Origin of the sequence: Rhodanobacter sp. MP1X3 (assembly GCF_014207165.1) — a bacterium.
In the GTDB taxonomy this organism is placed as follows: domain Bacteria; phylum Pseudomonadota; class Gammaproteobacteria; order Xanthomonadales; family Rhodanobacteraceae; genus Rhodanobacter.
On record NZ_JACHCO010000001.1, the window covers coordinates 1,015,770 to 1,073,042 of the forward strand.

52 protein-coding genes (1 of these 52 cut by a window edge) are annotated in these 57,273 nt (G+C 60.1%); 31 read left to right on the forward strand and 21 right to left on the reverse strand.

Annotated elements, in window-relative coordinates:
• Together ftsZ and lpxC are read left to right on the forward strand one after the other, a co-directional pair.
• Positions 1 to 89: the 3' portion of a cell division protein FtsZ gene (gene ftsZ / locus HDE79_RS04200; protein WP_184600637.1), read on the forward strand. 1,102 nt of this gene lie to the left of the window's left edge; the window shows 89 of its 1,191 coding nt (coding positions 1,103-1,191); the start codon falls outside the window, past its left edge; its stop codon occupies positions 87 to 89.
• Between the two features lie 453 nt (positions 90 to 542).
• Positions 543 to 1,457 (forward strand): UDP-3-O-acyl-N-acetylglucosamine deacetylase, encoded by a 915-nt coding sequence (lpxC, locus tag HDE79_RS04205; RefSeq protein WP_184600638.1) that lies wholly within the window; start codon positions 543 to 545, stop codon positions 1,455 to 1,457.
• Positions 1,458 to 1,694: 237 nt separating this feature from the next.
• On the opposite strand, the gene HDE79_RS04210 is transcribed toward lpxC, so the two are convergent.
• Positions 1,695 to 2,144, reverse strand: coding sequence for a DUF721 domain-containing protein (locus tag HDE79_RS04210; protein WP_255488234.1), 450 nt, complete (start codon positions 2,142 to 2,144; stop codon positions 1,695 to 1,697).
• 75 nt (positions 2,145 to 2,219) lie between these two features.
• Between HDE79_RS04210 and HDE79_RS04215 the strand changes: the two genes are divergently transcribed.
• Both HDE79_RS04215 and secA read left to right on the forward strand, forming a co-directional pair.
• Positions 2,220 to 3,149, forward strand: coding sequence for a M23 family metallopeptidase (locus tag HDE79_RS04215; protein ID WP_184600640.1), 930 nt, complete (start codon positions 2,220 to 2,222; stop codon positions 3,147 to 3,149).
• Between the two features lie 235 nt (positions 3,150 to 3,384).
• Entirely contained in the window at positions 3,385 to 6,120 is a 2,736-nt protein-coding gene (gene secA, locus HDE79_RS04220; protein WP_184600641.1) for a preprotein translocase subunit SecA, read from the forward strand.
• Positions 6,121 to 6,193: 73 nt separating this feature from the next.
• On the opposite strand, the gene HDE79_RS04225 is transcribed toward secA, so the two are convergent.
• The 9 genes from HDE79_RS04225 to HDE79_RS04265 form a co-directional block, all read right to left on the reverse strand.
• A complete protein-coding gene (locus HDE79_RS04225; RefSeq protein WP_184600642.1) occupies positions 6,194 to 7,045 on the reverse strand; it encodes a symmetrical bis(5'-nucleosyl)-tetraphosphatase in 852 nt (283 codons plus the stop codon).
• Positions 7,046 to 7,061: 16 nt separating this feature from the next.
• Entirely contained in the window at positions 7,062 to 7,445 is a 384-nt protein-coding gene (gene apaG / locus HDE79_RS04230; protein WP_184600643.1) for a Co2+/Mg2+ efflux protein ApaG, read from the reverse strand.
• A gap of 73 nt (positions 7,446 to 7,518) precedes the next feature.
• The gene (gene rsmA, locus HDE79_RS04235) at positions 7,519 to 8,316 is read right to left on the reverse strand and encodes a 16S rRNA (adenine(1518)-N(6)/adenine(1519)-N(6))-dimethyltransferase RsmA (protein WP_184600644.1); all 798 of its coding nucleotides are present in this window, start codon (positions 8,314 to 8,316) and stop codon (positions 7,519 to 7,521) included.
• Positions 8,313 to 9,371, reverse strand: coding sequence for a 4-hydroxythreonine-4-phosphate dehydrogenase PdxA (gene pdxA, locus HDE79_RS04240; protein WP_184600645.1), 1,059 nt, complete (start codon positions 9,369 to 9,371; stop codon positions 8,313 to 8,315). Before pdxA ends, rsmA begins: the two co-directional genes overlap by 4 nt.
• A gap of 6 nt (positions 9,372 to 9,377) precedes the next feature.
• Positions 9,378 to 10,730, reverse strand: a complete 1,353-nt coding sequence (locus HDE79_RS04245) for a peptidylprolyl isomerase (protein WP_184600646.1) — start codon at positions 10,728 to 10,730, stop codon at positions 9,378 to 9,380.
• A 51-nt stretch (positions 10,731 to 10,781) separates the two neighbouring features.
• Complete coding sequence (gene lptD / locus HDE79_RS04250) at positions 10,782 to 13,211, reverse strand: LPS assembly protein LptD (RefSeq protein WP_184600647.1); 2,430 nt, start codon at positions 13,209 to 13,211, stop codon at positions 10,782 to 10,784.
• 194 nt (positions 13,212 to 13,405) lie between these two features.
• A complete protein-coding gene (locus HDE79_RS04255; protein WP_184600648.1) occupies positions 13,406 to 14,329 on the reverse strand; it encodes a histone deacetylase family protein in 924 nt (307 codons plus the stop codon).
• 21 nt (positions 14,330 to 14,350) lie between these two features.
• Positions 14,351 to 14,923, reverse strand: a complete 573-nt coding sequence (locus HDE79_RS04260; protein ID WP_184601105.1) for a cob(I)yrinic acid a,c-diamide adenosyltransferase — start codon at positions 14,921 to 14,923, stop codon at positions 14,351 to 14,353.
• Between the two features lies 1 nt (position 14,924).
• Complete coding sequence (locus HDE79_RS04265; RefSeq protein ID WP_184600649.1) at positions 14,925 to 15,530, reverse strand: hypothetical protein; 606 nt, start codon at positions 15,528 to 15,530, stop codon at positions 14,925 to 14,927.
• Positions 15,531 to 15,666: 136 nt separating this feature from the next.
• Between HDE79_RS04265 and ubiH the strand changes: the two genes are divergently transcribed.
• The 4 genes from ubiH (at position 15,667) to HDE79_RS04285 (ending at position 20,345) form a co-directional block, all read left to right on the forward strand.
• Positions 15,667 to 16,914: a 2-octaprenyl-6-methoxyphenyl hydroxylase gene (ubiH, locus tag HDE79_RS04270; RefSeq protein WP_184600650.1), complete on the forward strand. Its 1,248-nt coding sequence runs from the start codon at positions 15,667 to 15,669 to the stop codon at positions 16,912 to 16,914.
• On the forward strand, positions 16,911 to 18,173 hold the full coding sequence (locus HDE79_RS04275) for a UbiH/UbiF/VisC/COQ6 family ubiquinone biosynthesis hydroxylase (RefSeq protein WP_184600651.1): 1,263 nt from the start codon (positions 16,911 to 16,913) through the stop codon (positions 18,171 to 18,173). Before ubiH ends, HDE79_RS04275 begins: the two co-directional genes overlap by 4 nt.
• A 61-nt stretch (positions 18,174 to 18,234) precedes the next feature.
• Positions 18,235 to 19,029: a dienelactone hydrolase family protein gene (locus tag HDE79_RS04280; protein ID WP_184600652.1), complete on the forward strand. Its 795-nt coding sequence runs from the start codon at positions 18,235 to 18,237 to the stop codon at positions 19,027 to 19,029.
• Between the two features lie 107 nt (positions 19,030 to 19,136).
• On the forward strand, positions 19,137 to 20,345 hold the full coding sequence (locus HDE79_RS04285; RefSeq protein WP_184600653.1) for a DUF2252 family protein: 1,209 nt from the start codon (positions 19,137 to 19,139) through the stop codon (positions 20,343 to 20,345).
• 82 nt (positions 20,346 to 20,427) lie between these two features.
• On the opposite strand, the gene HDE79_RS04290 is transcribed toward HDE79_RS04285, so the two are convergent.
• Complete coding sequence (locus tag HDE79_RS04290) at positions 20,428 to 21,429, reverse strand: polyprenyl synthetase family protein (RefSeq protein ID WP_184600654.1); 1,002 nt, start codon at positions 21,427 to 21,429, stop codon at positions 20,428 to 20,430.
• Positions 21,430 to 21,815: 386 nt separating this feature from the next.
• On the opposite strand from HDE79_RS04290, the gene kdpF reads away from it, so the two are divergent.
• From kdpF to HDE79_RS04330, 8 genes are all read left to right on the forward strand, one after another.
• Entirely contained in the window at positions 21,816 to 21,908 is a 93-nt protein-coding gene (gene kdpF, locus HDE79_RS04295) for a K(+)-transporting ATPase subunit F (protein WP_179477788.1), read from the forward strand.
• On the forward strand, positions 21,905 to 23,707 hold the full coding sequence (gene kdpA, locus HDE79_RS04300; RefSeq protein ID WP_184600655.1) for a potassium-transporting ATPase subunit KdpA: 1,803 nt from the start codon (positions 21,905 to 21,907) through the stop codon (positions 23,705 to 23,707). Before kdpF ends, kdpA begins: the two co-directional genes overlap by 4 nt.
• A gap of 47 nt (positions 23,708 to 23,754) precedes the next feature.
• On the forward strand, positions 23,755 to 25,842 hold the full coding sequence (kdpB, locus tag HDE79_RS04305; protein ID WP_184600656.1) for a potassium-transporting ATPase subunit KdpB: 2,088 nt from the start codon (positions 23,755 to 23,757) through the stop codon (positions 25,840 to 25,842).
• 79 nt (positions 25,843 to 25,921) lie between these two features.
• Positions 25,922 to 26,131 (forward strand): hypothetical protein, encoded by a 210-nt coding sequence (locus tag HDE79_RS04310; RefSeq protein WP_184600657.1) that lies wholly within the window; start codon positions 25,922 to 25,924, stop codon positions 26,129 to 26,131.
• Between the two features lie 83 nt (positions 26,132 to 26,214).
• Positions 26,215 to 27,711 carry an outer membrane beta-barrel protein gene (locus HDE79_RS04315; protein WP_184600658.1) on the forward strand — a complete coding sequence of 499 codons (1,497 nt, stop codon included), beginning with the start codon at positions 26,215 to 26,217 and terminating at the stop codon, positions 27,709 to 27,711.
• An 8-nt stretch (positions 27,712 to 27,719) separates the two neighbouring features.
• Positions 27,720 to 28,301 (forward strand): potassium-transporting ATPase subunit KdpC, encoded by a 582-nt coding sequence (kdpC, locus tag HDE79_RS04320; protein ID WP_221440000.1) that lies wholly within the window; start codon positions 27,720 to 27,722, stop codon positions 28,299 to 28,301.
• Between the two features lie 219 nt (positions 28,302 to 28,520).
• The gene (locus HDE79_RS04325) at positions 28,521 to 31,202 is read left to right on the forward strand and encodes a sensor histidine kinase KdpD (RefSeq protein WP_184600659.1); all 2,682 of its coding nucleotides are present in this window, start codon (positions 28,521 to 28,523) and stop codon (positions 31,200 to 31,202) included.
• A 77-nt stretch (positions 31,203 to 31,279) separates the two neighbouring features.
• Complete coding sequence (locus tag HDE79_RS04330; RefSeq protein ID WP_184600660.1) at positions 31,280 to 31,975, forward strand: response regulator; 696 nt, start codon at positions 31,280 to 31,282, stop codon at positions 31,973 to 31,975.
• 51 nt (positions 31,976 to 32,026) lie between these two features.
• Here HDE79_RS04330 and HDE79_RS04335 read toward each other — a convergent pair whose 3' ends face one another.
• The gene (locus HDE79_RS04335) at positions 32,027 to 32,629 is read right to left on the reverse strand and encodes a short chain dehydrogenase (RefSeq protein ID WP_184600661.1); all 603 of its coding nucleotides are present in this window, start codon (positions 32,627 to 32,629) and stop codon (positions 32,027 to 32,029) included.
• A gap of 96 nt (positions 32,630 to 32,725) precedes the next feature.
• Between HDE79_RS04335 and HDE79_RS04340 the strand changes: the two genes are divergently transcribed.
• A complete protein-coding gene (locus HDE79_RS04340) occupies positions 32,726 to 33,616 on the forward strand; it encodes a LysR family transcriptional regulator (RefSeq protein WP_184600662.1) in 891 nt (296 codons plus the stop codon).
• A gap of 184 nt (positions 33,617 to 33,800) precedes the next feature.
• Here the strand turns inward: HDE79_RS04340 and HDE79_RS04345 are convergent, their stop codons facing one another.
• Positions 33,801 to 34,721 (reverse strand): alpha/beta fold hydrolase, encoded by a 921-nt coding sequence (locus tag HDE79_RS04345; RefSeq protein ID WP_184600663.1) that lies wholly within the window; start codon positions 34,719 to 34,721, stop codon positions 33,801 to 33,803.
• 206 nt (positions 34,722 to 34,927) lie between these two features.
• On the opposite strand from HDE79_RS04345, the gene HDE79_RS04350 reads away from it, so the two are divergent.
• Together HDE79_RS04350 and HDE79_RS04355 are read left to right on the forward strand one after the other, a co-directional pair.
• Positions 34,928 to 35,377, forward strand: coding sequence for a helix-turn-helix domain-containing protein (locus HDE79_RS04350; protein ID WP_184600664.1), 450 nt, complete (start codon positions 34,928 to 34,930; stop codon positions 35,375 to 35,377).
• 609 nt (positions 35,378 to 35,986) lie between these two features.
• Complete coding sequence (locus HDE79_RS04355) at positions 35,987 to 37,180, forward strand: hypothetical protein (RefSeq protein WP_184600665.1); 1,194 nt, start codon at positions 35,987 to 35,989, stop codon at positions 37,178 to 37,180.
• Between the two features lie 58 nt (positions 37,181 to 37,238).
• Here the strand turns inward: HDE79_RS04355 and HDE79_RS04360 are convergent, their stop codons facing one another.
• Both HDE79_RS04360 and HDE79_RS04365 read right to left on the reverse strand, forming a co-directional pair.
• Positions 37,239 to 38,690 (reverse strand): glycosyltransferase, encoded by a 1,452-nt coding sequence (locus tag HDE79_RS04360; protein ID WP_184600666.1) that lies wholly within the window; start codon positions 38,688 to 38,690, stop codon positions 37,239 to 37,241.
• A gap of 104 nt (positions 38,691 to 38,794) precedes the next feature.
• Positions 38,795 to 39,442 (reverse strand): cytochrome b, encoded by a 648-nt coding sequence (locus HDE79_RS04365; protein ID WP_221440001.1) that lies wholly within the window; start codon positions 39,440 to 39,442, stop codon positions 38,795 to 38,797.
• Between the two features lie 375 nt (positions 39,443 to 39,817).
• On the opposite strand from HDE79_RS04365, the gene HDE79_RS04370 reads away from it, so the two are divergent.
• Positions 39,818 to 40,318: a GNAT family N-acetyltransferase gene (locus HDE79_RS04370; RefSeq protein ID WP_184600667.1), complete on the forward strand. Its 501-nt coding sequence runs from the start codon at positions 39,818 to 39,820 to the stop codon at positions 40,316 to 40,318.
• A gap of 114 nt (positions 40,319 to 40,432) precedes the next feature.
• Here the strand turns inward: HDE79_RS04370 and HDE79_RS04375 are convergent, their stop codons facing one another.
• From HDE79_RS04375 to HDE79_RS04390, 4 genes are all read right to left on the reverse strand, one after another.
• A complete protein-coding gene (locus HDE79_RS04375; protein WP_184600668.1) occupies positions 40,433 to 41,710 on the reverse strand; it encodes an MFS transporter in 1,278 nt (425 codons plus the stop codon).
• Positions 41,707 to 42,042 (reverse strand): hypothetical protein, encoded by a 336-nt coding sequence (locus HDE79_RS04380; RefSeq protein ID WP_184600669.1) that lies wholly within the window; start codon positions 42,040 to 42,042, stop codon positions 41,707 to 41,709. The genes HDE79_RS04375 and HDE79_RS04380 overlap by 4 nt, the downstream gene beginning before the upstream one ends.
• A gap of 2 nt (positions 42,043 to 42,044) precedes the next feature.
• Entirely contained in the window at positions 42,045 to 42,605 is a 561-nt protein-coding gene (locus HDE79_RS04385) for a cysteine hydrolase (protein ID WP_184600670.1), read from the reverse strand.
• Positions 42,606 to 42,739: 134 nt separating this feature from the next.
• Positions 42,740 to 43,192: a MarR family transcriptional regulator gene (locus HDE79_RS04390; protein ID WP_184600671.1), complete on the reverse strand. Its 453-nt coding sequence runs from the start codon at positions 43,190 to 43,192 to the stop codon at positions 42,740 to 42,742.
• A 376-nt stretch (positions 43,193 to 43,568) separates the two neighbouring features.
• On the opposite strand from HDE79_RS04390, the gene HDE79_RS04395 reads away from it, so the two are divergent.
• The 7 genes from HDE79_RS04395 (at position 43,569) to HDE79_RS04425 (ending at position 50,156) form a co-directional block, all read left to right on the forward strand.
• The gene (locus tag HDE79_RS04395) at positions 43,569 to 44,279 is read left to right on the forward strand and encodes a FadR/GntR family transcriptional regulator (protein ID WP_184600672.1); all 711 of its coding nucleotides are present in this window, start codon (positions 43,569 to 43,571) and stop codon (positions 44,277 to 44,279) included.
• Positions 44,276 to 45,205 (forward strand): 2-dehydro-3-deoxygalactonokinase, encoded by a 930-nt coding sequence (locus HDE79_RS04400; RefSeq protein WP_184600673.1) that lies wholly within the window; start codon positions 44,276 to 44,278, stop codon positions 45,203 to 45,205. Before HDE79_RS04395 ends, HDE79_RS04400 begins: the two co-directional genes overlap by 4 nt.
• On the forward strand, positions 45,202 to 45,834 hold the full coding sequence (locus HDE79_RS04405) for a 2-dehydro-3-deoxy-6-phosphogalactonate aldolase (protein WP_184600674.1): 633 nt from the start codon (positions 45,202 to 45,204) through the stop codon (positions 45,832 to 45,834). The genes HDE79_RS04400 and HDE79_RS04405 overlap by 4 nt, the downstream gene beginning before the upstream one ends.
• Entirely contained in the window at positions 45,831 to 46,979 is a 1,149-nt protein-coding gene (gene dgoD / locus HDE79_RS04410) for a galactonate dehydratase (protein ID WP_184600675.1), read from the forward strand. The genes HDE79_RS04405 and dgoD overlap by 4 nt, the downstream gene beginning before the upstream one ends.
• Before the next feature lie 36 nt (positions 46,980 to 47,015).
• Positions 47,016 to 47,807: an SDR family oxidoreductase gene (locus tag HDE79_RS04415; protein ID WP_255488236.1), complete on the forward strand. Its 792-nt coding sequence runs from the start codon at positions 47,016 to 47,018 to the stop codon at positions 47,805 to 47,807.
• A complete protein-coding gene (locus HDE79_RS04420; RefSeq protein WP_184600676.1) occupies positions 47,804 to 48,700 on the forward strand; it encodes an SMP-30/gluconolactonase/LRE family protein in 897 nt (298 codons plus the stop codon). The genes HDE79_RS04415 and HDE79_RS04420 overlap by 4 nt, the downstream gene beginning before the upstream one ends.
• 70 nt (positions 48,701 to 48,770) lie before the next feature.
• Positions 48,771 to 50,156: a sugar porter family MFS transporter gene (locus HDE79_RS04425; protein ID WP_184600677.1), complete on the forward strand. Its 1,386-nt coding sequence runs from the start codon at positions 48,771 to 48,773 to the stop codon at positions 50,154 to 50,156.
• Positions 50,157 to 50,247: 91 nt separating this feature from the next.
• Here the strand turns inward: HDE79_RS04425 and HDE79_RS04430 are convergent, their stop codons facing one another.
• Together HDE79_RS04430 and HDE79_RS04435 are read right to left on the reverse strand one after the other, a co-directional pair.
• Positions 50,248 to 50,721, reverse strand: a complete 474-nt coding sequence (locus tag HDE79_RS04430) for a hypothetical protein (RefSeq protein ID WP_184600678.1) — start codon at positions 50,719 to 50,721, stop codon at positions 50,248 to 50,250.
• Between the two features lies 1 nt (position 50,722).
• Positions 50,723 to 51,406 carry a pyridoxamine 5'-phosphate oxidase family protein gene (locus HDE79_RS04435; protein ID WP_184600679.1) on the reverse strand — a complete coding sequence of 228 codons (684 nt, stop codon included), beginning with the start codon at positions 51,404 to 51,406 and terminating at the stop codon, positions 50,723 to 50,725.
• 610 nt (positions 51,407 to 52,016) lie between these two features.
• Between HDE79_RS04435 and HDE79_RS04440 the strand changes: the two genes are divergently transcribed.
• The 4 genes from HDE79_RS04440 to HDE79_RS04455 all read left to right on the forward strand — a co-directional run bounded on the left by HDE79_RS04440 (position 52,017) and on the right by HDE79_RS04455 (position 57,169).
• The gene (locus HDE79_RS04440; RefSeq protein WP_184600680.1) at positions 52,017 to 53,021 is read left to right on the forward strand and encodes a DUF535 family protein; all 1,005 of its coding nucleotides are present in this window, start codon (positions 52,017 to 52,019) and stop codon (positions 53,019 to 53,021) included.
• A 14-nt stretch (positions 53,022 to 53,035) separates the two neighbouring features.
• The gene (locus tag HDE79_RS04445; RefSeq protein WP_221440002.1) at positions 53,036 to 53,554 is read left to right on the forward strand and encodes a sigma-70 family RNA polymerase sigma factor; all 519 of its coding nucleotides are present in this window, start codon (positions 53,036 to 53,038) and stop codon (positions 53,552 to 53,554) included.
• Positions 53,554 to 54,558 (forward strand): FecR domain-containing protein, encoded by a 1,005-nt coding sequence (locus tag HDE79_RS04450; protein WP_184600682.1) that lies wholly within the window; start codon positions 53,554 to 53,556, stop codon positions 54,556 to 54,558. Before HDE79_RS04445 ends, HDE79_RS04450 begins: the two co-directional genes overlap by 1 nt.
• A gap of 214 nt (positions 54,559 to 54,772) precedes the next feature.
• Complete coding sequence (locus tag HDE79_RS04455) at positions 54,773 to 57,169, forward strand: TonB-dependent receptor (RefSeq protein WP_184600683.1); 2,397 nt, start codon at positions 54,773 to 54,775, stop codon at positions 57,167 to 57,169.
• Positions 57,170 to 57,273: the final 104 nt, after the last annotated feature.

A 57,273-nucleotide genomic window follows, 5' to 3' on the forward strand; every position in this document is an offset into this window, starting at 1 on the left:
CCGATGCGAATGGCGTGCCGGCCAAGAGTGCCGAACCGGGCTTCGATTACCTGGATATTCCGGCGTTTCTGCGCCGTCAGGCGGACTGAGTTTGAAAAGAATCGCTAAGGAGGCGTGAAATTATTGAACAAATGCCCGTTTAGCCGGTCCATTTGAAATCGCATCTATTGCGCGTGCTTTACGCGAGGCAGATGACGACTCGGCATGATTTTTGCGCCGAGGTGTGCTGGCTAAGCGTTCGGACTGTTGGTTCGTTCGTGTGCGAGCAATGACTATGCGTCCGGAGTGGCGCATGGCTGGCAAGTCAGGTTCTGCCTGAGTTGCTGGTTCGACACCCGTGCCGGATTCCCGTCCCAGGCACGGGCGTTGTGTCGAGATGCTCGATGGTATCGGGAGCAGGGTTCTGTCTGCTTATTGCCTTCAGATATGAAGGAAGCATGAAGGTTTAATCAGACTGTACGGTATGGTTTGCTATTGCCGCAGGTTAAAACTGTGTTAGCATCCGCTCCTAATTGGCTGTGCCTACACGGGTACCAACAAAAATGATCAAGCAGCGTACGCTCAAAAATATTATCCGGGCTACCGGCGTTGGCCTGCACACAGGCGACAAGGTCTACATGACCCTGCGGCCTGCAGCGCCAAATACCGGCATTGTGTTTCGCCGCACGGATCTTGAACCGCCGGTCGATATTCGCGCCCGTCAGGACAACGTTGGCGACACCAGCTGGTCGACCACGCTGGTCAACGGCGAAGCCAAAGTTTCAACCGTCGAGCATCTTCTTTCTGCCATGGCAGGATTAGGCATCGACAATGCTTACGTGGACCTTTCAGCGCCGGAAGTTCCGATCATGGACGGCAGTGCCGGCCCCTTCGTGTTCCTGCTGCAGTCCGCCGGTATCGAAGAACAGAACGTGGCGAAGCGCTTCATCCGCATCAAGAAGCCGGTGAAAGTGCAGGAAGGCGACAAGTGGGCCAGCATCTCGCCCTTCGAAGGTTTCAAGGTCGGCTTTTCGATCGACTTCAATCATCCGATCATCAGCAAGCGCACTTCGCGTGCCGAAATTGATTTTTCGACGACCTCTTTCGTCAAGGAAGTCAGTCGTGCACGTACGTTCGGTTTCATGCGCGACATCGAGATGATGCGCGAAAAGAATCTCGCGCTCGGCGGCTCGATGGACAATGCGGTGGTACTCGATGATTACCGCGTGCTCAACGAAGACGGCCTCCGCTACGAGGACGAGTTCGTCAAGCACAAGATTCTCGACGCAATCGGCGATCTGTACTTGTTGGGTCACAGCCTGATCGGTGCCTACAGCGCGCACAAGTCCGGTCATGAGCTCAACAATAAGCTTTTACGCACGCTGATGGCTGACGTCACAGCATGGGAAGAAGTGAGCTACCAGGATGACCCAGCGACTTCGCCGATCTCCTACGCGCACCCCGCACAGGCGGTTTGATTCATCTAACGCCTGGAAAACAAGCAAGTTAACCAAAAAGCCACGTCTTCAGACGTGGCTTTTTGGTTTTGCGACATGCCGCTCAATCGACCTGATTTCGTTCACATGTTCTCGACATTTGTTGCAATGGGGTCGGGAAGTCGTGCTATAAATCTCCGCTTGGTACAAATGCTGAAACGGCTTTTTGAGTGTCAGCGAATAACGTTCAAAATGGTTGAAGCCGAACACATTGGCAGTTTAGCGTCCGGTTTTGGCTTGGGAATCAGTGGTTTCGGCGAGGGACGCCAATCCAAGGAACAGTGCCCGCAATTCGGGGTCTGAGAGCGAAGCTGCCGTTGCCTGAAGATGGGCAGCCGCGGCGGGAGAAAGCGGTTTTGACCTGTCCGGCTCGATCACGACCGGCGGTTGGGGGGCCACTTTCACGGTGACTGAACTGGCGCTTGTGCCGATGGCGTGGGCGGTGGCAAGGATCTGCGTCTGCATGAGACGCAGGCGCGTTGCCCAGGCCGGTGATGACGCCAGAAAGACGAGGCGATCGTTGCGCAGGTTGGCGAATCTCACCTGCTCGCGCAATGGCGATGGCAACGTCTGGCGCAAGGCGCGATCCAGCGCTTCGAGCTCGCTGGCCTTTTTGGCCAGCGTAGCGAAGGAGCCGCAGTCGACAAGGGACTTCGGTCCGTTGCCCATGCGGCGGGAAGTGGCCTGATTGGGGCCGGCTGGAGTGGTGCGTTGCACGGTGCCCGCATTCGATTTTGGAAACATATGCAAATCATACTCGTCTCACGTTCGCGCAAATTGCCCAAAACACTTGATCTGGCCGACCGGCGCGTACGCTGGAAGCTGCTTTCGACACTGGCGCTGGCAATTGTGGGATGTGTGGGGGCAGGCGTTGGTCTGGCTTTGACCGTGGCCAGTCCACGTGATCGGGCGCTGTCGCAAATTCACGAACTGCAGCAGCAGATACGACAACAAAACACCCAGCTCGGCGGCGTACGCGAAGATTCCCAGCGCGGGCTTGATGCACTGGCGGTCAAGCTGGGCCAGCTGCAGGCACAGTCGACACGACTGAACGCGTTGGGCGAGCGTCTTACCGAAGTCGGCAAGCTTGACGCCAGTGAATTCAATTTCGATCAGCAGCCGGCGGTCGGTGGTGTCGAGGACGTCAGCGGTAGCGCCTATGCCTTGCCGCAGACACTCGATAGCAGTATCAGCCAGTTGGCGACTCAGTTTGATAGCCAGCAGGCGCAGTTGTCTGCGTTGCAGAGCCTGTTGCTGGATGCCAAGATCGAATCGAATCTGAAACCTACCGGTATGCCGGTGGAGGGCTATATATCATCGTATTTCGGTGCGCGCCCGGATCCGTTCGATGGTCGCTCCGCTCGCCACACCGGCATCGACATTGCCACCCCTTACGGCACGCCTGTGCATGCTGTGGCCGAGGGCATGGTCACCTACGCCGGCGTGCGTAATGGCTACGGCAATGTGATCGAGATCGATCATGGCAATGGCTACATGACTCGCTATGCACACAACAGCGCGCTGGAAGTGCATGCGGGCGAACACGTTCAGGTCGGTACCGTCGTTGCGCAGGCCGGCTCCACGGGGCGTTCGACCGGCTCGCACGTGCATTTTGAAGTCTGGTACGACGGTCGCGTGGTCAATCCGCTGGCTTTCGCACGCAATCATCGGTAGCTGAAGGCTTCCAAAGACTGGCGGTACCCTTGAATCTGGATGCGACAGCCGCCATCCGGGTCTCTGGGTCGAAACTCTGCTCGTGTGAACCACGCACATAGGCTTCAGGTGCAGACGCTCGCTCTTCAAGGCTGCCAAATAAGGGGCCGTAAAACTGGTTCGCATAGGCATGTAGTAATATGCCTGACTGGCTTGCGCGTGTTGCAGGCAACTTGTTTCCCAATCCGGAAGATCGATGTTCAACCGTGCCCTGACGAGTCTTTTCGGTAGCCGCAACGATCGCGTGCTGCGCCAGCTTTCCCGAAGTGTTTCCCGCATCAATGCGCTGGAGTCCGAGTTCGAAAAGCTGAGCGACGACGCCCTGCGTGGCAAGACCGAAGAGTTCAAGCAGCGCGTTGCCGGCGGCGAGTCATTGGACAAGCTGTTGCCGGAAGCCTTTGCGGTGGTGCGTGAGGCGGCCAAACGCACGCTGGGCATGCGCCATTACGACGTGCAGATGATCGGTGGCATGGTGCTGCATTCGGGCAAGATCGCCGAAATGCGCACCGGTGAAGGCAAGACCCTGGTTGGCACGTTACCGGTATATCTCAATGCGCTGGCCGGCAATGGTGTGCATGTGGTTACGGTCAACGATTACCTGGCGCGCCGCGACTCCGCGCAGATGGGCAAGCTGTACAACTTTCTTGGTCTCAACGTGGGTGTGGTGTATCCGGGGATGGATCACGCCGACAAGCACGAGGCTTACGCTGCCGATATCACCTACGGCACCAACAACGAATTCGGCTTCGACTACCTGCGCGACAACATGGCGCTCAGCAAGGAGCAGCGCTACCAGCGCGGCCTGCATTACGCCATCGTCGATGAGGTCGATTCGATCCTGATCGACGAAGCGCGCACGCCGCTGATCATCTCCGGTCCGGCGGAGGATTCGCCGCAGCTGTATCTGGCGGTGAACAAGATCGTGCCGCGGATGATCCGCCAGCCCGACGAAACCAGTCCTGGCGACTACTGGGTCGATGAAAAGCAGAAGCAGGTGCACCTGTCCGAAGAGGGCATGCAGCACGCCGACGAATTGCTGCGCGAAGCCGGCGTCATTGAGCAGGACAGTGGCCTGTACGACTCGAAGAATCTGGCAGTAGTGCATCACCTCAACGCGGCTCTGCGTGCGAACGGTATTTACCAGCGCGATGTCGATTACATCGTGCGCGACGGTGAGGTCATCATCGTCGACGAGTTCACGGGACGTACCCTGGCCGGGCGCCGTTGGTCCGATGGCCTGCATCAGGCCGTCGAGGCGAAGGAAGGCGTACCGATCCAGCGCGAAAACCAGACGCTGGCCACGGTGACGTTCCAGAATCTGTTCCGCATGTACAAGAAGCTGGCCGGCATGACCGGCACGGCCGATACCGAGGCGTTCGAGTTCCAAAGCATCTACGGCCTGGAAGTGGTGGTCATTCCGACTCACATGCCGATGATCCGCAAAGACAACTCGGACATGATTTTCCTCGCGCAGGATCCGAAATACCGAGCGGTGATCGAGGACATCAAGGCCTGCCACGAGCGCGGCCAGCCGGTGCTGGTCGGTACTACTTCGATCGAGGTGTCCGAGCTGTTGTCTGGTCTGCTTACACAGGCGAAGGTGACTCACGAGGTCCTCAATGCCAAGCAGCACGAGCGCGAAGCGCACATCGTGGCGCAGGCTGGCGCACCAGGGCAGGTGACCATCGCCACCAATATGGCTGGTCGCGGTACCGATATCGTGCTCGGTGGCAGCCTCGAAGCGGCAATGTCCAAGCTGCCCGAGGGCGCCAGCGAGATCGAGCGCCAGCGTGTCAAGACCGAATGGAAAAAGCTGCACGAGCAGGTGCTCGCCGCCGGCGGCCTGCACATCATCGGCACCGAGCGACACGAGTCGCGCCGTATCGATAACCAGCTGCGCGGCCGTTCGGGTCGGCAGGGCGATCCGGGTTCCTCGCGCTTTTATCTGTCGCTGGAAGACAATCTGCTGCGCATCTTCGGCGGCGAAGGCCTTATCCGCTGGATGAAGCGCTTCGGCATGAAGGACGACGACGCGCTGGAAGATCGCATGATCAGCCGGCAGATCGAAAAGGCCCAGCGCAAGGTCGAGCAGCACAACTTCGATATCCGCAAACACCTGCTTGAATTCGATGACGTTGCCAACGATCAGCGAAAAGTGATCTATCGCCAGCGCGACGAATTGCTCGAGGGTGAAGAGGTTTCCGCCACGGTCACTGACATCCGCGAGGATGTCGTGCAGTCGTTGGTGCGCGCGCACGTGCCAGCTGAAAGCATCGACGAGCAGTGGGATATCCCCGCGCTGAATCGTGAGCTCGAAAGCGAATTTGGTCTTTCGCTCGATTTGCCGAATTGGATCGAACAGCAGCACGAGATCGACGCCGAGATGATTCTTGGCCACGTGCGCGAATCCGTGGACGGGTTTTTCCAGGCCAAGGAAGCGCAGGTCGGCGCAGACACCATGCGTCAGCTGGAAAAGCACATCATGCTCACCGTGGTAGACAACGCCTGGAAAGATCATCTGGCCAACATGGACTACCTGCGCCAGGGCATCTATCTGGTCGGTTACGCTCAGCAGGATCCGAAGCAGGCGTTCAAGCGCGAGTCGTTCAAGCTGTTTTCTGAAATGCTCAACCGGATCAAGGCCGAAGTGGTGCAGATGCTGGCACGTATCCGCATCCGCAGCGAGGAAGAGGTCGCGGCGATGGAAGCCGAGCAACAGCGTTTGGCCGAGCGCCTGCAGACGCAGATGCTGGCTACCGGCGGTGGCGCTCCGGCGAATGCGTTTGCGGCACCGTCGGTCGAAGCCTCAGGCAATACCGGCAACTATCAGCGCTTGCCGGAACCGGATAATGGCCCGAAGGTCGGTCGCAACGATCCGTGCCCGTGTGGCTCAGGCAAAAAGTACAAACATTGCCACGGGCAACTGGCCTGATCCATTTAGGTTGAAAGGCTTCTGCTCAATCAAGAAAAACCCCGCTGAGGCGGGGTATTTCATTGGCTGAAACTCAATCCTCGCCACCTGGCGGTCGTTTTCGGTGTGGCTCCGCGTTGACGGTGATGTACTGCGGCTCTTCGCCATCAATCCGCAGTGCCGTCAGTTTGCCGCCCCAGACACAACCGGTGTCGATGGCATGCACGCCGAGTCCGGCAAAGCGTCCCAGCGCCGACCAGTGGCCGCAGACGATCTGCGTTTCGCGACGGCGCATGCCGGGAACCTCGAACCATGGATACAGACCGGGTTTCTGCGTGCCAGGAATATCCTTGGCGTCAAAATCGATCCGGCCATTGACGTCGCAGTAGCGCATCCGGGTCATGGTGTTGATCGTCGCACGCTGGCGATCCAGCCCCTGCAGACGGCTCGACCATACGGCCGGGCGATTGCCGAACAGATTGCGCAGCAGTCGCGGATGCCGTGGGCTGGACAGCTCGCGCTCGACATCCTGTGCCGCGCGCTGCGCCTGCTTCAGGGTCCACATTGGCGCGAGACCCGCATGCACCATCGTCCAGTTGAGTTGTTCGTCGTGATGCAGGAGTTTTTGCGAACGCAGCCATTCGAACAGCACGGGAGCGTCATCGGCGAAGAGCACTTCGCGCAACTCCGGATTTACCCGTGCCTGTGCATCCGGCCTACGCTGCGCGATCGCCAGCAGGCTGAGGTCGTGATTGCCAAGCGTCACCACACTGGACTCGCGCAGCTCGTGGATCAGCCGCAGCGTATCCAGCGATTGTCCGCCACGGTTGACCAGGTCGCCACAAAACCACAGCTGATCCTGCGACGGATCAAAGCGCAGTTTCTCCAGCAGACGCTGCAGTTCGGGATAACAACCCTGCACGTCGCCAATGGCGTACGTGGCCATGGTCAGATCGCGTCCATCAGTGCAGCGTGCGCGGGATGGACAGGGTGAAGGTCGGGATCGGCGCCTCGAAATGCGTGCCGTCATCGGCCAGCATTTGATAACTGCCGCCCATGGTGCCGACCGGCGTCTCCAGCACGGCACCGGAGGTGTATTCGAAGTCATCGCCCGGGCGCATCCATGGCTGCTCGCCGACCACGCCGTCGCCACGCACTTCCTCCACCTTGCCGTTGGCGTCGGTGATCATCCAGTGGCGGGTCAGCAGGCGCGCAGGCATGTCGCCTTCGTTGCGCAGGGTAATTGTGTAGGCGAAAACGTAGCGATTGTCACCGGGCTTCGATTGATCGGGGACGAAGCGCGTTTCGACCTGCACACCGATCGTGTAGGAAGCTTTTTCATTCATGGCCCGATTGTAAGGCTTGCCACCGTGAATGGGGTGCAGCCTTCACGTCTGTGGTGAAACCCGGGCGATAAATCTATTCGCGTGACTGCGCGCTGTAGACCTTGGCCAGTCGCACAAAGTCTTCTGGTGCCAGCGTTTCAGCGCGCGCCTTGGGGTCGACATCGGCGCTGCGGATGGCGTCACTGTCGAGTAACTGCTTGAGTGCGTTGCTGAGCGTCTTGCGCCGCTGTGCGAAGGCGGCCTTCACCACGGCATAAACATGCGTGGGATCGGCGTCGTGCTGCTGTTCAGGCAACAGCGGCAGCAGGCGCACGACAGATGATTCCACTTTCGGCGGTGGACGAAATGCCTCGGGCGGCACGTCGAACAGCGGCTCGACCCGGCACGCCAGCTGCAACATCACCGAGAGCCGCCCGTAGACTTTACTGCCGGGTTCGGCGGCCATGCGATCGACCACTTCCTTCTGCAGCATGAAATGCAGATCCTGGATCGCACCAAAGTGATCGACGCAGTGAAACAGGATCGGGCTGGAAATGTAATACGGCAGATTGCCGGCAATACGCAGCCGCGGTACGCCGAGGCTTTGCGCCAGCGCGGTGAAGTCCACCTTCAATACGTCGGCGTGGATGATCTGCAGCTCGCCTACGCTGGCCGCACGCGTCTGCAGACCGGGGATGAGATCAGTATCGAGTTCGATCGCGGTGAGCTTGCCGGCGGCCTTCAGCAGTGGCAGCGTCAGCGCACCTTCGCCGGGGCCGATCTCGACCACGACGTCCTCGACGCGGGGTGCAATCATGCTGACGATCTGCCCGATGTACCGCTGGTCGTGCAGAAAGTGCTGGCCAAAACTTTTCTTGGGGCGAGCGCTCATGAGGTGGTTCCTGGTGAGGTTGGCTCCTCGCCTCGTTCCTCTCCCCGCCGGGGAGAGGATGGATGAGTGGCATGGCGCGCCACGAGCTCCAATGCCATCTGCGCTGCTGCAATCAAGCTCGCGGGGTCGGCCTTGCCGGTTCCCGCAAGATCCAGCGCGGTGCCGTGATCGACCGATGTGCGGATAAATGGCAGGCCGAGCGTGAGGTTCACCGTCCGATCGAACGCCTCGCTCTTCAGCACCGGCAACGCCTGATCGTGGTACATCGCTAGCACCGCGTCGTAGTGCTGACGCTGCGCCGGTACAAAGGCGGTGTCAGCCGGCAGCGGTCCAAGCAGGTGCATGCCTTCTGCGCGCAGTGCTTGCATGGTCGGGATGATGGTGTCGATTTCCTCATGGCCCATATGGCCGGCTTCACCGGCATGCGGGTTGAGACCTAGCACCGCGATGCGCGGCGCGGCCAGGCCAAACTTTTCGTGCAGCTCCGCATGCACGATACGCAGCGTGCGCGCCAGCCATGGGCCTGTAATAGCTGCCGATACCGCAGCCAGCGGCAGATGCGTGGTGACCAGGGCAACCCGAAGCTCGGGGCTCGCCAGCATCATCACCACATCGGTGCGCGTGCGTTCGGCGAAAAATTCGGTGTGACCACTGAAGCGGATGCCAGCGTCGTTGATGGATGACTTCTGCAGCGGCGCAGTGACTACAGCGTCATAGCGGCCGGCCATGCAGCCGTCGCTGGCTTCGGCCAGCGTGGCAAGCACGTGGCTTGCGTTGATTGGATCGGGATGGCCGGGAATTTCCCGTGCAGCCAGCGGCACGTGTCTGACGCGCAGCGTTCCGGGCACTCGTTGGAATTCCGGGCTGCTGTCGTCGTCAACCAGTTCAATGGTCGTGCCGCAGCTTGCAGCGGCACGTTCGAGCAGGCTGCGGTCGGTAATCGCGATAAGGCTGGCGGGCAATGGGCTGGCGGCTAGCCTTATCAGCAGTTCCGGACCGATGCCGGCCGGCTCACCGGCCGTGATGGCGAGCCGCGGGAGTGGCGCCCCGTTCAACGTGGCTTACGGGCTAGTGCTGGTCGCGGATGCCTGATCGTCCGCTGAGCGCAGTTCGGGCACCAGGATGTTGATATAGGCACCGGCGCGCATCTGACGCAGATAGTCGTCATACGCCTGATCGGACTTGCGGTTGCCGATGGCTTGGCGCGCGTTGTTGCGGGCGATTTCATCGGTGAGATCGCTCTGGCGTGTGCCGAGTCGCTGCAAGATGTCCCAACCGGCTTCGGTCTGGAACGGCTGCGATACCTGGTTGTCCTTCAGCGCGTCGACCTGCTGGGCGATGCTCGAACCCCAATCCTGTTGCTTGAACCAACCCATGTCGCCGCCGGCATTCGCCGTGGTGGGGTCCGCCGAGTCCTTCTTCGCTGCGGCGGCGAAGTCCTCGTGTTTGTTGACGATGCGGTTATAGATGTCCTGCGCCTTCTGCTGCGCTTGTTCCGGGGTGATCAGTTCGCTCGGTTTGATCAGGATCTGTCGCGCATGATATTCGGTTACGACCTGACGGCTGGGTTCGCGCTGGCCGATCAGCTTGATGATGTTGAAGCCGGTCGGGCCGCGCAGTGCCGGACTCACGTCGCCAGGTTTCATCGCCGTAACGGTGTCGGTAAACGCCGGTGGAATAGCGTCCATGCGGCGCCAGCCCAGATCACCGCCTTCCAGCGCATCGGAGGCGTCGGAAAAGCGGATCGCCGCCGCGTTGAAATCCATGCCACCCTTGAGTGCGGCAACGGCCTGCTCGGCTTTCGCCTGGGTTGCCTGGATGGCGGCAGCGTCGGCACCGCTCGGCGTGCTGATCTGGATATGCGCCAGATGCACTTCGCCAGCCTTGTAGGTCGGGCTGCTGAGCAGGTTGGTGACCTCACTGTCGGTGACCGAGACGGAATCCTGGATCACGCTCTGGTGCAGACGCTGAACGGTGATCTGGTCGGCCAATTGCTGGCGAAACGCCGCAAAGCTGCCGCCGTCGTGTTCCACCGCTGCGCGTAGCTGATCGGCGGTCATCTTGTTCTGCTGCGCTACGCCGTTGACAGCCTGATCGACGTCGGCATCGGACACGTGAATGCCTTGATCATCCGCCTTCTGAATCTGCAGCCGATTCAGGATCAGGCGATCGAGTACCTGCTGCTGCAGCACGTTTGCCGGTGGCAGCTGGCCAGGCTGGCTGGCGTACTGCTGCTGCACTGAACGTGTGGCTTCGTTCAGTTCGCTCTGCAGGATAACGTCGTCGTTGACGACGGCAACAATACGGTCGATCGCTTGATTGGCCGGCGCGGCAGCCGCACCAGGCAGTAGCTGGGCGTGCACGGGAAGCGCGATCGCGAGCGCCAGCAGGAGAAATGCAGTGGGTTGCTTCATTATTGAAAAGCCTAGGTCGCCAAAAGTGAATGCAGAAGGGGCGAATGCAAATTATTGATAGCCGAGAATATCACGGCGCAAGGTGGGATCGATTTGGCCACCGGTTGAACCCAGTCCCTTGAAGACCACTTCAAACATGATGGCGTTGTCGCGAAGGTTGCTAGTGCTGGTCGTGGGCACGGCAACGGTGCCGTAATAGGTCTGGTTTACGTAGTTGCGATCGACGATTCTCAGTGTGACGCAGCAGCTGTCGTATTCGACGCCAGCCAGAGCTTCCACCGTTCCGGTCGCGGTATTTTCGAGGCCCTTGATTGGTTCCTCATAACTCCATGAGCCGATCAGGCGCCAATACGCGGATATCGGGTAGACCGCCGATACGCTGTATTGATCCAGCAGGCCGCGGCGATAGTGATACGAGAAATTCAGCACGCCATCGTTGCCCAGGCGGTGCTGCAATTCAAAGGCAGCCATGTCGGTTTGATGCGTATTCGGGCTCCACTGATAGGCTGTGTTGACGCGCCAGCGGTCGTTGAGCTGCATGTCGAACTGCGCGACGTAATCGGAGCCGTTGTAGTTTGTGGCGTCCGGGACTGTGTTGGCTCCGGTCGGTATCTGCACGCGCTGCGGGGTGAAATACCGGATCTGGCCGAAACTGGCGGAAATCCTCTCCACACCGTTCTCATCGAGTAGGCGGGTGGTCAGTGCGCCGGTGAGGTTGTTCGCGTTCATCTGGCGGTCGCCGCCGGCAAACTGGTTCGGGGAGAAAAGCTGATAGTAGTCGAACGACGTTGCTGAAGTGTCGAACAGTGGCAGGTCATTCTGGTTTCGGTACGGCACATACAGGTAATACGCGCGGGGCTCCAGCGTCTGTGTATAGCTGGTGCCGAACAGCGAGACACTGCGGTCGAACACCAGGCCGCTGTCCAGACTGACGATCGGCATCGAGCGGGTAGGCGTTTTGTCGGTAAAAGGCGTAGATGTACCGCTACTCAGCAGACCGTAGTAGCCGTAATTCTGGTAATCACCGCTGAGATCGTAGGCCGTGTAGCGATACGCCAGCTTCGGCCGAACGAACCAGGCTGAGTTACCCAAATCCGCCTGAATGTACGGGTAGAGATCGATGCGCTCGCCTTCCACATAGTTGGCTTTGTGGAAATCGTCGAACTCGTTGTTCGCGCCGAATTCCAGCCAGCGGGAGATCGGTATGTTCAAGTTGAGCGTCAGGTACGGCAACTTGTCGTATGGATTGACCGCATCGGTCGCGAACGGATTGGTATTTTGATAGATGAGTCCGCCGAAGGACGCGTTCCACCAGGTACCACCGCCGACAATGGCTGCGCTGGAAGCTAGGGTATAGATCACCGTACTCGACAAGGCGTTGCCGAAGTCGTAAAGATAGGCGTTATCGGACGCGTGGTTGTAGGAACCCACGAAGCTCCAACTGTCCCACAAATGCGTCGTGTCGGTGTAGTCGATCAGGTAGCGCGACTGCCCGGTGGTATTGGTGGTGCCGTCGCTCTCGCCGGTGTCGTTGGGCACGTATCCGAAGTTGAGCTGACCGTGGCTGCCGGGCGTGAGATAGCGAAATTCACCGGCCAGCATCTCTCCGCGCGAGGCGTAGTAGCGTGGATCCAGCGTGGCGTCGTAATTCGGTGCCAGATTGAAGTAGTACGGCGTGCTGATTTCGAAGCCGGAGCGACTGGTATTTCCCAGCTTCGGGTTGAGGAAGCCGCTCTTGCGCCGGTGGTCGAGTGGAAAGGTGAAATACGGCAGGTAGATAAACGGCATCTTGCCGACCCGCATGGTCGCGTTGCGCGCGGTGCCGACGCCGGTGTCCTTGTCCATCGTGATCGACTTGCCGCGGAACTCCCAGATGTGGTGGCCGACGTCGCAGGTCGAATAGGTCGCCATCGAATAGCGCGTGTGCAGGTCGTCGAACATCTGGCCCTGCTTGGCCACGCCATTGCCGCGCTCATCGAGCATCTGGTAGTGCACGTTATCGGCGATCCCGCGGCTGTCGTTGTTATTGCCGCGGATGTGGGTGCCGGCAATCAGCTGGCTCGACTCCTGATAGCGGACGTTGCCGCGGGCATCGTAGTCGGTGGTGTCGTTGTTATAGTCGACCGTGTCGGCCTGCAGCTTCTGGTCGGCGCGCTGCAGTATTACGTTGCCGGACAGGTGGAAGATCGTCTGGTTGGAGCTGTCGACGTGGTCGGATTTGACGTAGGCCGGGCTGGTGCTGCGCAGCGACGGATCCTTGCTCAGCGTTGGGTCATAGAAATCCAGCAGCGCATTGGGCCGGCATATCGCATAGTTGTAAGGACGTGGCGCGCAGTGAAAGGTGCCCAACGGACACACTTGTTCCGATCCGTCCAGGGACGACTTTGGGCGGACCTGGCCGGTGGCTTCGGCCTGGTTGCCGATCAGGGCGAGCGCAGCGGCGACGGCCAGAAGGCGGCGCGGTGGGAGCTTATGCGTCACAGTCAAAATCTGTCGGCTATGAGAGTTCGTTAAGCTAACAGAAAGACCGAGTGTAAGGCAGGCATACGTTTACCCTGCGGTCGTGCAATTCAGCTGGCATACCCCCAGTTCCGCAAAGAATTGGGGTGGAAGTGGGTTTCTGCGCTGCGTAAGCCGGGGCAGCGGGTCAGGTCGCTGATCGTCAGAGTCGGCGGCTAGTCCATCAATGCCGCGACATGCGCCGAAGCACTGGCCGCCAGCGCCGCCAGGTCGTAGCCGCCTTCGAGTGTTGAGACCAGCTTGCCGGCGGCATGCTTGTGGGCCAGCGCCACCAGGCGCTCGGTGACCCACGCATAGTCATCCTGGCCGAGCCGGATATCGGCCAGCGGGTCGCTGCTGTGAGCATCGAAGCCGGCCGAAACCAGCACCAGCTGAGGCTTGAACGCATTCAGCCGTGGCAACAGCATGCCGTCCCACAGTTCGCGGAATTCGTGCGAGCCATCGCCAGGTGATAGCGTGCCGTTGACGATATTGCCCACGCCGTGCTCGCTTTCGAAGCCGGTGCCCGGATATAGCGGCGACTGGTGGCTGGAAACAAACAGCACGCGCTTGTCCTGCTCGAAGATCGCCTGCGTACCGTTGCCGTGATGCACGTCGAAATCCGCGATCGCCACGCGCTTGAGACCGTAGGTCGACATGGCATGCGCGGCGGCGACCGCGATGCTATTGAACAGGCAGAAGCCCATCGCCTGATCGCGTGTCGCGTGATGGCCCGGAGGCCGCACGGCGCAGAATGCGCGCTGTCCGTCAGCCCCGTTCATTACAGCATCCACCGCGGCGACCACTGCGCCGGCAGCGCGCAATGCCGCATCAAGCGAGCCGGGCGACATCACGGTGTCCTCGTCAAGCCGCTGCGTGCCTTCCTGTGGTGCGCTGGCAAAAATGCGATCGACGTACTCGGCGCTGTGCGCCCGCAGCAACTGCTCGCGTGTGGCCAGCGGTGCCTCGATCCGGTCCAATGCCGCGTAACGATCGAGGTCCAGCGCATGCAGCACCGCCGACAGGCGCGCGGGGCGTTCGGCGTGGCCGACGCCGGGATCGTGTTGCAGACAGGCGGAATGGGTATAGAGCTGAAGCATAGTCAGGTTGTCGGGCAGCGGTTAATTCGTGGCGTTGGGTTTGCGGCGGCGCTCGTGCTGCCACAGCACTTCGCCGTGACCGCTGGCGCGGGCCAGCACGCGGCAAAGCACGAATAGCAGATCGGACAGCCGGTTGAGATAACGCGAAGCCTGCGGGCGAACGTCTTCGACGTGCGACAGCGCCACCACGTCACGTTCGGCACGCCGGCAGACCGTGCGGGCCAGATGGCAGGTTGCCGCCGCGATGCCGCCACCGGGCAGGATGAAATCTTTCAGCGGCGGCAGCGGCTCGTTGTAGCCGTCGAGCACGGTTTCCAGCCGATCGATATCGGCGTCGTCGATCATCGCCATGCCGGGAATGCACAGCTCGCCGCCCAGATCGAACAGCTCGTGCTGCACCTGGGTCAGCGTTTCGCGTACGGCGTCGTTGACGCCTTCGCTGGCCAGCACCATGCCGATCGTGCTGTTGAGTTCGTCCACGGTGCCATACGCGGTTACGCGCAGGGAGTCTTTCTGTACCCGCGAGCCATCGCCCAGGCCAGTGCTGCCGTCATCACCGGTGCGGGTGTAGATCTTCGAAAGGCGGTTGCCCACGTCAGTGAGGCTGGCCGCTGTGATGACGCGCACGAGACAGCTGCACCGCCAGTACATGCATGACCGCGCCCAACCCAACCCACAGGGCCGTGGTTTCCAGGAACGGCAGATACCAGTCGCCGAGATTCTCGGCCCATTCGCTGAAGTTGCGCGTTGCCGTCGGCACGCTGGCGCTGAGCCAGAAGAAGCTGCCGTTCGAAATGAGGTAGCACACGGTCACGCTGACCAGCAGGGCCAGCACGGCCATGCCCAGCGTGGACAGGCTCAGGCCACGCTGATACTTGGCCAGCAAGCTGCCGCCCAGCCACAGGCTGAAATATGAGGGAATCAGGAACCAGTACGCCACCGACACGCAGTAATGGCTCCAGAAATCCAGCCCCTGGTTGGTGATCACCACATAGTCGACCAGCACCGCCTCGACCATCAGCAGCGGGAATGCCCAGCGCGCCGAACCACGCAGCCAGAAGCCGGCCAGGAAGAACACGCCCCACGAGGCGTCAGGCAGTGCATCAAAATGATGCAGGAACGAATGGTGGATGCGGGTGGCCGCCATCACCAGGGCAAGTACGAGCAAAATGCCCAGGCGTTGGGTGAGCGTCTTGGCCATGCGGAACTCCGTGGGATCGCCAGATAGAGGCAGGTTTATACAGGCCGCTAGTCTAGCCCACCGGCTGCCCTATGGCCGCAGTCATACGGCCGGTATCAAATACGGCGTGTTTCATTTCAGCGGGTATCATCGCAGCATGAATCTACCTGCGCCTTCCTCTTATTCAGGCCGAAACAGTGTGCTGATCGTCGGCGGTGGCCTGGTTGGCGCCAGCCTGGCGATTGCACTGGACGCGGCGGGCATTGCCGCCACCCTGGTTGAGGCCACTGCACCTCGCGCCGACGCGCAGCCCAGCTATGACGAACGCAACCTCGCCCTGGCGCGGGCCACGGTCAATGGCCTCGATGCGATCGGCGTGTGGAAGCATGCTTCGATCCACGCCACTCCGATCAAACATATCCACGTCAGCCGAACCGGCGAATTCGGCAGCGCGCGCATCGACGCGGACCGCCACGGTGTTGATGCACTGGGCTGGACTCTGCCGGCCCGTGAGCTCGGCAGCGCGCTGCTGCGTCGGCTGGACGAATGTACCCGATTGACCCGGCTCGCACCGGCCAGCCTGGTGGCGCTTGAGCCGCAGGCCGATGGCTGGCTTGCCGAAATCAAGACGCCCGAAGGCACGCGAAGCGTCGGTACGTCACTGCTCGTCGGCGCCGACGGCACGGATTCCTTCGTGCGTACCCAGCTTGGCATCGAGGCCGAGCAGCACGATTACGAGCAGACGCTATTTGTCTGCACCATTACGCCGGAGCGTGAGCATCGTAACCGCGCCTACGAGCGATTTGCCGACGATGGCCCGGTGGCGCTACTGCCGCTAAACGAGCGCCGCTGCGGGCTGGTTCTTACAGTACCCGCCGAGGAGGCCGATGCCATCGCCGCGCTCGACGATGCCGGCTTTGTCGAATTCGCCCAGCGACGCTTTGGCTGGCGACTGGGTCGATTCAGCCGGCCTGGCAAACGCCATCCGTATGCGATTCGCGCCGTTACCGCGAAATCTTTGACCGCGCCACGTGCTGTGCTGGTGGGCAATGCGGCGCAGACGGTGCATCCGATCGGTGCGCAGGGATTCAATCTTGGGTTGCGCGATGCACTGACGCTGGCCGAGCTGGTGGCGGCGTCTTCCCATTCGGGCATGGCCGATCCGGGCGCGCCCGATGTGCTGGCCAATTACGCGTCGCGTCGCGCGCCAGATCGCGAGGGCACCATCGCCATGAGTCACGGCCTGGTGCGTCTGGCCTGCCTGCCGCAGCCGCTGCTGGCGCCATTGCGTTCGCTGGCCCTGCTGGTTTTTGACCGTGTGCCGCCGCTGTGCAATGCGATGGCCAGACGCGGCATGGGCTTTCGCGGCGAACCGCCGCTCGCCGTGCTGGAGCCACTGCCATGAATTCATCCGCACAGGATATTCCGTCGCGCCGTCGTCCGCCGGCACTCGACGTGGCGGTGGTTGGCGGCGGCATGGTCGGCGCAGCCGCTGCGCTGGCGCTGGCCCGTGCTGGTTTTGCTACAGCCTTGGTGGAGGCCCGTGTTCCGCAGCCGTGGCAAGTGCAGGACGAAGTTGATCTGCGAGTTGTCGGTCTCGCGCCGTCCTCAATAAAGTTGTTGGATGATCTGGACGTCTGGACGTCCATCCGCGAAGCACGCTCCAGCCCCTATGCGCGCATGCACGTATGGGATGCCGAAAGCGGTGCGTCGATCTCCTTCGATTCGGCCAGCGAAGGTCGCCAGCAACTGGGCTATATCGTCGAAAACAATCTGGTGCAATGGACGTTGTGGCAGGCGCTTGAGGCTGCTGGCGGCCGCTCCAGCGCATCCTACGCTCGCGGCACTGGCACATCCATGTGCGGCGTACAACGCTTGTGTCCCGCGCAGGTGCAGGCGTTCGAAGCGCGCGAAGATCGCATCCAGCTTGAACTCGGCGACGGCCAATCGCTGATCGCGAGTCTGCTGGTGGCGGCCGATGGCGCGGCCTCACCACTGCGAACGTTGGCCGGTATTGTCACGCGCGGTCACGACTATGCTCAGAGCGCCGTCGTCGCGCATCTGCAGACCGAGCGGCTGCATCAAGGCACGGCATGGCAGCGTTTTCTCACTACCGGCCCGTTGGCTTTGCTGCCGCTGGCCGATGGCCGCAGCTCGCTGGTCTGGTCATTGCCCGAAAACGAAGCACAACGTGTGCTGGCGCTGGACGATCATGCCTTCATGGACGAACTGGGCGTGGCCAGCGACTTCCGCCTGGGACGGATCGCCGCAACCACGCCGCGGGCGGCGTTTCCGCTGAAGCTGCAACTGGCCGACCGTTATCAAGCCGACCGTTTTGTGCTGTTGGGTGACGCTGCGCACGCCGTGCATCCGCTGGCAGGACAGGGCGTCAACCTCGGTCTACGCGATGTCGCCGAGCTGTGCGATACGCTGGTCGCCGCGCGCACGGCTGGCCGTGATATTGGTGCCGAACATGTGCTGCGTCGTTACGCACGTCGTCGGCGCAGCGCCGATACGCTGGATGCACTCGGCTTTGACGCGTTGGCGCGTATCTACGCTTGGGAGTCTTCGCCACTGGTGGTTGCACGCGCTATAGGCGTACGACTGCTGGATCGTCTGTATCCGCTCAAGCGGCGTATTGCTGATCACGCGGCAGGTATTTGATCGGCGCGGCTCACCCGTTCGCTTTTTTCAGTTTCTTCAACCAACGTACGAGGATTCTGCCATGCGATTCGTCCGATTTTGCTGTGCGCTTGTTCTTTGTACCGTCGCCATGGCGACGCAGGCCAGGATGGTCAACAAACCGGTGGAGTGGACGCAGGATGGCACCCGCTTCCACAGCGTGCTGGTGTATGACGATGCGGTCAAAACCAAGCGTCCCGGACTGGTGATGGTGCCGAACTGGTACGGCATAAACGATATGGCCGTGCAGAAGGCTGAGATGATTGCCGGCAAGGATTACGTGATTCTGCTGACCGACATGTACGGCGCCAATGTTCGCCCGACGCAGGGTAATGCCGATCAGGCCATGGCCGCCGTGAAACCTCTCTATGGAGACCGTACGTTGATGCGCAAGCGCATCAACGAAGCCCTGTCGCAGCTGAAGGCGCAGGCGAGCAGTGCGCCGATTGATCTGGACAACCTGGCTGCTATTGGTTTCTGTTTCGGTGGCTCGGCGGTGCTCGATCTGGCGCGCAGCGGTGCTGATGTCAAAGCGGTTGTGTCATTCCATGGTGGTCTTGCGACCGACAACCCTGCGCTGGGCAAAAACATCAAGGCACGCGTGCTGGCGATGAACGGCGCAGACGACAAAAGCACGATGCCGGATGCCGACAAGTTCATGGATGAGATGCGCGGCAGCCCGGCGGACTGGCAGTTCGTGGTGATCGGTCACGCCGTGCATTGCTTCACTGAAAAAGGCGAGAACTCACCCGGCTGTCGCTACGACGAAAAAGTGGCCCAACGCAGCTATCGCCTGATGCACGATTGGCTGCACGAGTCTTTTGCGAACAAGCCCTGATCGCAGCGCTCTGATCGGGTCATGTCCTGTTCGGATTACGCTTTTCTCGGCGTGTGAACGCGTCCCGCTCATCCCATCGGCCAATGCGTCGATTTTCGGAATCATTGATGAAAGCCAGCAAAGGCGTGGTACGGGTGCAAGATCGCGCAGCGGTGCTACGCGCGCTACAGAACGCCAAGATGGCAGCGTCTGCCCACGCGTATGTGCGCGGTGCCACCGTGCGATTCTACGAATGGCTGGAAGCGAACCATAGCTGGTCGATTCCGAAGGGTCCGGCCATCTGGATCTGCGGCGACTGCCATCTTGGCAATCTCGGCCCTATCGCTGATACGGAAGGCCACGTGCAGGTGCAGATCCGCGATCTGGATCAGACCGTGATCGGCAATCCTGCGCATGATCTGATCCGCCTCGGCCTGTCGCTGGCCACCGCCGCCCGTGGCTCGGATCTGCCGGGCATCACCACGGTGCGGATGATCGAGACGCTGATGGAAGGTTACGAATCCGCCTTCCCCGAGAACGACGAGCCGCATCCGGAAAAACCGAAGGCGGTAAAGCTGGTGATGAAGAAGGCGATGAAGCGCACCTGGAAACAGCTGGCGCGGGAGCGCATCGTCGATACCGATCCGGTCATTCCGCTGGGCAAGCGCTTCTGGCCGCTGGCGCGAGAAGAGCGCAAGGCGATCGAATCGCTGTTCAGCGCGCCTGCGCTGGCCGAGCTGGTCACGCAGATCAACAGTCGCGCCGATACGCAGCGTATCAAGGTCGTCGACGCGGCTTACTGGCGTAAGGGTTGCAGTTCGCTGGGCCGGCTGCGCTATGCCGTGCTGCTGGATGTCGATGGCGGCAACGTCAATGGCGAGGATCTTTGCCTGATCGACATCAAGGAAGCGAGCAAGGCTGCCGCACCGCATGCGACCGGCGCAATGATGCCGCGCGATCAGGCGCGACGGGTGGTGGAAGGTGCACGGCATCTTTCGCCGGCCCTGGGCGACCGCATGCGCAGCGCCACGCTGCTCGACAAGCCGGTGATCATTCGCGAACTGCTGCCGCAGGATCTGAAGTTGGAGATCGAGCAGTTGGATCGAGAGGAGGCGATCAAGGTCGCGCGATTCCTGGCCAGCGTCGTCGGCCACGCGCACTGTCGGCAGATGGATGCAAAGACACGAGGCGCGTGGCGCAAGGAGCTGCAGCGCAACCGCTCGAAGACGCTCGATGCGCCGTCGTGGCTATGGTCGAGCGTGGTAGACCTGGTCGCCGAGCACGAGCGCGGTTACCTGGAGCATTGCCGGAAGTACGTGCTGCTGGATCAGGGGTGACCGAAAGAGAAAAGAGCAGGGCGCGCGGACAAAGACAGCGGCAAAGAGCAGCGGCTAAGCTGGATGCGCCCAGTTCCCCGCTTTAGTGTGTCCGTTCGACCGCATACGCAGCCAGCGTCAGCAATGCGTCGCGATGGATTGAATCCGGCAGCGCGTCCAGCGCGGCGCAGGCGGCATCCGAATGAAACACCGCTCGCTGATGCGTGCGCTCAAGCGCGCCAGAGTCGCGTATGGCCGCAATGATGCGATCCAGTGAATCCAGGCCGCCGTGTTCGATGGCGTGACGCAGTGATTGCGCCTGTTCCGGACTCGATTTTTCGAGCGCGTAGATCACCGGTAGTGTCGGCTTGCCTTCGGCCAGATCATCGCCGATGTTCTTGCCCAGTGTGTCGGCGTCTGACACGTAGTCCAGCAGGTCATCGGCAATCTGAAACGCATAGCCCAGCTGCATACCGTACTCACGCAAGGCCGCGATCTGGCTTTCCGGCAGGCCGCCGAGAATGCCGCCCAATTCCGTAGCGGCGGCAAACAGTACGGCGGTCTTGCGCTCGATCACAGCCAGGTAAGACGCCTCGCTGACATCTGCATTACCGATGTTCAGCAGCTGCAACACTTCACCCTCGGCGATGGTGTTGGTGGTGTCGGCTAGGATGCGCATGATGCGCATGTCGTCCAGTTCCACCATCAACTGGAACGAGCGCGAATAGAGAAAGTCGCCGACCAGCACGCTGGCCGCATTGCCCCACAGCGCGTTGGCCGTCTTGCGACCGCGGCGAAGGTCGGATTCGTCGACCACGTCGTCGTGCAGCAGGGTCGAGGTGTGGATGAACTCGATGATGGCCGCCAGCTTGGCATGTTGGTCGCCGCGGTAGCCGGCTGCGCCGGCGGCCAGCACATGTAGCATCGGGCGCAGCCGTTTGCCGCCACTGGCGATGATGTGATCGGCGATCTGGTTGATCAGCACCACATCGGACGATAGCCGCTGGCGGATCAACGCGTCGACGCGCTGCATATCTGAGGCTGCCAGATCGCGCACCTGGGTGAAATCGGCGGGGCGGCTGGCGTCGGCTGGCATCGAGTTCATGAAGGCTTCAAATCGGCGTGATCGGCGATTATAGGGGCGAGAGCTCATTTACGCCGTGACATGAGGTCGCGAGCATATGTCGTGCCCCGCGCCGCAGGGTTTTGCGAAGAAATTTACGCGTTGTTTACGCGTGGGAGCCGAATCGCTACCCCTTTGTTATGCGGCAATTCCTACAGTGCGCACCTTACTTTACCGAGTCTGCGCCGATGGATTTCGTCTATCTCCTGCTTTTGATTGTGCTTTGCGCGGCCACGCTGGGTCTCCTGCTGATCTGCGATCGCCTCAGCCCGCGCAAATAGCTTGATCGCCGGTCAACTCCGGACTGAATCCGCCGTTTCGCCGCATCCGAGGCGGCTTTCTCCAGCAACGTTATTGAGTCTTATCTCATGAATGTCCTTTATGTCCTCGCCGGGCTGATCGCTGTGGCGCTGACCGGCTACCTCTGCGTGGCACTTCTCAAGCCGGAGTGGTTCGAATGACCACGAATGACTTTGTCCAGATCGGATTTTTCCTGGTCATCCTGTTGCTGCTGGTCAAGCCGCTCGGCGGATACATGGCCAACGTGTTCTCCGATATGCCCAATCGCGTCACGCGCTTTGGTGGCGGTGTTGAGCGCTTGATCTATCGACTGTGCGGCATCCGCCAGGACGAGGACATGGGCTGGAAGCGCTATGCGCTGGCGCTGCTGATCTTCAACATCCTCGGCCTGCTGGTGGTTTACGCGCTGCAGCGTCTGCAGCAGTGGCTGCCGCTCAACCCGCAGCACTTTTCGGCGGTGACGCCAGATTCCGCGCTCAACACCGCGATCAGTTTTGCCAGCAATACCAACTGGCAGGGCTACGGCGGCGAGTCGACGATGAGCTACCTCACCCAGATGCTGGGTCTGGCGGTGCAGAACTTCCTGTCGGCCGCGACCGGTATCGCGGTGCTCATTGCGATCATTCGTGGCTTCAGTCGTCGCAGTGCGCAGGGCCTGGGCAACTTCTGGGTCGACATGACGCGCAGCACGCTGTACGTGCTGATGCCGCTGTCGCTGCTGCTGACCATGCTGCTGGTATCGCAGGGCGTGGTGCAGAACTTCAAGTCGTATGTGGACGTGCCGGTCGTGCAAACCACGACGGTAAGCGAGCCGGTACTGGACGCCTCGGGCGCCGCGGTCAAGGACAAGGCCGGCAATCCGGTGATGAAGCCGACCGACGTTTCCACGCAGACCCTGCCGATGGGGCCGGCGGCTTCGCAGATTGCGATCAAGCAGCTGGGTACCAACGGCGGCGGCTTTTTCAACGTCAACTCGGCGCACCCCTACGAGAACCCCACTCCGTTCAGCAATTTCCTGGAGCTGCTGTCGATTTTGCTGATTCCCGCGGCGCTCTGCTACACGTTTGGTGAGCTGGTGAAAGACAAGCGGCAGGGCTGGGCGCTGCTGGCGGTGATGCTGGTGATCTTCGTACCGCTATTGATCGCCTGTACCTCGGCCGAGCAAGCGGGTAACCCCGCGTTCAACGCGTTGCATGTCGACCAGACCGCGTCCGCGCTGCAGGCCGGCGGCAATATGGAAGGCAAGGAGACGCGTTTCGGCATCGTCAACTCCACGCTATGGGCGACGGCAACCACGGCAGCGTCGAACGGCTCGGTCAATGCAATGCATGACTCGTTCACTCCGCTCGGTGGCCTGATCCCGATGTGGCTGATGCAACTGGGCGAAGTGATCTTCGGCGGCGTCGGTTGTGGTCTCTACGGCATGCTGGCTTTCGCGGTGGTGGCGGTATTTATTGCCGGACTGATGGTGGGTCGTACGCCGGAGTATCTCGGCAAGAAGATCGAAGCCTATGAAATGAAGATGGCCAGCCTCGCGGTGCTGCTGCCGTGTGCCTTGGTGGTAATCGGTACGGCGATTGCGGTGACGGTGCCGGCCGGGTTTGCTGGTGTGGCCAATCCGGGCGCGCACGGCTTCAGCGAAATACTCTACGCGCTGAGTTCGGCGTCCAACAACAACGGCAGCGCTTTCGGTGGCCTCACCGTCAACACGCCGTTCTGGAATGTGCTGCTGGGTATCTGCATGTTCCTCGCCCGCTTCCCTCTAATCATCGCGATGCTGGCGATGGGCGGTGCGCTGGCAGCCAAGCGTCACGTACCGAACTCGGCCGGCACACTGCCGACGCATACGCCGCTGTTCGTCACGCTGCTGGCCTGCGTGGTGATCGTGATCGGCGCACTGACCTTTCTGCCGGCGCTGGCCCTGGGGCCGATCGCCGAATACCTGATGTCTGTCCACTGACGCATGCGTCATTAAATCCTGACATTGATTCATTCTGGACACTGAATATGACTTCGCACACTGAAACGATGGGTAACCCACCTGTCGGCAATTTCAACCGCACGCTGGTCGTTGCCGCGCTCGGCGATTCCTTCCGCAAGCTGTCGCCGCGGCTGCAGTTCCGCAATCCGGTGATGTTCGTGGTGTTCGTCTGCAGCGTGCTGACCACGTTGCTCTGGGTGCAGGCGCTGGCCGGCCACGGTGAAGCGCCGACGGCCTTCATCTTCTGGGTCAGCCTGTGGCTGTGGTTCACCCTGCTGTTCGCCAACTTTGCCGAAGCGCTGGCCGAAGGTCGCGGCAAGGCCCAGGCCGATGCCTTGCGCAGCTCGCGCAAGGATGTGATCGCCAAGAAGCTTGCCAGCGCCGATCGCAACGCGGAGATCGTCTTCACACCGTCGAACGAGCTGCGTACCGGCCATCACGTATTGGTCGAAGCGGGTGAGGCGATTCCCGGCGACGGTGAAGTGGTCATTGGCGCAGCCAGCGTCGACGAGAGCGCGATCACTGGCGAGTCCGCGCCGGTGATCCGCGAATCCGGCGGTGATCGCAGCGCGGTCACCGGCGGCACCAAGGTGCTGTCCGACTGGGTGGTGGTGCGCATCACCAGCAACCCGGGCGAAAGCTTTCTCGATCGCATGATCGCGATGGTGGAGGGCTCCAAGCGCCGCAAGACGCCGAACGAAATCGCGCTGACGATTTTGCTGGCCAAGTTCACGCTGATCTTTTTACTGGCCTGCGCCACGCTGCTACCGTATTCGCTCTACAGCGTCAAAGCAGCCGGGCTCGGCCATCCGATCACGCTGACTGTGCTGATTGCACTGCTGGTCTGCCTGATTCCCACCACGATCGGCGCGTTGCTGTCGGCGATCGGCATCGCCGGCATGGATCGGATGATCCGTGCCAACGTGATCGCCACCTCAGGCCGTGCGGTGGAAGCTGCCGGCGACGTCGATGTGTTGTTGCTGGACAAGACCGGCACCATCACGCTGGGCAACCGCCAGGCCGTGCAGTTCCATCCGGCGCCGGGCATTGCCGACCACATCGTTGCCGAGGCGGCGCAGCTGGCTTCGCTGGCCGACGAAACGCCGGAAGGCCGCAGTGTGATCGTGCTGGCCAGAGAGAAGCATGGCCTGAGCGAGCCCGATCTGGCCGAAGGCGAAGCGCAGTTTGTGCCGTTCACTGCGCAAACCCGCATGAGCGGTGTCGACATCGGTTCGCGGCAGATCCGCAAGGGTGCACTCGATGCCGTGGAAAAGCATCTGGAAGCACAGAGCAGCCACCTGCCGCCCTTGGTCAAGCGCATGGCCGAGGACATCGCCCGTCGCGGTGCCACGCCGCTGATCGTCACTGAAGGCGCACGTGCGCTCGGCGTGATCGAGCTGAAGGACATCGTCAAGATCGGTATCAAGGAGCGTTTCGCCGAGATGCGCAAGATGGGCATCAAGACCATCATGATCACCGGCGACAACCCGCTCACTGCGGCGGCCATTGCGGCCGAGGCTGGCGTCGATGATTTTCTCGCCGAAGCCACGCCGGAAGCGAAGCTGAAACTGATTCGCGACATGCAGGCGGAGAACCGTCTGGTCGCGATGTGCGGCGATGGCACTAACGATGCTCCCGCGCTGGCCCAGGCTGACGTGGCGGTGGCGATGAATACCGGTACGCAAGCGGCCAAGGAAGCCGGCAACATGGTCGACCTGGATTCCAACCCGACCAAGTTGATCGAGGTGGTCGCCATCGGCAAGCAGATGCTGATCACCCGCGGCGCGCTGACCACGTTCTCGATCTCCAACGATATCGCCAAGTACTTCGCGATCATTCCAGCCGCGTTTGCCACCACCTATCCAGCGCTGAATGCGCTCAACGTGATGCACCTGGCCACGCCGCAGAGCGCCATTCTGTCGGCGGTGATCTTCAACGCGCTGATCATCATCTTCTTGATTCCGCTGGCGCTGAAGGGTGTGAAGTACCGCGCGCTGGGCGCCGGTGCGCTGCTGCGTCGCAATCTGCTGGTGTACGGCCTGGGTGGCATCGTAGTGCCTTTCATCGGCATCAAGATCATCGACATGTTGCTCGTTGTGTTCGGGATGGCCTGATTGAAACCGGCCTGATTACGTCTCTGCCTTCGTGCCGATGTTGACCGGCATGCAGGCCTACTTCTCTGGAGTCTGTGATATGCAAACCCTGAAGCTTTCCGTCTCGCTGCCCGATGCCACTCATCCCGATATGGAGCTGCGCCTGTCGGCCAATGATTCGGACTGCGAAGTCGTCATCGCGCTGCCCACGGGTACACGCGTCGATCTGGTCAAACCCACGGTCGTCAGCGTCAACCCGCTCAGCGCGGTCAACGACGAATACGAGCTTGGCGGTTACGCCGGTATCTGACATCACAAAAACATTTCTTCCGCTACTTCTTTCACCACCAGTCTGGTCCGGCACGGGCCACAGTTGCAGGGGCTTTTACTTTTATGCAGTACAAAAAATTACTTTCCAGCGCGATTCTCGTTGCGATGATGCCAGTTGGTCAGGCGATGGCTACGGTCGACGCCTCGTCAGGCGCAGCGCTCACTCCGGATTCGCAGTCGGCTATGTCCGCTCCGGCGACGGCCAAGGTATCCAGCAGCGATTGCTCGGTCGGCTTTTTGAGCCGTTTTGCGGCCGCCTATCGCGAGGACGCGGAGCCGGCCGATCCGAATGCGCCCGCCACGCCGCGTCGCGCCATGCCGGCACCGCTCGACTCACCGCCTTTCCCCAACTCCGAATGGCAGCTGGGTGGGGTCGACGCGCCGATCGGTGTGCCGGATACGAACTCGCAGTACCCGCTGGAAAAAGCGCTGTCCTGCACCGCCGTCGGCCAGTGGATGAAAAACAACCGCATCGAGGTATTTGGCTGGATCAACCCGTCGGCCAACGCCAGTACCTCCAACACGAGCAATTATCCGCTGTCGTACGCCACGCGGCCGAACCGCCTGGAATTCAATCAGTGGGTGCTGAATATCGAGCGTGTGCCCGACACGGTACAGACCGATCATGTCGACTGGGGCTTCGACATCTCCAACCTGTACGGCTACGACTACCACTTCACCACGATGAAGGGCGTTTTCAGCAATCAGCTGTTGAACAATCCGGCCGGCGCCAACGAGCCGCTGTCCGGCAAGATCTACGGCGACGATCCGATGCTCTTCTACTACGACCTGTATATCCCTTCGGTCGCACAGGGCATGGAGATACGTTTCGGTCGCTGGCTGTCGCTGCCGGACATCGAGGCGCAGTTTTCGCCGCAGAACTATCTCGTCACGCACTCGATTCTCTACACCGTCGATCCGTACACCCAGATGGGTGTGATGACGACGACCAAGCTCAACAACCAGTGGACGGTGCAGCTTGGCATCAACGGCAGCAACGACACGGCGATCTGGAATTCCGCCGCGCGGCCGTCGCTTCAGGCCTGTGTGCGCTGGGTTTCCAAAAGCAACGACGACATGCTTTATCCATGCGTCAACAACTTCAACGAGTCCGACTACAACTATAACAACGTGCAGATGTACGTGATGACCTGGGGTCATCGCTTCAGCCAAAGCTTCCACATGCTCACGGAGTCGTACTACATGTACGGGCGCAACGTGCCCGGCTTTGGTCCGGGCGAGACGCCGGGAATCACAGGATCGTCGCCGCTGCCGGGCAAGGCCGCCGAATACGGCATCGTCAATTATCTGAACTTCGAACTGAGCCCCAGCAACATGCTGTCGTTCCGCAACGAGTTCTACAACGACCAGAAGGGTCAGCGCACCGGTTTCGCCACCCGCTATACCAGCCACACGGTGGGCATTACCCATTGGGTGTCACAGGACCTGGAGATCCGTCCGGAGCTTCGCTACGAGCACTCCTACGATCTTCCGGCCTATGACGAAGGCAAAAAGAGCAGCCAGACCGTGGCGTTGCTCGACGCCATCCTCCACTACTGAGAAACATCATGGGCAAATTACTGCGTCAATCCATCATGATGCTGCTGTTGATGACGGTCATCACCGGTGTCGCGTATCCACTGCTCGCTACCGGGCTGGCTCAGGTGATTTTTCCTGGGCAGGCCAACGGCAGTCTGATCGTCAAGGACGGCAAGCCGATCGGTTCCACGCTGATCGGTCAGTCGTTCACCGACGCTAGGTACTTCTGGGGTCGTCCGTCGGCCACGACGCCGAATCCGAACAATGCGGCGTCGTCATCCGGTTCCAATACAGGTCCGACCAATCCGGCGCTGGTCGATGCGGTCAAGCAGCGTATCGATGCGCTGCATGTGGTCGATCCTACGAACAATGCGCCGGTGCCGGTCGATCTGGTTACGGCTTCGGCCAGTGGCCTGGATCCGGAAATCTCGCCTGCGGCGGCGCAATATCAGGTGGAGCGCGTGGCGCAGGCACGCAAGCTGAGTGCGTCGCAGGTGCAGGCTCTGGTCAGTGAATACACCAGTGGCCGCACGCTGGGCATCCTCGGCGAACCTCGCGTCAACGTGCTCAAGCTCAACTTGGCACTGGATGCGCCGCAACACGGAAGCTGATGCTATTGGGCGATGGGATTAGTGTGACAAGCACTTGGGGAGGTTGCAGAGCGGAAGCCTGATTCTCGGCTTCCGCTCTGCCGTTTTGTGTTGTGGTCACGAGTTCTATAGCCTTCGTTTTATGACGCACGCACTGGCATGCTTGATAGCGCAGACCACCGCCTGGCTGTGCGGACACCTCGATGTTTTACGGGACGCCCTTGACCGGAGTTGCGCCGCATGACCGAATCTTCCCGTGAAGCCCGTGCCGATGCGCTGCTCAACACCGCGCATGAAGAGCACAACCGCCGGCTGAAGATTTTTCTCGGTGCCGCACCGGGCGTGGGTAAAACTTACGCGATGCTTTCCGCCGCGCGCGAGTTGAAGCGGCAAGGTGTTGACGTCGTGGTCGGCCTGGTTGAAACGCACGGCCGCGCTGAAACCGCTGCGCTGTTGGAAGGCATGGAAGTGCTGCCGCGTCGGCCGGTACGCTACGAGTCGTTCAACGGCGGCGATCGCGAATTCAACGAATTCGATCTCGATGCTGCGCTCGCGCGCAAGCCAACCGTGCTCTTGGTCGATGAGTTGGCCCATCGCAATCTGCCGGGCGGCCGCCATGAGCGGCGCTGGCAGGATATCGCCGAATTGCTCGATGCCGGCATCGAGGTCTACACCGCGCTCAACGTGCAGCATCTGGAAAGCCTCAATGACCAGGTGCAACGCATCACCGGCATCACCGTGCGCGAGACCGTGCCTGATGCGTTTCTCGATCACGCGCGCGACATCGTGCTGATCGATCTGCCGCCGCGCGAGCTGATCGCACGGTTGAAGCAGGGCAAGGTCTACGTGCCGGAAACCGCGGCCGCGGCGCTCAATGCGTTCTTTTCGCCGACCAATCTGGCCGCGTTGCGCGAGCTGGCGGTAGGCACCATCGCCGATCACGTCGACAGCGATCTGCGCGAACATATGTTGGCGCGCGGCAGCGCCATGACGGTACGCCGGCGCGTGCTGGCCGCGATCGATGGTCACGCGCAAAGCGATTACCTGGTGCGCGTGGCACGGCGCATTGCCGAGCGTCGCGGTGCGCCGTGGAGCGTTGCGTACGTCGATACTGGCGCTCGGCTCGATCCCGTGCGTCGTGAGCAGCGCGATGCGGCCATGCGGCTGGCACGCCGGCTCGGCGGCGAAACCATCATTCTGCGCGGCCACTCGATTGCCGACGAATTGCTGGCGCACGCCGATCGCGAAGGCGTTGGCCAGATCATCCTGGGACGCACGCGCGAGCGGTTGATCGCGCGCATGCTGGGTCGCTCGCTGACACAGATGCTGCTGCGTCGTGGCGCCCACATGGAGTTGACCATCATCGCCACGCCGGCCGAGCGGGCCAAGGCGCGCCGACGGCTGCGGTTGCCACGTGATCGCGGCAGCCGCAGCGAATACGTCTACGCCACGCTGGCCACGTTGGTGGCTTTCGGGCTGGCCTTCATTGCCGACCGTTATCTTTCCGTCGCCAATCTGTCGTTGATCTTCCTCACTGCCGTGCTGGTAGTGGCCGTTCGAACGCGCATGACCGTAGCCGTCTATACGGCCATTTTATGTTTTATCGGCTACAACTTTTTCTTTGCACCGCCGCGTTACACGCTGGAAATTGCCAATTTCGACGACGTGCTAGCAGTTACGCTGTTCCTGGTCGCGGCCCTTGTCTGTAGCCGACTGGCCACGCGGCTCGCTAGTCAGGTGGAATCGCTACGGGCATCACACGCGCAGACCCGTGCGCTGCTGACGCTGGGTCAGCAGCTGAGTACCAGCACCGACGCTGACGGCATTCGTACTGCCGGCAGCAGGGCGCTAGCGCGCGCGTTGCACTGCGACGCGTCGATGTTGGCACGTGACGCCGATCAGGTGCTTCAGGTGGTCGCCAGTGAGCCGACTGATCGCGTATTTACTGCGCAGGACTTGGCCGCCGCCGACTGGAGCGATCGCCACGGAGAGCAGGCAGGCCGCTTCACTGACACCTTGAACGCTGCGCCGTGCTGGATCCTGCCGCTGGGCAGCGATACCCGTCCGCTGGGCGCCATTGGATTGCGTTTTGATCCGGCAGAGGGCGAGCCCGATGCCGACCGGCGCAGCTTGGCGCTGGCGATGGCGCAGGATATCGGTCAGGCGCTGGAGCGCGCGCGTTTGTCCGACGAACTGGAGGGCGCGCGTGTGCAGGGCGAAACCGAGCGCCTGCGCAACGCGTTGCTGTCTTCCGTTTCGCACGATCTGCGTTCGCCGCTTGCTTCGATGATTGGCGCCGCAGGCACGCTGATCAGCTATGAGGCCAAGCTGCCGCCGGAGGAGCGCCGCGAGCTGCTCGAGTCGATTCTAGGCGAAGGCCAGCGGCTGGATCGCTATATCCAGAACCTGCTCGACATGACCCGGCTCGGCCACGGTACGCTCAAGCTCAGCCGCGACTGGACCGATAGCAGCGAGATCATCGCGGCGGCTGTCACGCGACTACGTAAATTATTTCCCGATCTTCGCGTGGAGACGGTGGCGCCACAAGAGCCGATTCTCCTCTACGTGCATCCGGCGCTGATCGAGCAAGCGCTATTCAACATTCTGGAAAACGCCGCGCGCTTCTCGCCGGCCGACGAGGCCGTGCGCGTTACCGTACAAAGCAAGGAAGAACGTCTGTTGATCGATGTCAGCGATCGCGGCCCCGGCATTCCCGAAGCCGAGCGCGCGCAAATCTTCGACATGTTCTATTCCGTCTCGCGCGGGGATCGCGCGCCGCAAGGCACCGGCCTCGGCCTGGCCATCTGTCGTGGCATGATCGGCGCGCACGGCGGCAGCGTGGAGGCCTTGCCAGGCGACGGCATCGGTACCACCATCCGCATCAGCCTGCCCTTGCCAGCGCCACCCGGCTCTGATCCGTGATCATGTGACCGTAATGAGTGATGCATGATGCCGGTTTCGGGCTGCACCATCCTGACCTTCAACACGATGAAACCTTCATGACCTCGGCTTCCCCACGCATTCTGGTGATCGACGACGAGGCGCAGATTCGGCGTTTCCTCGACATTGGCCTGCGCGCGGAAGGCTATGAAGTGTTTCTGGCCGCCAACGCGGCAGACGGCCTGGCGCTCGCAGTGACGCAATCGCCCGATCTGGTCATTCTCGACATCGGCCTGCCCGATCGCGAAGGCCATGACGTGCTGGCCGAGCTGCGCCAGTGGACACAGGTGCCGGTGATGATGCTGACCGTGCGCGATGCCGAAAGCGAAAAAGTGCGTGCTCTCGATGGTGGCGCCAACGACTACGTCACCAAGCCCTTCGGTATCCAGGAGCTGATGGCCCGATTGCGCGTGCTACTGCGCAGCCGCCCCGGTGAGCCGGCGACCCAGCAGCGCTACGACGATGGTCATCTGGTCATCGATCTGGCCAGGCGCGAAGTGCATCTCGAAGGCACCCTGCTGTCGCTCACCCGCAAGGAATACGCCGTGCTCGCCATGCTGCTGCACCACGCCGGCCGTGTCGTCACCCAGCAACAGGTGCTACGTGAACTCTGGGGCCCCACTCACGTGCAGGACACCCACTACCTGCGCATCGTGCTCGGCAAACTCCGCCAAAAACTCGGCGACGATGCAACCACACCGCGCTGGCTGAAAACCGAGCCCGGCGTGGGTTATCGGTTTCTTGGCGTGGGCTGAGTGGACTGTCTGTTTCCAAAGCGGACAGTCCAAGTGCTTATTAGCAAACAGTCAATGCCAGACGTGATAGACGCGACCAGTCTGTGGTCCGTCAATGCTTCGGCGATATGCGAGTGCTACTTTTGCTGCAGGCACGCTCTCGTATCCTGGAAAGAAGGGGCCGTAGACGCCTGCGGACTCATTCACGTAGGTCGGGCTGATCGCGTTGATACGAATCCCGCGCGGTAGATCGATGGCTGCTGACCGGACAAAACCCTCTACGGCGGCGTTTACTGTGGTGGCATTGGTGCCGTGCCGGATTGGCTCGTCAGCTACGATGCCACTGGTGAGGGTGATGGAACCACCGTCGCTTAGATAGTGCTGGCCAATCAGCGCCACGCGAATCTGGCCGAGCAATTTATCCTGCAAGCCAATATTGAATTGCTCCGCGGTCGTCTCCTCGATCGGGCCGAAATGCAGGTTGCCCGTCGTGGTGACAATGGCATCGACTCGGCCCAGGTTCTTGAAAAATTCGCTGACACTGGTTGAGTCGGTGATATCCAGCTTCAAGCCCGTGCTTCGCTTACCTCCGATGATGACTTCATGGCGAGCGCTCAGCTCACGTGTCACCGCCGTTCCAATAATTCCGGAACCTCCTATCACCACGACTTTCATATTTCCGCTCCTGTTTGGGAGGTGGAATTGTTGTATAACCCATTGGTTTGTAAAACGTTACATTTGTTCGACCACAACTAACCAATAGTTATTAATATGGACAAACTGCGTTGTATGGAGGCATTCGTGGCTGTCGTTGAGGGCGGCAATTTTCGTGCGGCCGCCGAGAAGCTCGACGTATCGTCCGTGATGGTCGGTAAGCATATTCGGCAGATGGAAGAGTTCCTGGGAACTCGACTGCTACATCGAACGACACGCCAACAAAGCTTGACGGAGGCGGGTGCGGCCTTTTACGAAAGCGCTCAAGCGGTACTGAATCAGGTGCAGAGCGCAGAGCGCTCCATCGAAAGCATGCAGGTAGCGCCAAAGGGAATGCTGCGGATCAGCGCACCAATGACCTTGGGCACCTGCTCGATCGCGCCAATTCTCTCCGCTTATCTCGAAAGGTATCCGCTAGTGCAAGTGGAGCTCGTGTTGAGCAATGTGCGGGTTGATCTTGTTGCTGAAGGATTCGACATAGCGATCCGTATTGGTTCGCTGGAGGATTCGGAGTTCGTTGCGCGTCCGATTGCTCCCTATCGAATGAACATTTGTGCGGCCCCAAGTTATCTTGCAAAGAGAGGCACGCCTGAAACGCCCGCGGATCTTGTTCACCATGACTGTCTCGGCCACCTAGTCTGGAGAGGACGCAACGTCTGGCAGCTGGGCGACGGGCGAGAGTACGCATGGCCAGCCGACTCGCGTCTGGCCTGCAATGATGGCCACGCTTTGCGCGCCGCAGCGGTGGAAGGCGCAGGTGTGATACTCCAGCCGGAAGTGCTGCTGAAATCGGATGTTGATTCCGGGCGACTTGTGCCTATTCTGCAGTCGTTCTTGCCGACATCACGCCCGGTTAATCTGATCTATCTCCCCGACCCAAGGCCACGCCATAAATTGGCGAGCATGGTCGATTTCTTGCTCCATGAACTGGGTGCGGGTCAAGCATAGAAGGGACGGCATCGATCTATTTGTTGGGTCGCATTTGAGTCGCCCAGACGCTGCCCAACGGTACGTCCGCTTTCGACTGAGGCAGACCTTCGGTTTAGGGCGAGTCTTCTAGACAGCACCACTGTGCGGGCTTTCTTTCGCGCCTACCTTTGAGCGGTGTTTCCGGATTTCAGCAGCTGTGGCTTCAGGTATCCCGTATGAACTGTGCGATGAGCGCGCCGACAACGTCGGGCGCATCTTCCAGGCAGTAATGGCCAACGCCCGTCAGTTGGTGGGTCGGGGCGGTCGGAAATATCTCGCTGAACAGCGGCAGGAACTGTTCGGCATGCAGCGTGGGATCGGCCATACCCCAGATGGCGATCGCTGGTTTGGACGCGATCGTTCGTGTAGCGGCGGCATCGGGTACCTCGAAACGATGCGCGCCAATAACGAAGCCCTTGGCCCAACCGATTGCACCAAGGCAATCGGCAGGGGTGGCGAAACGCGCCCCATAGGCGCGCAGCCAGGTATCGGTAATCAGTGCGTGATTCTCAAAACCATTTAGCTTCAGCGTGCTCAGGATGTTGAACCCCAGCTCGCCTAACACCGCTTCCAGCCGCTCCTCCGACTGCGCTTTCACTATCCATTGGAACCAAGGCGAGACTTCCGCGTTCGCCGTGAGCCGTGCGACGAGATCGGGCTGACCAAATGGCATGGGACCGTTGGCCGAGATCAGCCGGCTGATGCGATCAGGGTGTCTTGCGGCGAGGCCCATGCCCACGGGCCCACCAAAATCGTGCATGACGAGCGTGATATTGCGCAGATCCAGCGCCAGCACGAAGCGCTCGAGGTTGTCGATGTGATCATGCAGCCAGTAGCTGCGGTCTTGTGGTGTAGCGCTCTTGCCAAACCCCATATGGTCGGGTACTACGACGCGATGAGTCGGGCTCAGCATCGGAATCAGGTGTCGAAACAGATAGCTCCAGGTTGGTTCACCGTGCAGGCAGAGCACCACGTCCGCGTCGCGCGGCCCTTCGTCGACATAATGCATGCGAAAGCCGGCTGCATCATTGAAGTGCGGTAGAAAGGGAAAGCTGCCATCAAACGTTTCGTCCTGCTGTTTCATGCGAGAGGAGTTCCTTGCGACTGGGCTATGGATTAAGCGGCAGTCGATATCTTCGCCGCATGGTTGCATATTGAAACCATGCGTTTTGTGGCACGCAAGGTTTTATGATGCAACCATAGGTACGGATGCATACCGTACCGACTCCAGCCAGTTCGTCGTGACTGACGAGTCTTCATTCATCATCAACTCGGGGTTGGATCATCGTCATGGTCAAGAGAACCAGTCACAGCAGTGCCAGCTGTCCCATCGCCCGGCCGCTTGATGCGATCGGCGACTGGTGGTCGCTGCTGATCGTGCGTGATGCTTTTGATGGACTGCGACGGTTCGGCGAATTCCAGAAGAATCTCGGGCTGGCGAAGAACATTCTTTCAGCTCGTCTTCGCAATCTCGTTGCGCATGGCATCCTGGATGTCGTGCCAGCCTCCGATGGAAGCGCTCATCACGAGTACGTGCTGACTGAGAAAGGGCGTGGCCTTTTCCCGCTACTAGTCGCGCTACGCCAATGGGGCGAAGATTTCTTCTTCGAACCTGACGAGGCTCATGTGCTTTTGGTTGATAAGAAACATGGGCTGCCTGTGCGCAGGCTAGAGCTGCGCGCACAAAACGGACGTGTACTGAAGCCGGACGATACCGTTCCGCGGCCGATGTTCAAGTAAATTTCACCTGTGCTGCTGGGCTGAGATGATATGGCCCGGTCGTCCTTGGCATCCTCAAGGATTGCGGAACTGCCCAAGGAGAGCGGTCTCCTCTGTCAGTTGCGCACCGTCTAGCGAGGCGGACGCAGCATAGAGTCACGTAACGCGGCCTCGTGCAGCACTTCGTCCAGGCAAGCCGTCTCTTCCGTGTCTAATTCGCTGTGTCCGGGGCGATGCATGCCTGTCGGTGAATTGACGGTCTCAGAAGTCGCCGCGTTATTGAAGTCAGAGTTCACAGCGCCCGTTGCGCTCATGGCAGTTCCTTTGGGATTTGGATCGTTGTTAGGCAAGAATGTATGGCACAAGTCGATCAGTTACTAGAGCGGGCTACTAGAGGATGGTTGCCTTGGGTGCGGTCGCTACAAGCATGCCGTCGAGTCGCCCCCGCTGCAACGATCGTTTGCGGCAAGAAGCGATTCCTGGCGGCTACCCATTGTCGGCAATGACAACCTTCACATACTCAGATGGGCTTTGGGCAGTACGCTTTGGGGAGCGATAGGTGTCCCCCTTGAATAGGTCACTGTGATGAAGCCCCTGGACTGCCCTGCAGATCGTAAGCACTTCCAACTTATGAGCCTTCTCATCTGTCTTGTCGGGTTGTTGCTAACCAGCAGTGCGGTTTCCACGCCGGTCAGTGATAAACCGACATTGATTCGATCTGTGCCGGCTCATGCAGCAAGCTTTAAGGGTGGTGTGTCGTCGACGGGATGGATCGACTTCAACTTCGCAGATGGCAGAAGCATTTTGGTTCCGGCGAAGGTTAACGGCCAGAGTGTATGGGTCAAGCTCATTGACGGCGATGAAACTTCTTACATCGACAAGGATTTTGCGGCTTCCATTGGATTTCAACCGCCCACCGCGACCAAAACATTTGGTGATGTTAACGTGCAGGTTCAGCTGGGTGACCTCACTCTGCGGCGTGTCAAGACATCGACCGCAGACCTGGGCGCCAAACGCACCGACCCTTTGTTTGCTCCGTTTATCCTGAGTGACGACTTGTTCAATCAAGTGGTGGTCGACATTGATTTCGCGCATCACCGGGTGGCTTTTCAAGATCCTCATGGCGCGATCAAACTGCCAAGCGGTGCAGTGGAAATTCCACTCATCCGGTACTTGGATGCACGAACGGTCCCTATCTCGGTCGAGGGCGCGGCACCCGTACCGTTTGAATGGTTCCTGGGCGACCCGGCCCCCATCACGGTGTATCAGCCTTACTATGAAACGCACAAACTGCTGCAGAACAGACCTACCTCCATAAGGCTTGGTGGTGGCCTCAACGGTCAGCGTCCGCAAGAACCCGTCGCGACTTTGAGTCGTGTCCAGTTTGCCGGCGTAAGTTTCAATCAGGTGCCGAGCGTGTTCCCATCCAACACGGTGCGTGGGAGCGACTCCCCTCTCGTCTCGGGCAATATTGGCCTGGAGTTGCTCGCCCGGTTTCGATTGATCGTCGACTATCCCCACGATCGCCTTTATGCGGTGCCCAACACTGATACCGAAAGCGTGCCGTTCGCCAAGGATCGGTTAGGCCTGTACCTGAGCAAACAAGGCAGCACTTTTGTTGTGGATTTCGTTTCTCCAGGCAGCCCGGCGCAGACAGCCGGTTTTAAGACAGGCGAACGGATTGCCATGATCGATCAAAAGGCAGGGCCGGCCTGGACTCAGGCCGAGCTTACGAATCTGCGGTTTGCCACCAAGGAGACCACGATCGTGTTCACCATGGAAAGCGGCGGCATTCGGCAAGTCAAAGCGAAAGACTATTTCTGACGAACGCTCAAATTACATGGACTGCCGATACTTCGGCGGCATCGCGATGTCCTGCAGCTCAGAGTTTGCTCGCTGAATTCAGGCCTTCCCGATGTTGTGCGCCCCATTCGTTACGTCGGAGCAGAAAGTACAACCAGCCGAGCGTCGCGCCGCCATGACGCATCAGCTGAAATGAGAACGGCTCGACTATCGACGCGAGTAGTGCCATGCCAAAGCTCGAACTGGTGTGGTCGCCACTCCAACGCCGGTATAGATGCAGCGACCAGGATTGAAACGCCAGATCGATGGCGATCTTAGCGAGGATGATCATCAGCACGGGCAGCACAATCGCGAACCGACCGCCAAACAGGAAGGCGAGCAGCAGGCCGAACGCAGCCAGTCCGTAGAGCGGCTGCACGGTATCGAATGCCTTGACCGGCAGCATCAGCGTGCCGAGCGTGCCGTAGCGCCGGTTGCCGATCATGCTGCGATACCAGTACTGCGTCTGCAGGAACCCGGCGAACCAGCGCCGCCGCTGCCGCAGAAAGCTGCCCAGCGTACTCGGTGCATCGGTGCGGGCCTTTGCGCTGCCGATCACACGTACATCCCAGCCCAAGTCCCGATCGAACGAATAGCGGCGGAGCCGGTGAATCAGCTCGTAATCCTCGACCAGACATTCCGGATCGAAGCCGCCCACCGTCAACACGGCGTCGCGCCGGAAGCAGGCGAAAGCACCGGAGATCAGCAGCAGGCTATGTGCGCGCATCCAGGCGTAGCGGGAAACGAAATTTCGTATGTACTCATAGGTCTGGAACCACTGGAAGAAACGGCCACTTAGCGTCTGGCTGCAGACCGGCGACAACAACCCGGCCGCGACAACCATCTGTGGCAACACAGCGAACGCATGGGACATCGCGGCACAGGCTTCCGGCTCGAGCAGCGTGTCCGCATCAACCGTCATCACTGTCTCGGTCGTCATTACGAGCATCGCTGCATTCAGGGCGCGCGCCTTGCCGCCATGCGGCAGGCGCAACCAGCGCAGTACGGGGTCGGAGAGGCTCGGTTCACTAAGCTTGCCTTCGCCAAGATCGATCAGGCCGTAGCGGCTCGCGAGCAACGCCGCCGTGCCATCGGTCGAACCATCGTCGGCGATGACAATTTGCGCTGGCGGCATGGTCTGAGTGAGGAGTGCATTGAGCGTGATCGGCAGTACAGCCGCTTCGTTATGCGCGGCGACGATCACGCCGAGCGTCGGCGGTGGGCGGCTGGCTGCAACATGCGGCAACGGCTTCATCAGCGACAAAGATTTCCACGCGACGAAGATCAGCAGCAGGGTGTCATAGATTACATAAGCAATGCCGGTAGACCACGCGGCGACGCCATGCAGAAAGAATGCCCGCGCGAACAACACCAACCACAGCGCCATCACACCTCCGTGTATCAGCACGCTGATGGCCGGTGTGCGCACGGGCGAGATACGCGGCGAGGCAAGCGCCCGCGCGCGATCAAGAATAGAAAAGGGCGTGTCCATCAACATCCTTCAAGAATCGATAGCAGCATTCGATGCAAACCGGTCACGTCGACATCGAATATCGCTGTTGCGTCATGACATATACGTCGGCCGCCGTGCCGCGGTTACGGCAACATTCGTCTCAGCACCGGGTGGCGATCGATCCACTGATGCTTGAGCGCACCGGCGATGTGCAAAGCCAGCACCAGGTAAAGCGCATAGCCACACCATGTATGCAGCGTGCCCAACTGGGTATGCAGTTGGTCCTTTAGCGCCGGATCGAGATGCATCAGAAAGCCGAGGCGCGGCCACGGCACCAGCCCGAACAGATGCATCGGATGCGTCGCGGCAGCACTCCACGCCGAATCATGCATCCAACCGGTCAGCGGCAGCGCGAAAATCAGCGCGTAGAGAGCGAGGTGTGCCGCATGCGCGGCCGTTTTCTCCCAGCCGGGAAACACAGCCGGTAGCGGCGGCGGCCGATGCGTGAATCGCCACAAGACGCGCGCGATGGCGAGCCCCAGAACGGTGATGCCGATGGACTTGTGTGTATCGATGACAAAGCGCGCATCAGTATCCGAAAGCACCGACGTTGGCAGCAGCGCAGCACTCAGCCCCAGGGCGATATTGGCAAGGATCAACAGCGCAATCGCCCAGTGCAACAGCATCGCGACACGCGTGTATTTCAACACATCATCGGCGACCGTGGTTGCCGAAGGAGGCAGCACATGCCGCGCGCGGGGAGAAGTTTGAATAGGTGGCGAGGTTTTCACGACGATCTGCTGTGAGAGGGCAATGGCTGATCAGATCAGCGTGGGATTGGCTGTCCGGATATTGGGAGGCGGTCAGTGCAAAATGGGGGGTGACGTCGTGACGCACCAACATTAAACGTCTCGGGCTGACTCGCATGTTACGACTTGTAAGTCCAAACGTTGCTATCTTGAGCAGGTTGACATCGTGGGTACTCGCAAGCGACCGCAAGGCACTCGATCTCGCGAAATCGCGATCACCTGATCAACGGCATCAATGACTGCTTGTGGGCGATCAAGCTGAATGAAGTGCCCCGTGTTCGGGACTAACTCGTTCACGCCGCGTGTCGACATGGCGGCAACTTCATTCGATTTTCATAGGCACTGGAGCGAAATGTCATGGCGGAGATTCCAACGGATATTGGCAACGCGACCGAAGTTGATCTGGATGGCATTCTCGAACTGCAAGAGGTCAATCAGATGGCGCGTGGCGGCACGCTGTCTGCCCGTTTGTCGCGTGAACGCATTGCGGCAATGATGAATGCGATGCCGCTTATCGTTGCGCACAGCGACGGCCGCATTACTGGTTTCCTTATGACGACTACGCGGGAAATGAATGCGGATCTCCCGATTGTCCAGGCGATGTTTGCTGCGTACCAAGGTGCTGCCGACGCCTATGTCTACGGTCCAATTTGCGTCGAAGTAGCGGAGCGTGGCAAGGGGGTGGCCCAGGCAATGTTTACGGAGTTGCGGCGTCTGGAGCCTGGGCGAGAGGGTATTCTCTTTATACGACGCGACAACGCGGCGTCGCTCCGTGCGCATGCTCGGATGGGAATGCGCGAGGTCGCCGAGTTTCAGTTCAACGGGTTTGATTTCGCCGTTTTCTCTTACGTTGGATAGAGCGACATCAGTGTCTGCTTTCGCCGACTGAGCCAGTCCGGCCCAAATTTTGGTGGACAGTCTTTCGACCAAAGGCAATCCACTGTGATGGAGCAAAGACCTTCCGCGTTTCTTCTACAGTGACTCGCTCAACGCTTCGCCGTTGTCGATGCTGAAGCGAATGCGTCTGCCATCCATCCGTACGCGCAATTGTCGGTATTTGGTGAGGTAACGAAGTCCGATAATGGCCGCCACCAGGCCAGCGGCGGCGCCGACGGCAAGCGCCCAGCGGGGGCCGAAGGTGTCTGCCACCCAGCCGACGATTGGCGCACCGATCGGTGTGCCACCGAGTGCGATCGCCATCACGATCGCCATGACGCGGCCACGCATCGCGGGATCGGTAGACAGTTGCACGGTGCTGATCACGGTGGTGGTGAATGTTTGTGCGGATACGCCAATGATTACGAGGGCGCCGCCGAACAGCCAATAGGTTGGCATGACCGCAGCGACGGCCAGGCCCAGGCCGAAAACGGCCGAAGCGACAAAAACCAGCGCGACATGCGCTTTGGCGCGCTGGGCGGCGAGCAGCGCGCCAGCGACTGAGCCGATCGCCATGATCGACGTCAGCAAACCGTATTCGCTGGCGCCCGCGTGAAACGCCGTGACCGACATGGTGGAAATATAGATCGGAAAGTTGAGACCGAATGTGCCGACAAACAACAGCATGAACAGCACGGATTTCAGATCGGATCGATGCCAGACGTAGCGGAACCCCTCGACCAGACTCCCGCGCGTACGCACGGCCCTTGCGCTGCGATGAAGCTGATCCACGCGAAGCAGGCACAGCGAAACAATTACCGCGGCGTAAGAGACAGCGTTGATCAGAAACACCCATCCTGTACCGACACCAGCGATCAGCACGCCGGCGACGGCGGGGCCGATCATCCGTGCCGCGTTGAACGAAGTGGAGTTCAGCCCGACCGCGTTCGACAAATCCGCTTCGCCCACCAGCTCGGAGACAAAGGTCTGCCGCGCCGGTGCATCGAACGCGGCCGCGCAACCGAGCAAGAAAGCGAACACGTATACATGCCATAACTGCACCAGACCCGTGATGGTCAGAATGCCCAGGCCGAGTGCAAGCAAGCCCATCGTCGCCTGTGTCGTCAGCAGCAGCTTGCGTCGGTCGAGATGGTCGGCTGCAAAGCCGCTCAATGGAAGCATCAGCAGCTGTGGGCCGAATTGCAGCCCCATCACGATGCCGACGGCGGTCGCGTTGTGGTGGGTTAGCTGAGTGAGGACGATCCAGTCCTGTGCCGTTCGCTGCATCCACGTGCCCACGTTGGACACAATCGCACCGCTGGCCCAAAGCCGGTAATTGGGGGTGCGCAGCGAGCGGAAGGTACCTGTTGTCACTCGTCATTTGCCCTGGGCAGATTGCCGCCATGGAAGCGCCCGAAGCGGCGCGCCATCAGTACGCCCATCAGAATCATGCCCAGCCCCAAAGCCGCTGCGTGATCTGTGGCCCGCAAGTCAAAGTCACCGACGCGCAAGAGAAGCAAATAGCTGAAGATCAGATTCAGAAATCCCCACAGCACGTTGACTGTCGATGATGAGAGTCCTTCGCCGGGGGGCTTGGCGAACGGGCTCTGAAAGGGCCTGCCCATCATGCCGCTGACAAAATGCGGGACGGCATTGCTCAGAAAGGCACCGCCAAAAAACCATGCCAGGTAGTGAGTCCATGCCATGATCAGGCGCTCCTTGCCAGCAGATCGATGACATCCTGCGTGGAGCCGGTTTCGGCGATCCTCGGGAAAATACGGGTGATGCTGTGGGTGTGCTCGTCGAGGCTACGATCGGTCATCGCATCGCTAACCAGCGTGACGTTGAAGCCGTTCTCATACGCATGACGCGCGGTCGACTCGACGCCGGAACTAGTGGCAACGCCGACGATCACCACCTGCGTGACGCCTTGCTTCTTCAGGTATTCATCCAGGTCGGTACCGGTGAATGCGCCGCGGGTCTGCTTGGTCACCAGATGATCCTGCGGTTGCTGATCGAGTTCGGGAATGAGGTCGGCCCAACCCGGGGGGAACTCACCGCGATGGCGCGACTGCTCCACGCGGCCCGGTGAAACACCCGTCACGTTGACGAGCACCACCGGCAGGCCACGGTGGCGGAATGCCGCAAGCAGGGCGCAGGAGTGTTTGATGATGTCGTCGATCGGGTGCGCCGCGGGCAGGCCGACGATGCCTTTCTGAAGATCGATGACAATCAATGCGGTGTTCTTGTCCAGCGTGGTGAGCGCCATGGGCTTCTCCGTTGGTGATCTTGCATGCATGACAAATGGGCGACGTAGGTTGGGTTGAGCACAGCGATACCCAACGTTTCGTGAGGCCGATGTTGGGCATCGCTGTGCTCAGCCCAACTCACAGAGGCATGGGCCTACGAATCGACGAAGCGTTTGAGTAGCTCGACCGCAGCGCGAAGCTTTTCCTGTTCCCTCGTTGAGAACTTGGTGCTGATGGCGCGGAACAGCCAATCTTCCCGCGCAGCGCGACCGGCCTTGATCTCTTTTCGACAAGCAGCGGTGAGTGATAGAAGGGTTTGTCGCCCGTCGGTCGGATGCGGCGCGCTGCTTATATGTCCGGCTGCCTGTAGGGCGGATACCGTGGCACCCATGGATTGCGGGCGCACGCCATCGGCCTTGGCCAGCGCTGTTACCGTCGCCGAGCCGTCGCGCTCCAGATGAAGCAATACCGACTTTTGCGATGCGGTGAGATCGCTCGAATGGGCTTGTTCGCGCAGTCGACGAATGAGCTGGCCGATCAGCACGCGCAGTTCTCCGGCTATCGCCAGCGCGCGGGCGCTATCGGGATCGCTGTGTTGATCGTTCATGCAATGTCCATCATTTAGTAAGTAAAACTACTAAGGTAAACTTAGTAATTGAATGATCGTCTTCCGGTACACGACTGTCAAGCTGCGCAGCGGCGTCTGCCTGCAAAGACGAAGAATCCTGGTGGCGCTGGCGACTGCCTTGCACGAGGTTAGCCTGAGCTTGGCTGGCCGCAATAAGGGCGCCATGAGGCATTTGCATCGCACTACGGCAGGGTGCCGACACGTCGATCTATGGGCGCTGGCTGGCGCAAGCAATTCGGAAATTCATGCGTGAACCGATGGCTTTTCGACGATGGATGCTGCATCTGTGCCTATGAATCGATGATATGTCTGTGTTACAAATCTATTTGTCCTACAAATAGAAAAGCCTATTGTCATGGCCGCAAACGAGCCGCAACTCAATATCCACCGGCAGGTCGTCGACCAACTTGGGAAGATGATCGTGGGCGGTTCGTTGGTGCCTGGTGATCTACTTCCCAGCGAAGAGCAACTGGCCGAGCAACTGGCGGTCAGCCGCTCCGCGCTACGTGAGGCAATGAAGGTTCTTGGTGCCAAGGGCCTGATCGAGAGCCGGCAGAAAACCGGCGCGCGCGTGCGCGAACGCCGGTTCTGGCATCAACTGGATGCCAAGGTGCTTGAGTGGCGATTCGCCACCATGCCGACCAAGGCATTTGTCGCCGAACTGATCGAGATGCGCGAGATCATCGAACCGGCGGCCGCGGCCGCCGCCGCAAAAAAACGCGACCGCGACCAGCTTGAGGCCATCGGCACGGCTTATCAGGCGATGGCCGATGCCTCCGATCGCGACGCGTGGGCCAAGGCCGACGTGGAATTTCACAGTGCCGTACTGAACGCGGCGAATAATGAGCTGATGAGCTCACTATTCAACGTCGTGGCAACGGCCTTGCACAGTTTTTTTCAGCTGTCTGCGCGCGCCTCGGTTGATTTCAAGTATTCGCTGCCGCAGCATTTCAACGTATACGACGCCATCCGCAAGCGCGGTGCCACGCAGGCCCGAACGGCCATGCAGCGACTGGTCGACGATTCACGGCGCCATCTTCGTCAAAGCGGCGGAGCAGTGGCATGAGCGGCCTGATCGCACTGGATTGGGGCACATCGAGCCTCCGCGCCATGCGGATGGGCGAGGATGGTGTGATCCTGGAAACACGTCGCCAGCCCTGGGGTATTCGCCAGCTTCCCGCGGGCGGCTTTACGGCTGCACTCGATGCGGTGACACAGGGTTGGCCTTCGCTGGCACGCATCGCTTCCGGCATGATCGGCAGCCGCAGCGGCTGGCGAGAAGTGGCCTATCTCGATTTGCCCGCGGGTGCTGACCAACTGGCTGCTGCGTTGGATACCCGCGATGGCCTGACCATCGTGCCAGGCCTGCGCAATGCGCGTGGTCCTGATGTCATGCGCGGTGAGGAAACCCAGATCGTCGGTCTGATGGCGCTTCACGAAGCCGCGGCGGATGCGACCGTGCTACTGCCCGGCACGCACAGCAAATGGGTGTCGTTGCGCCAAGGCTCGGTGGTCGACTTCTGCACACTGATGACCGGCGAGCTCTTTGCGCTGCTGCGCGAGCATTCGATTCTTGGCGTCGGTGTCGATGCCAGTGTTACGGCGGGTGATGGTGATGCGTTCCTCGATGGCGTGCGACAAGCGCGCGATAGCGGAGCGGCGGGCGCATTCAGCCGCCTTTTCGCCACGCGCGCGCGCATGCTCGATGGTGCCTTGAAGCCCGCCTCGATTCCCGACTATCTCTCCGGCTTGCTGATCGGCGAAGAGTTCCGTTCCATGCAGGCTGACCAGCGCATGCGTAGCGACCAGCCGCTATGGCTGATCGGCGATGCGGCATTGTGCAATCGCTATCGCTTGGCTGCCGCCGAGTTTTCCATCGGGTTGGCCCCCGCCGTCGACGACACCGCCGCCGCTGGCCTGTGGTGGCTGGCGCGCGCGGCCCGCCTGCTTGATGTAACCACACCGATTTCTGCTTCCGGAGTTTCCTCATGATCGATACCTGGCTCGAACCGCTGCCGCTGGTGGCCATACTGCGAGGGCTTACGCCTGATGAAGCCGTCGACATCGGCAACGCCGTGCTCGACGCGGGTTTTCGCATACTCGAGGTGCCGCTCAATTCGCCTGATCCAATGCGCAGCATTGGCTTGATGGCCGAAGCGTTCGGCCATCGCGCTTTGGTCGGCGCAGGCACCGTGCTGACCACAGCGCAGGTTGGCAAAGTCGTGGCGGCGGGTGGTCAGCTAATCGTCATGCCGCATGGCGATGTCGAGGTTATTGCCGAAGCCAAGCGTCACGGCCTGTTCTGCATTCCCGGTATCGCCACGCCAACGGAAGCGTTTGCGGCCATCCATGCCGGCGCCGACGCGCTGAAGATCTTTGCTGCCGAACACATCAGTCCTGCCGTGGTGAAGGCGTGGCGCGCCGTCTTGCCGAAAGAACTGGCATTGCTACCGGTTGGCGGCATCACGCCGGAGAACATGGGGCCGTACGTTGCGGCCGGCGTGCGCGGCTTTGGTATCGGCTCGGCGCTTTATGCGCCCGGCCGTAGTGCAGCAGAAACCGGCGAGCGCGCGCGGAAGTTCGCTCAAGCCTGGACTGTGGCGAAGGAGCATGCCGGGTGAAAATCACCAGTCTGAAAACCTATCTGGTACCGCCGCGCTGGCTGTTCCTGAAAATCGAAACCGATAGCGGCATCGTCGGTTGGGGCGAACCGGTCGTTGAGGGTCGTGCACAGACCGTCGCCGCGGCTGTCGAGGAGTTGTCGGATTACCTGATCGGCGAGGACCCTGGCCGCATCGAGGATCTGTGGAGCGTGATGTATCGCGGCGGCTTTTATCGCGGCGGCCCGATCCTGATGAGTGCCATTGCTGGTATCGACCAGGCGTTGTGGGACATCAAGGGTAAGCATCTTGGTGTGCCGGTGCATACGCTGCTTGGTGGTCCGGTACGCGATCGCATTCGCGTGTATTCGTGGATTGGTGGCGACCGTCCGGCCGACACCGCGCGTGCGGCCAGCGATGCGGTGGGGCGCGGCTTCACCGCGGTCAAGATGAATGGCACCGAGGAAATGCAGTACATCGACTCGCACGACAAGGTCGACAAGATGCTGGCCAACGTCCAGGCGGTGCGCGATGCGGTCGGCCCGAATATCGGCCTTGGCGTGGATTTCCACGGCCGCGTGCACAAACCGATGGCAAAGGTGCTGATGCGCGAACTGGCGACGTACAAGCTGATGTTCATCGAGGAGCCGGTGCTGTCTGAATACCTCGAATGCATCCCCGAGCTGGCCGCCATCTCGCCGGCACCGATTGCGTTGGGTGAACGACTGTATTCGCGCTGGGATTTCAAGCGCGTGCTGGAGCGTGGTGGCGTCGACATCATCCAACCCGATCCCTCGCACGCCGGCGGCATCACCGAAACCCGCAAGATTGCCGCAATGGCCGAAGCCTATGACGTGGCGCTGGCGCTGCATTGCCCCCTGGGCCCGATCGCGCTGGCCGCGAACCTGCAGCTCGACGCGGTCTGCCACAACGCCTTCATCCAGGAGCAGAGCCTGGGCATTCACTACAACGCCGCCAACGACCTGCTCGACTACGTCGCCGATCGCAGCGTGTTCGCGTACGAGAACGGCTACGTGACGATTCCCGGTGGCCCTGGCCTCGGCATCGAGGTCAACGAGGCTTATGTGATCGAGCGTGCCGAGGTCGGTCATCGCTGGCGCAACCCGATCTGGCGCCAAGCCGACGGCAGCGTCGCGGAGTGGTGATCATGCTTGCAGTGCAAATCCTTTTTAGGATCGGAGATGAACCATGATCAGAGCCGCATCATGACGGCACGTTTTGCCAGCTATCCGAGTCTTGCCGATCGCGGGGTACTCATCACCGGTGGCGCCAGTGGCATCGGTGCTTCGTTTGTCGAGCATTTTGCACGGCAGGGCGCGCGCGTTGGCTTTATCGATGTCGACGACAAGTCGGCGACTGCACTGATTGAGTCACTGGCTGACGTGGCGCACAAGCCCGTGTTTGATCGCTGCGATATCACCCACCTCGATGAGCTGGCGCAGAGCATCGATACCTTGCGCACGGCGGTAGGTCCGTTCTCTGTGCTCATCAATAACGCGGCGAATGATCTGCGGCATGCGCTCGATGAAGTGGATGAGGCATTCTTCGAGCGCAATATCGCCGTCAATCTGCGCCATCAGGTGTTTGTCACGAAAGCGGTGATTCCGGACATGAAGCAACTCGGCGGTGGCTCGATCATCTGCATGGGTTCCATCAGCTGGATCAGAAAAAATGCCGCTTTCCCGCTGTATGCGATGGCCAAGGCCGGCGTGCGCGGCTTCGTCAACGGCATGGCGCGCGAACTCGGCGCGCAGCACATCCGTATCAACTGCCTGGTGCCCGGCTGGGTGATCACGGAGAAGCAGCGAAAGCTTTGGCTCGATGCGGAGGGCGAAGCCTCGATCAAGCGCATGCAGTGTTTGCCTGGGCACCTGGAACCTTCAGATCTGGCGCGCGCTGCGCTTTTTCTCGCGGCCGACGACAGCCGCATGTGCACCGGTCAGGATTTCATCGTCGACGGTGGCTGGGTATGAACACGTCGACCTCCATTGCACACGCGGTGTCGCACGAGCTGGGTGAAGGCGTGCTGTGGGACGATCGCCTGCAGGCTGTGTGGTGGACCGATATTGGCGGTCGCAAGCTGTGGCGTCTGCATCCGGATGATGGTCGTGTCCTGCATTGGGAGATGCCCGAGCGCCTCGCCTCGTTTGCGCTATGCGATGCTGATGGTTGGCTGTTGCTGGCGCTGGCATCGCGGCTGGCATTCTTTCATCCCGAAACCTTGGAGCTGATCGAGCTGCATTCGGTGGAAAAGGATCTGCCGACGCGCAGCAACGACGGCGTTTGCGATCGCCAAGGGCGCTTCGTCTTCGGTACCTTGCATGAGCCGAAGCAGGGTGCGAAGCAAGCGGTCGGCGGCTTTTATCGGCTCAACCATGATCTGACTTTGGAGCGCCTGCCACTGCCAGATGTCGCCATCAGCAACAGCATCGCCTTCAGCCCATCCGGAGATCGCATGTACTTCTGCGATTCACCGACGCGGAAAATATTCTGCTGCGATTACGGCGACACGCTCGGCGAGCCGCGTCTGTTCGTCGACCTCAATAACATGACAGGCGTGCCCGACGGCTCGACCGTTGATGCCGAAGGTGCACTGTGGAACGCACAGTGGGGAATGGGCCGCGTGGTGCGCTACCTGGCCGATGGCACCGAGGACCGCATCGTCGCCTTGCCGGCAGGGCAGACGACCAAGCCGGCGTTCGGCGGCGCCTCGCTCGACATGCTCTTTGTCACCAGCGCCAGCGAAGACCTGACAGCTGAACAACTCGCCGGCGATCCGCAGGCCGGCTTTCTCTTCGCCTGCGACATCGGCATCACCGGCCTGCGCGAGTCGCGCTTTGCCAGTACACCGATTCGTGACGCATGACGGCCGATGATATGTCGCACGACCATCAGGTTTTGCGTCTCCATCTGCTTTCCTCCGCAGGAACCAACCCATGAATACTTCAGCGTCACCGCAAGCCGTTGCGCGTACGGCGGTCATCTTTACCTGCATTCTGGCCGCACTCGCGGGCTTGATGTTCGGCCTCGATATCGGCGTGATTTCCGGTGCCACCCAATTCATCCAGAAAGATTTCAATATCAACAATCACGCCATTGAATTGATCGTCAGCGCAATGACCCTCGGAGCGGCTATTGGCGCTCTACTCGCTGGTTGGATGTCTTCTGCGCTGGGGCGTAAGAAATCACTCATCATAGGCGCAATCATATTCATTCTCGGTTCGTTGCTGTGCGCTTTCTCTTGGTCGCCGATCACGTTGATCGGGTCACGCATCGTGCTGGGTTTGGCCATTGGCATCGCGACATTTACTGCACCTCTATACCTTGCTGAAGTGGCGCCTGAACATATTCGTGGCTCGATGATCTCGCTTTATCAGCTAATGATCACCATCGGTATCCTGGTAGCGTTTATCTCCGACCTGGCCTTCAGCAGCACCGGCAGCTGGCGCTGGATGCTCGGCATCATCGCGATCCCGGGCGTGCTGTTTATGTTCGGCGTGTTCTTTCTGCCCGATAGCCCGCGCTGGCTGATGATGCGCGGCCGCAAGCCTGACGCCATCAAAGTGCTCAAGCGTTTGCGCGGCGACGATGGCGTCGTCAATCACGAAATCGCCGATATCGAGGAACAGCTGAAGCAGCCGCAGCTGGGCTGGCACCTGTTCAAGGAGAATTCCAACTTCCGCCGTTCGGTGGGTCTAGGCGTGCTGCTGCAGCTGATCCAGCAGTTCACCGGCATAAACGTCGTGATGTATTACGCGCCGAAAATTTTCCAGACCATGGGTTATGACACCCATGCGCAGCTGTGGTTTACCGCCATTGTCGGTCTGACCAACGTGCTGGCCACCTTTATAGCCATCGGTCTGGTCGATCGCCTGGGCCGCAAGCCGATCCTCTATACCGGTTTCGTGGTGATGGCGCTGGGCTTGGGTATCGTTGGCACCATGATGCATCTGGGTATCAACACCAAGGGCGAGCAGTACTTCACCGTCGGCATGCTGCTGCTCTTCATCGTCGGCTTCGCGATGTCGGCCGGCCCGCTGATCTGGACGCTGTGCTCGGAAGTGCAGCCACTCAAGGGCCGCGATTTCGGTATCGGCGCGTCCACCTTCACCAACTGGGTGGGTAACTACATCGTAGGCCTGACCTTCCTCAGCCTGCTCAACGGCATCGGCAACGCCAATACGTTCTGGCTCTATGCCGGGCTTAACGTGATCTTCATCGGTCTCACTTTCTGGCTCGTCCCAGAGACAAAGGGTGTGACGCTGGAACAGATCGAAACCAAGCTGATGGCCGGCAAGCCACTGCGCGAGATTGGTCAATAAAGATCCGTCAGTAAAGCAACGGGTGGAATGAAGAACGCCGGCCTCGAGCCGGCGTTTTTATGGTTGTAATGCGCATGCATGGCCGGCCTTGTCATGTTGCTAAAACGAATGCCTTCGGCACGTTGCTATCGATCCAATCGGTGATGAACACTTCGAGCGCCACGCGTTGTGGGACCTCGATACCGGCATTCCGCACGAACGAGGCGGCAGCCTTGACTAAGGATTGCTTCGACAGACTGGACGCTTGTCGGGCGGCGGCCTGCTTCTGCCGAAGGTGGATCGTATGAGGGGACGGTTGCCCAGGCTTGGCAAACTTCTGGTAACGACGCAGCTCGTCGGCCGCCAGTTCGGTATCGAACGAGGCCTGCAGCATGGCCTTTCGGGCTCTGAGCAGGTGGATAAGGTCATCCGCGGCTTTCGTCAGTGCCCCGGTCCCATCCGAAGCCAACAGAATGCGGGCAAGGGGCGGGGGCAACGGTACGCCCGCGATCAAGGGAGCGGATGCGCCGAGAAGCTCCAGATGATTGAGGAAGCCTGCTTGGAGAAAGGGTTTCTGCGTTGCCATGCTACCGAAGACGCCCGGAAGCAATTAACGCAGCCAGCGGTTCGGGCAGCCTGATTGAATCAGGCACCTCGGGTGCACTCTGACTTTCGGCCAGAGTAGTGCGTACAGGTATGACGCCCGCCCAGACGGGAACATGCGATTCGTCGGCGTCTGATGGAGGGCCAGTACGGGCTTTTACCGTTGCCTCATCGATGTCCATCCACAGCACGGAAGTTGCTCTCAACTCCTTTTCTGTCACCGGTCGCAAAGTATCCCAGCGCCCGGGGAAAAGGCCGTCCATGAAATCTCTGAGTGTTTCCGCCCGTTCTTCGATGCTCTCCACCACGCGCGCCGTGCCAAATAGCATGGCCGATCGGTAGTTGACCGCGTGATTGAAGGCTGAGCGTGCCAACACATAGCCATCAACCAGGCTGCAAGTCATGCAGGTCCGTGTGCCATCGACTTGCCTCAGGAATCGACTCCCAACCGAGCCATGCCAATAGATTCGGTTGCCTTTCCTCCAATGCATGGTTGGCGTCACGAATGGCGCGCCGTCAATCACGTAGCCAATGTGACACAACGGAGCAGCGTCCACGACGGCATACACGTCCGAACGCAGGTAGCTTCCACGATGTGGTTCGCGCCTGATTCTGCTTCGATCAGTCTTTGGAAAACTGATATCGCTATCCGATGCTGGTTTGGACATGGACTGCCTTTTCTATTGATGACGCGTAGCTGGCCGAGCGCGCCGTCAGGCATCCACGGCTACTTTCGCTTCTATCGGAAACATGGGTGTTCGGTTGACGAGTCTTATTCAGACAGCGCCCCCTTTCCTGATCCTTCCGTAGCTGAATGCAATGTCTGCTCGGTTCGAAAAAGACATGACGAGTTTTCCGTAGATTCGCCCGCGTAGTCCGTGAATACCCGGTCAGGTGATTGGTGTGCGCGCTCAAACCCGGTTGCCGGCATCGAGCTATTTCTCTCTTCCAGCCAGCGTGCAGGCTCTCCTTCAGGCTGCCGCCGCAAGGTAATTGCCCGCTGATTTCTTCACGGCAACCGTTTGTGGGCACTGATTTGCTCCGCCGATTTCAATTTTCGACCCCGAAGACGTCTTGGAAAGGACATAGGCATAACACGGGTCAAATGCATTGAACGAGATGAGCAAATTGCCCGGAACGGGAGCAGCCCAATTCGGGGGCATTTTTTCGGCTGGCCGCTTTTCGCAGTCGCGAGCGCTGGAAGAGTCACCAGCGTTTGAAGAAAATCTTGGCAGCGCCCTCGGTCGACTCGGTAGATGGGTATTCAAACGATCAGGCGTGAGTTACTTCTCTGGTGTCTTCCATGCGATGGCATATCTGCTGCGTTCTTTGCGTGGCCGGTTCGACTGGCACGGCACCCCGCTGAAACGCGGATTGATTGCGACCAAATACATCGTGCGTACGCTGAGCATGCCACGACAGCATGTAAGCCACTTGAGTTTCATTTACGGCAATCGACGCCTGGATGCCTATCGATGCAGGGATCCGCGGTTGTTGGAGCGCCACTTCCATCGTTACATGCATGTGCAGTGGAACCGCCAGGCACGGCTGCAGAGCATTCGGCAGCATTACCGCTTTGCACTCACTGAGTTGCCAACTCTGCTGTTCGAGGCGATCTATATTTACGGCAACGCGACACTCGGTTATTTGACCTTGAAAGACGGCAGCCAGCTCAAAATATGTCTGCAGCCACCGATTTTCCTCGGCTGCGAAGGCGAGCTGTGTCTGCAGCTCAGCGATGTTCGCGACCGTCCGCTCTATCGCATCGTGTTCAGCGTGATCGACGATGATCCCACCATCGCCATTGGCTGTTTACAGGGGCCGGACGGTGCGGAGGCGAAGGACACGGTGCGTGATCTGACGCGGAATATGTATGGCATGCGCCCCAAGCAGCTTATGCTTTCATTGGTCTATGCGTTTGCACGACACCATGGAATAGAGCGCATAGTGGCGGTGGGTAACGCCGCGCATCCCCTGCGTCGTGCGCGAAGCGTTTTTCAGGCCGACTATGACGCATTCTGGCTGGAGCAAAAGGGTCATGATGGCGGGGATGGCTGGTTCGTACTTCCTGGCATGCCGATTCGTAAAACCGAGGCCGACGTTGCCAGTAACCATCGCTCGGCATTTCGTCGGCGCGAAGCGCTGCGGATAGAGGCCGAGCAGTTATTGACCGCAACGCTGGAGATTTTTCCCGTGCATCGCGTCAAGACCGTTCCAGCGTACGAGTTAGAATCGCTCGAATCGTCGCCATGTGATCGTCTGGAAGCCTCGTGGATACATTAGGCAAGCCCACTGACTTGGACACATCGACTGAACAGGCCGCTCGCGTGGCGGCTTTGTTCCGCGAACACAATCGCGCGTTGATTGCCTTTTTGCAGTGTCGGCTCAATTCGTTTTCCGACGCCCAGGAGATCGCCCAGGAGGCCTATGTGCGCATGCTCACGCTGGAGCGTCCGGATGAGGTTGTTTCCCAACGTGCTTACCTATTCCGGATCGCGTCGAATCTTGCCCTCGACAGATTACGCATGCGCAAGGTGCGAAACGATATGCCGATTGAACTACCAGCCGATGAATTGCACCTTCCTCCCATACCCGAGCGCCATGTATCGACAGGCGAGCAATGGCGCGAACTACGCAAAGCGCTTCGCGAGCTGCCAGCGAAAACCAGCCAGGCGTTTGTCATGCATGTGATCGAAGGGCGCGATTTCCACATCGTTGCGCAGGTGATGAAACTCAGCGAGCGCATGGTGCGCTATCACGTTACTAATGCATTGGCCCACTGTCGCGCGCGTGTCGACGAAATGGAGATACCGTGATGCCCGGAATTCCTGACGAAAAGACGCTGCATACCGCAGCCGACTGGTGGTTGCGCTTACGCGATCACGATGGCTCCGATGAAACGATAGAGCAGTGGCTGACGTGGACCCGGGCCGACCGCAGCCATATGGAGGCGTTCGAGCGTGTGACGGAACTGGGCGAGCGACTTGGCACCATCGACGCATTCACCCGGCGCCAGTGGATCGACGAGTTCGCGCCACCCGTGGTGGCCCGACGCTCGTGGTTGCCGCTGGCGGCTGCGGCCGCCGCGGTACTCGCCTTGTTCGGTGGTTATGCCGCATGGAGCACATTCAATGCATCCGTGACAACGGCGTCATATACGAGCGCGGTGGCACAGAATCGCACCATCAATCTGCCAGACGGCTCGACCGTGGCGATGGGGGGAGCCTCCATGTTGACCACACGGTTCACGCGGGGCGAGCGCCGTGTCGAACTCGGTGCCGGTGAGGCATTTTTCCAGGTGGCGCATAACGCCAAACAGCCGTTTATCGTGACGGTGGGCAATGTCAGTATTCGTGACATCGGTACCGCGTTCGATATTCGTCGCAGTGGGCAACGGGTGACGATTGCGGTGACCGAAGGACGAGTGCAGATTTTCGACGGGAGCGGCACGGCCGATCATGACACCCATGGCCCGCACATGCTGGAGGCTGTGGCAGGCGAACGGGTGTCTTACGATCCGGATGCCTCGGCGATGAGTATCAGTCCGGTGACGCCCGAGCAAGCGACGGCCTGGCGCAGCGATCGACTCGAATTCATCAATGAGCCGCTCGAAGTGGTGATCGCCAACGTCAATCGCTATAGCATCCATCCGGTACACATTGCCGATGCCGATCTGGAAGTGCTGACCTTTACCGGCACCATCAAGACCGACGCGATCGACCAATGGCTGGGGGCGCTGCCGCAGGTGTTTCCGTTACGTGTCAGCAGGGGCGCCGATCAGGTGATCCTTTCCAATGCAGAACGCAGGCCCAATCCCTAGGCTGCAGTTACCTGTTCCTGCTGACAGACGTGGGTAAGTTAAAGGCGTATTTGATGGTTTCGGCGACCTTCCGCCCTGTAAAGGTCGCTTCCTACGGCCGCGTTTGGTCTCAGCTTGGCTCTAGGGCCTTGCTGTGGTGGGTCACATTCGTGCTGTCATCCGTCGTAGGGCATGGCAAACTGGCGGTTTTCGCTTAGGGAAGGAAGCGAAGGCCATGGGTCGGATCGCACTCCTGATTGTCTGCGCATGTCTGTCGCTACCGGTGAACACTGTCGGTGCGGTGGAGACGCCTGCACGCGTGCGATCGACAGTCGCGCATACCGGGTTTGCCATTCCGTCGCAGTCGCTGGCTACCGCGTTGGTCGCGTTCGGTAAACAAGCCAACGTGCAGGTGCTTACGGCGAGTGAAACGATTGCCTCGCTGCGCTCGACGGGTATCAATGGCATGTTCACCGTCGATGCCGCGCTCACGACGCTTTTGCAAAATACGAACTTGAGCTACGCGTTCATCGACGCGGAAACCGTCGTTGTGAAACCGGCGGTACCCACTTCGCCCAAAGGCGGGAAGGCAGCGAGTAGTCCTGTGGCAGCGCGCGTTAAATTGCTGGCGCCGGTAGATGCGACGGGATTGGCACACGACGAAGGTTATCTGGCCGACGTGACCAGCGCCGCCACGCGTAGCGATGAAAGTCTGATCGATGTGCCGCAATCGATCAGTATCGTCACCCGCGATCTGATGGATTCGCAGCAGATCCGCACGGTGGCGGATGCGGTGCGTAACGTGGCGGGCGTGCAATCCCTGGACGGTTCCGACGGTTTGCCGCTTTTCCAGATACGCGGGTTCTACACCGGCAACGGCATGACCGACGGTATGTTCAACAGTATCGATGGATCGGGCGATTACCCGCCATTGATTGGGGTAGAGCGCGTCGAAGTAGTGAAGGGTCCTGAAGCCATTGTGGGCGACTCATCGTCCAATGACGACTTTGGCGGCCTGATCAATGTGGTGATGAAAAAGCCGCAGAGCACGCCGGTGCACGAACTGAGTTACACCGTGGGACGCTATGGCGATGTGCAGTTGGGCGTCGACCTGGCCGGGCCATTGGGCAACAACAAGGGACTGACCTATCGACTGGTGTTGTCCGGTGAATACGCCGATCACACCGCGCAGGGTTATCACGGTCAGCGCAGTAGCTATGTGGCGCCCTCCATCGGATGGCAGGGCGATAGCACGAAGCTCATCGTCGGCGTCCAGCGCACAGTCAACCGCGTACCCATTCCCGACCATACGATATTGCTCGATGACAGCGTGGGTTCCAGTTCGCCACCTGGCATTCTTCTAGGTAATCCGAGCGATCATTCCACGTTTCAGACGAGTCGCTTTTACTACCTTTTCGAGCAGCAGCTCGGCAACGACTGGATGATCCGCAGTCGCGGTCAATATGTGCATCAGCGAACCAACCTGCAGACCTGGATTCTGGACGATCCCACGCCGGATGGAGACGTCGATGCCACCGCGGAGTCCTATCGCTATGCCGATGCGTATTACACCCTGCAGAACGATATAACGGCGACTTTCTATCAGGGCATGCTCACGCATAACGTCACGGTCGGTTTCGACTACTCGCGTTCGCGCGTTGGCAGCAGCGACTATGTTTTCAACGATGCCGGCAGCGGGCCATACAATATTTTCTCGTCGCCCAGTTTGTTGCCCGTCCGGGCTGTGCTCGACCCCACCACGGATTTCTATCAGCCCGGAAGTGCCTGGTCGACCGATAGCGGTCTGTTCCTGCAAGATCAGATCACGGTAGGTCAGCATTGGGAGCTGCTGCTGGCCCTGCGACGCTCGGCGTACGAGCTTTCCACTTATGACGAGAACAACAATCCGTGGAACCTGCAAAAAGCACAGTGGGTGCCCAATGCGGGGTTGGTCTACAAGATGACGCCCAATATCGCGTTCTACGGCAGCACAGCCAGTGGCTTCCAGCCTGACACGTTGTTGGGGAAAAACGGTCGACCGCTAGCGCCTGCCATGTCGCGTCAGATCGAAGCAGGAGCCAAGTTCAATCTGTTTGACAATCGTGTCCGACTGACTGCGTCGTGGTACCGCATCATGCTGGATCGCAGCGTCGATCTGTTCTCGTTGGAGCCGCCTTATTTCGCGATTCCGGGCCCCGGTCAGACCAACCGGGGCGTGGAGATCGAATTCACCGGCCGCATTGCGCCAGGCATGGATATCACATCCAGTTACACCCAGGCCCGCGTTCTAAATCACGACGGTACGCTGGCTACAGGTTCGCCTCGGCAGCGCTTCAATTTATGGGCCAGCTACCGCGTCCAGAGCGGTGTTTTGCAGGGGTGGGGCGCCGCTGCTGGTGTACTCGCGCGCAGCCGTAGCTTGGGACAGACGACGGACGACGATACCTATTTCCATATTCCCGGACAGGCCAGCGTGGATGCCAACGTGTCTTACCAGGCACATCAATGGAGCATGACCCTGGGCGTCAAGAACCTGTTTGGTCGACGCTTGTACAGCGACGACTTTGACGAAACTTTCGTGCCTCTGCGTAACCGGCGCAGCCTGTTGCTGACTGGTACGTACGATTTCTAATCACACATCCGAATCAGGATCGTCCAGCTCCATCGAGCAACTGGACTGTAACTATTTTGCTATGTGCCTTCGTTAAAAGTGATTTGCCGGATATTCAAGAGCAG

Bases quoted from the DNA above. Each gene is read 5' to 3' on its own strand.
- lpxC (WP_184600638.1), top strand. From the start codon at position 543: ATGATCAAGCAGCGTACGCTCAAAAATATTATCCGGGCTACCGGCGTT.
- HDE79_RS04210 (WP_255488234.1), bottom strand. From the start codon at position 2,144: ATGGGCAACGGACCGAAGTCCCTTGTCGACTGCGGCTCCTTCGCTACG.
- HDE79_RS04215 (WP_184600640.1), top strand. From the start codon at position 2,220: ATGCAAATCATACTCGTCTCACGTTCGCGCAAATTGCCCAAAACACTT.
- secA (WP_184600641.1), top strand. From the start codon at position 3,385: ATGTTCAACCGTGCCCTGACGAGTCTTTTCGGTAGCCGCAACGATCGC.
- HDE79_RS04225 (WP_184600642.1), bottom strand. From the start codon at position 7,045: ATGGCCACGTACGCCATTGGCGACGTGCAGGGTTGTTATCCCGAACTG.
- apaG (WP_184600643.1), bottom strand. From the start codon at position 7,445: ATGAATGAAAAAGCTTCCTACACGATCGGTGTGCAGGTCGAAACGCGC.
- rsmA (WP_184600644.1), bottom strand. From the start codon at position 8,316: ATGAGCGCTCGCCCCAAGAAAAGTTTTGGCCAGCACTTTCTGCACGAC.
- HDE79_RS04245 (WP_184600646.1), bottom strand. From the start codon at position 10,730: ATGAAGCAACCCACTGCATTTCTCCTGCTGGCGCTCGCGATCGCGCTT.
- HDE79_RS04255 (WP_184600648.1), bottom strand. From the start codon at position 14,329: ATGCTTCAGCTCTATACCCATTCCGCCTGTCTGCAACACGATCCCGGC.
- HDE79_RS04265 (WP_184600649.1), bottom strand. From the start codon at position 15,530: ATGGCCAAGACGCTCACCCAACGCCTGGGCATTTTGCTCGTACTTGCC.
- ubiH (WP_184600650.1), top strand. From the start codon at position 15,667: ATGAATCTACCTGCGCCTTCCTCTTATTCAGGCCGAAACAGTGTGCTG.
- HDE79_RS04275 (WP_184600651.1), top strand. From the start codon at position 16,911: ATGAATTCATCCGCACAGGATATTCCGTCGCGCCGTCGTCCGCCGGCA.
- HDE79_RS04280 (WP_184600652.1), top strand. From the start codon at position 18,235: ATGCGATTCGTCCGATTTTGCTGTGCGCTTGTTCTTTGTACCGTCGCC.
- HDE79_RS04285 (WP_184600653.1), top strand. From the start codon at position 19,137: ATGAAAGCCAGCAAAGGCGTGGTACGGGTGCAAGATCGCGCAGCGGTG.
- HDE79_RS04290 (WP_184600654.1), bottom strand. From the start codon at position 21,429: ATGAACTCGATGCCAGCCGACGCCAGCCGCCCCGCCGATTTCACCCAG.
- kdpF (WP_179477788.1), top strand. From the start codon at position 21,816: ATGAATGTCCTTTATGTCCTCGCCGGGCTGATCGCTGTGGCGCTGACC.
- kdpA (WP_184600655.1), top strand. From the start codon at position 21,905: ATGACCACGAATGACTTTGTCCAGATCGGATTTTTCCTGGTCATCCTG.
- kdpB (WP_184600656.1), top strand. From the start codon at position 23,755: ATGACTTCGCACACTGAAACGATGGGTAACCCACCTGTCGGCAATTTC.
- HDE79_RS04310 (WP_184600657.1), top strand. From the start codon at position 25,922: ATGCAAACCCTGAAGCTTTCCGTCTCGCTGCCCGATGCCACTCATCCC.
- HDE79_RS04315 (WP_184600658.1), top strand. From the start codon at position 26,215: ATGCAGTACAAAAAATTACTTTCCAGCGCGATTCTCGTTGCGATGATG.
- kdpC (WP_221440000.1), top strand. From the start codon at position 27,720: ATGGGCAAATTACTGCGTCAATCCATCATGATGCTGCTGTTGATGACG.
- HDE79_RS04325 (WP_184600659.1), top strand. From the start codon at position 28,521: ATGACCGAATCTTCCCGTGAAGCCCGTGCCGATGCGCTGCTCAACACC.
- HDE79_RS04330 (WP_184600660.1), top strand. From the start codon at position 31,280: ATGACCTCGGCTTCCCCACGCATTCTGGTGATCGACGACGAGGCGCAG.
- HDE79_RS04335 (WP_184600661.1), bottom strand. From the start codon at position 32,629: ATGAAAGTCGTGGTGATAGGAGGTTCCGGAATTATTGGAACGGCGGTG.
- HDE79_RS04340 (WP_184600662.1), top strand. From the start codon at position 32,726: ATGGACAAACTGCGTTGTATGGAGGCATTCGTGGCTGTCGTTGAGGGC.
- HDE79_RS04345 (WP_184600663.1), bottom strand. From the start codon at position 34,721: ATGAAACAGCAGGACGAAACGTTTGATGGCAGCTTTCCCTTTCTACCG.
- HDE79_RS04350 (WP_184600664.1), top strand. From the start codon at position 34,928: ATGGTCAAGAGAACCAGTCACAGCAGTGCCAGCTGTCCCATCGCCCGG.
- HDE79_RS04355 (WP_184600665.1), top strand. From the start codon at position 35,987: ATGAGCCTTCTCATCTGTCTTGTCGGGTTGTTGCTAACCAGCAGTGCG.
- HDE79_RS04360 (WP_184600666.1), bottom strand. From the start codon at position 38,690: ATGGACACGCCCTTTTCTATTCTTGATCGCGCGCGGGCGCTTGCCTCG.
- HDE79_RS04370 (WP_184600667.1), top strand. From the start codon at position 39,818: ATGGCGGAGATTCCAACGGATATTGGCAACGCGACCGAAGTTGATCTG.
- HDE79_RS04380 (WP_184600669.1), bottom strand. From the start codon at position 42,042: ATGGCATGGACTCACTACCTGGCATGGTTTTTTGGCGGTGCCTTTCTG.
- HDE79_RS04385 (WP_184600670.1), bottom strand. From the start codon at position 42,605: ATGGCGCTCACCACGCTGGACAAGAACACCGCATTGATTGTCATCGAT.
- HDE79_RS04390 (WP_184600671.1), bottom strand. From the start codon at position 43,192: ATGAACGATCAACACAGCGATCCCGATAGCGCCCGCGCGCTGGCGATA.
- HDE79_RS04395 (WP_184600672.1), top strand. From the start codon at position 43,569: ATGGCCGCAAACGAGCCGCAACTCAATATCCACCGGCAGGTCGTCGAC.
- HDE79_RS04400 (WP_184600673.1), top strand. From the start codon at position 44,276: ATGAGCGGCCTGATCGCACTGGATTGGGGCACATCGAGCCTCCGCGCC.
- HDE79_RS04405 (WP_184600674.1), top strand. From the start codon at position 45,202: ATGATCGATACCTGGCTCGAACCGCTGCCGCTGGTGGCCATACTGCGA.
- HDE79_RS04415 (WP_255488236.1), top strand. From the start codon at position 47,016: ATGAACCATGATCAGAGCCGCATCATGACGGCACGTTTTGCCAGCTAT.
- HDE79_RS04420 (WP_184600676.1), top strand. From the start codon at position 47,804: ATGAACACGTCGACCTCCATTGCACACGCGGTGTCGCACGAGCTGGGT.
- HDE79_RS04425 (WP_184600677.1), top strand. From the start codon at position 48,771: ATGAATACTTCAGCGTCACCGCAAGCCGTTGCGCGTACGGCGGTCATC.
- HDE79_RS04430 (WP_184600678.1), bottom strand. From the start codon at position 50,721: ATGGCAACGCAGAAACCCTTTCTCCAAGCAGGCTTCCTCAATCATCTG.
- HDE79_RS04435 (WP_184600679.1), bottom strand. From the start codon at position 51,406: ATGTCCAAACCAGCATCGGATAGCGATATCAGTTTTCCAAAGACTGAT.
- HDE79_RS04450 (WP_184600682.1), top strand. From the start codon at position 53,554: ATGCCCGGAATTCCTGACGAAAAGACGCTGCATACCGCAGCCGACTGG.
- HDE79_RS04455 (WP_184600683.1), top strand. From the start codon at position 54,773: ATGGGTCGGATCGCACTCCTGATTGTCTGCGCATGTCTGTCGCTACCG.